Genomic DNA, 53350 nt, shown 5'->3' on the forward strand with positions numbered 1-53350 from the left:
CCGCGCGCGCCGGCGACAGCCCCGAGCCCGCACCACCGGCACCGCCCTGCGACGTGCCCGCCTATCTGCTTTCAAGCGAGAGCTCGCTGCCGAAGGTCACCGATGCGGTGAAGGCCAATCAGCCGCTCAACGTGCTGGTGGTGGGCAGCCGGTCCTCGACCATTCCCGGCAACGAGGCGAGCGCCTATCCGGCCACGATGCAGGCGGCGCTGAAGGAGGCGTTTCCGGCGGCAACCATCGATTTATCCGTAGAATTACAGGCAAAAAGCACCGCGGATGAGACCGCGGGAACCCTTGTTAAGCTTGTTGAGGCAAAAAAGCCTACTTTGGTTATCTGGCAGACCGGAACGGTCGATGCTATGCGAGCGGTCGATCCCGACGACTTCCGTACCGCCATCAACGACGGCGTTGTTGCGCTGCGGGGCGCCGGGGCAGACGTGGTGCTGGTCAATCTGCAATACAGCCCGCGCACGGAGACGATGATCTCTGCGCCGCCATATCTCGACAATATCAAGGTGGTGGCGCAGCAGCACGACGTTCCGCTGTTCGACCGGTTCGCGATCATGAAGCAATGGAGCGACGCCGGATATTTTGACCTGTTCAGCACCGCGCATGGTGTCGACCTGGCCAAGAAGGTTCATGCCTGTCTCGGCCGCGCACTGGCGAAATTCGTGATCGATGCGGCCCATCTGGGCCCGGTGCAGCAGAATTAGAGGAAGCAGAGTTGATGCGTTTTGCCTTCCCTTTTTGTCCTGCCGCAGGGCGGAGCCTGTGCGCCGTGGCGGCGCTGGCGCTGCTCGCGCCGCTGTCGGTTGCGTCGTCGCGCGCGCAGACCGGCCAGGCCGACCAGCATGCCGCGCTGTCGTCAGGTGGCAAGGCCGAGGCTGCAAAGCCTGATGCGGCGAAGCCCGCCGCGGTCGAAGCTGACGCAACCAATCAGCAGTCGCAACCCGGCGTCGCCAGTAAGGCGCTCGATAAGGTGAAGCAGGTTGCGAAGTCGGCCTCCGACATCTTCTACCGCGTGCCCTGTCATCAACCCACCGGCGTGCCGAACACCACCGGCTCGCTGCCGCATGTCGCGGCCAAGCTCGCCGCCGGCAAGCCGGTCGTCATCATCGCGTTCGGCTCGTCCTCGACCCAGGGCTATGGCTCGTCGGCGCCGGAATTCACCTACCCCAACCGTCTCGCCGCGCAGCTGCGCCGGCAGTATCCCTCCGCCGACATCACCGTGCTCAACCGCGGCAAGGGCGGCGAGGACGCGCCGGAAATGATGAAGCGGCTGCAGACCGAAGTGATCGACATGCATCCGGACATGGTGATCTGGCAAGTCGGCACCAACGCGGTTCTGCGCAACCTCGATCCGGTCGAGACCGCCAAGCAGGTCGAGGACGGCGTGGCGCGCATCCAGGCCGACGGCGCCGACCTCGTGCTGGTCGATCCGCAATATTCGCCGCGCGTCACCGAGCGTCCGGAAAGCGCGCGCGGCATGGTGAAGCTGCTCGGCCGCATCGCCGCGCTGCGCCATGTCGGCATCTTCCCGCGCTTCGAGGTGATGCGCGATTGGCACGAGAAGCAGGCGATCCCGATCAACGATTTCGTCATCGCCGACGGCCTGCACATGAACGATTGGGGCTATGCCTGCTTCGCCCAGCTGCTCGGCGACGACATCATCCGCTCGGTCGGCGCGATCAAGATCGGCGTCAACGTCCCGTCTGATGTGCGGACCTACCGGCCGATGTGATCGGCCGCGCTTCGCGCGGACCCGCTGGCGCGTGTCAGAGAATGTAGGTGCATGAATCACCGGCGGTACCAAGCGTTCAGTGTCGTCCCGGCGAAGGCCGGGACCCATAACCACCGAGGGTCATTGTCACGCGCTCATGGAATGACGAGTCCCGCCTACAACAACCGCCGCGGAGTATGGGTCCCGGCCTTCGCCGGGACGACAGCGGAGCGTGTGGCGCCACTTGCGCCTTAGGACTATGGGTCTCTCACCACCACCTTCCCAAAGCTTGACCTCGCCGCGGTAATCCGCTCCCTTGGCGCCTGCTACCAAGCCTCAAGGGAAACGCTCATGTCTTTCGTGCTGGCCATCGATCAGGGCACCACTTCGTCGCGCGCCATGGTGTTTCGCGGCGACATCTCCATCGCCGCGGTCGCGCAGCAGGAGTTTCCGCAGCATTTCCCGGCCTCCGGCTGGGTCGAGCACGAGCCGGAGGACATCTGGACCTCGACCGTGATGGTGTGCCGCGAGGCGCTGGAGAAGGCCGGCCTGAAGGCGAAGGACATCGCAGCGATCGGCATCACCAACCAGCGCGAGACCACCGTGGTGTGGGACCGCGCCACCGGCCAGGCCGTGCACCGCGCCATCGTCTGGCAGGACCGCCGCACCGCCGACATCTGCGCCAAACTGAAAGCCGAAGGCCATGAGCCGGCGATCTCGGCCAAGACCGGCCTGATCATCGACCCCTATTTCTCGGGCACGAAAGTTGCCTGGATCCTCGACCACGTGCCCGGCGCGCGCGAACGCGCCGAGCGCGGCGAACTCTTGTTCGGCACCGTCGATTGTTACCTGCTGTGGCGGCTCACCGGCGGAAGGGTGCATGCGACCGACGCCACCAACGCATCGCGCACGCTGCTGTTCAATATCCACACCGGCGCCTGGGACGACGACCTCATCAACCTCCTGCGCGTGCCGCGCTCGATGCTGCCCGAGGTGAAGGATTCCTCCGCCCGGTTCGGCGAGAGCACGGCTGACCTATTCGGCGGCCCGATCGCGATCTCGGGGATCGCCGGCGACCAGCAGGCCGCGACCATCGGCCAGGCCTGCTTCGAGCCCGGCATGATGAAGTCGACCTACGGCACCGGCTGCTTCGCGCTGCTCAACACCGGTACCACGCCGGTCGCCTCGAAGAACAAGCTGCTCACCACGATCGCCTATCAGCTCGGGGGGACAGCGCACCTACGCGCTCGAAGGCTCGATCTTCGTTGCCGGCTCTGCGGTGCAGTGGCTACGCGACGGGCTCGGCATCATCAAGCATGCCGCGGAGACCGGGCCGCTCGCCGACAAGTCGGACAGCATGCAGAGCGTCTACCTGGTGCCGGCCTTCGTCGGCATGGGCGCGCCGTACTGGAATCCGCGCGTGCGCGGCGCGCTGTTCGGCCTCACTCGCAACACCGGCCCGGCCGAGCTCGCGCACGCGACCCTGGAGAGCGTCTGCTACCAGACCTTCGACCTGTGGGCCGCGATGCGCACCGACTGGCCGGAGGCGAACGCCGCCAACACCGTGCTGCGCGTCGACGGCGGCATGACCGCATCCGACTGGACCATGCAGCGGCTCGCCGATCTGCTCAACGCGCCGGTCGATCGCCCGACGATCCAGGAGACCACCGCGCTTGGCGCCGCCTATCTCGCCGGGCTCGATGCCGGCGTCTATCCCGAGCCCGCGAAGTTCGCCGACAATTGGCGGCTCGAGCACCGCTTCAGGCCGGCGATGAGCGAGGCGACCCGCGCGCGCAAGCTCGCCGGCTGGGCCCGCGCCGTGAAGGGCGTGCTGGCGAGCGACGAGGGGGAGTAGGCGGTGAAGCTTTGCTTCGCTCGGGCTGCACACTCGCTGTACCTCTCCCGCTTGCGGGGGAGGTCGGATCGCATTGAAGATGCGATCCGGGTGGGGCTCCCTCCGCATCATGATTAGTCCCATCGCGGCGATACCCCCACCCCAGCCCTCCCCCGCAAGCGGGAGAGGGAGCGCGGTGCCGCTGCGGATGCAAGCTGCCAACTAATAACAACCATCGGAGAACAACATGAACACGGATCTCAACCGCGTCACCAGGCTACTCACTGCGGCGCTCTGTGCCGCAACATTGGCCGCACCCGCCACCGCGCGCGAGAAAGCTAACCCGCTCGTCTCAGCGCGTGAAGTCAAGACCGATGTCGCCGGGCTGAAGGCGCCGGGCCAGATCCTGGTCGACGTCTGGGGCATCCCGCATATCTATGCCGGCAACGAGCATGACCTGTTCTTCCTGCAAGGCTTCAACGCCGCGCGCGACCGGCTCTGGCAGATCGATCTCTGGCGCAAGCGCGGGCTCGGCCTGCTGGCGAAGGATTTCGGTCCTGCCTATGCCGAGCAGGACAAGGCGCTGCGCCTGTTCCTCTATCGCGGTGACATGAACGCGGAATGGGTCGCCTATGGCCCGAAGGCGAAATCCTATGCCGAGGCGTTCGTCGCCGGCGTCAACGCCTATGTCGCCGACGTCAACGCGGGCAAGCGGCCGCTGCCGATCGAGTTCAGGATCGCGGGCACGACGCCGGATTTGTGGTCGGCGGAGGACGTCGTGCGCGTCCGCAGCCATGGTCTGACGCGCAACGTCGCCTCCGAGGTGAAGCGATCGCTGGTGGCCTGCGCCGCCGGTCTCGATGCCGATCGCTTCCGCGTCAAGCTGGAGCCGGAATGGTCCACGAAGATCCCCGACGGGCTAGATCCCTGCAGCGTGCCGAAGGGCGTGCTCGCGGCCTACGACCTTGCCACCCGCCCGGTCAAGTTCGCCGCGCCGAAAGACCAGAAGGCGGCGCTCGCGCACGATCCCGACACATACCTCGCCGAGGCCGATCAGCAGCGCGACACCATCGGCTCCAACAACTGGGTGATCGCGGCATCGCGCACGGCAACGGGGCGTCCGATCCTCGCCAACGATCCGCATCGTGAGCATTCGGTGCCGTCGCTGCGCTACATCGTCGGCCTCAACGCGCCGGGGATCTCGGTGATCGGCGCCGGCGAGCCCGCGCTGCCGGGCATCTCGATCGGTCACAACGACACCATCGCGTTCGGCCTCACCATCTTCAACGTCGACCAGGAAGACCTCTACGTCTACGAGCTCAACCCTGACAATCCGAACCAGTACCGCTACGTCACGGGCTGGGAGGACATGCGCATCGTGCACGAGAAAGAGGCGGTGAAGGGCGAGGCCGACCGCGACCTCGAGCTGAAGTTCACTCGGCACGGCCCGGTGATCTTCGTCGATGCCGACAAGAAGCACGCCTTCGCGGTGCGCTCGATCTGGTTCGAGCCGGGCACCTCGGCCTATTTCGGCTCCTCCGATTACATGACTGCGAAGAGTTGGAACGGCTTCCTCGGCGCGATGCGGCGCTGGGGTGCGCCGTCGGAGAACCAGGTCTATGCCGACACGTCAGGCAATATCGGCTGGGTCGCGGCCGGCAAGACGCCGCGCCGGACCAGCTTCGACGGCCTGATGCCGGTGCCCGGCGACGGCCGCTACGAGTGGCAGGGTTTCCTGTCGCTCGACGAATTGCCGAAACTCTACCAGCCGAAGCAGGGTTTTATCGCCACCGCCAACCAGATGAACCTGCCGGCGGATTATCCGGTGGGCGAACGACGGGTCGGCTTCGAATGGGCCGACAGCGCGCGCTGGCAGCGCATCGTCGAGGTGCTGCAAGCCAACAGCAGGGTGACGCTCGCGGATGCGATGGGGCTGCAGAACGACGACACCGGCATGCTCGCGCGGCGCCTCGTCGCGCTCTTGAAGCCGCTCACGTCAGTTGATGCCAACGTCAAGAAGGGGCTCGACCTGCTCAAGGCATGGGATGCGCGCGACACCGAGGACAGCGCCGCGGCCGCGGTCTACGAGGTGTGGATCGCAAACCATCTCGGCCCGGTGCTGCTCAAGACCACGGCGCCGAAGGCGGCCGAGCTGATCGCACCGGAAGCCTCCAGCATCTCCGCGATAACAGGCTATCTCGAGAAGCCCGACGCCGCGCTCGGCAGCAATCCGGCAGCGGAGCGCGACCGCGTGCTGCGCGACAGCCTCGGCGCGGCCGTCGCCGATGTCACCGACAAGCTCGGGAGCGATGCGTCCATGTGGCGCTGGGGCCGCCTGCATGTCGCCAAGTTCGATCACGCGCTGATGCCGCTCGCCGACAAGGCGACCGCGGCGCAGATGCAGGTCGGCCCGCTCGCCTATGGCGGCGCCGCCAACGTGCCGCGCGCCGCTACCTACCGCCGCTCCGACTATCATCTCACCGCCGGTGCCTCGTTCCGCATGGTGCTCGATGTCGGCAATTGGGATGCGAGCCGCACCATCAACACGCCAGGCCAATCCGGCGATCCCTTCAGCGGCCACTATCGCGACCTCGCACCGCTCTGGGCGACGGGCCAGTATGTCCCGCTGCTCTACAGCCGCCCGGCGGTGGAAGCCGCAACCGCGGAGGCGATCACGCTGACGCCGCGGTGAGGGGAGGTCGCAAGGCCACGCCACAAACTCCACCGTCGTCCCGGGCAAGCGAAGCGCGACCCGGGACCCATAACCACGGGGTTGAGTTGTCGCGCGATGCTGGGGCCACAGCGCGCTTCAACAACGCAACCCTGTGGCTATGGGTCCCTGCTTTCGCAGGGACGACAGCGAGTGTGTGGTGGCCGCGCTCTACCTCTCCTGTCTCTCTAGCACCTTGAGCATCGCGCGCAGCGTGTCGTCGCTTACGGCGCCTTGCATCTGCCGCGACACCGAATATCTCCCGCCGACAACGCGAAAAAAGGTCATGCGATGCTGCTGCCTGACGGTTACTCCGACATCCCTCATGGCAAGATCGCTGCCGTCGTCACACATCTGGAAATGACCGCGCGCCCGCCGATGCGCGACGATCCGCCCGGTGTCTGGCGCCTGCGCAAGGTCGATCCACCCGCGCTCGACTGGTACCGCGATCTCTATCGCTGCGTCGGCGAGGAGTGGCTGTGGTTCACCCGCACCGGGCTCGACGACGCCGATCTCGCCTCGCGGATTCACGCGCCCGGCGTCGAGCTCTACGGGCTGGTCGCGGACGGCCAGGATGAAGGTCTGCTCGAGCTCGATTTCAGCATGCCCGGTGAATGCCAGCTGCTCTATTTCGGCGTCACCGCAAAATTTATCGGCACCGGCGCCGCGCGCTTCCTGATGAACCGCGCGCTCAAGATCGCCTGGTCGCGCGACATCGGTCGTTTCTGGGTGCACACCTGCACCTTCGATCATCCCTCCGCCGTCGCGTTCTACCAGCGCTCCGGCTTCCACGCGTTCAAGCGGCAGATCGAGGTGGCGGATGATCCGAGGCTCAACGGCAAACTGCCGCGCGATTCCGCGAGGCATGTGCCGGTGATTGGGTAGACGCTGCCACAAACTCCGCCGTAGTCCCGGGCAAGCGTCAGCGCGACCCGGGACCATAACCACTGAGGTGAGTTGGTCTACAGTGCTGGGGCTCCAGCCTTTGCAACGACGCGAGCCGGTGGTTATGGGTCCCAGCTCCCGTGTGCGCAATTGCGCAATAGGCAGAGACGCGCCGAATATGCGGCTCATGCTGGCAATGCTTCATCGGAATGACCCGGTGTATTGCAATGCGGCGCAACCCATCTACGATGGTGCAAAGTGCAACCTCTGACCCCGGCTTGGCCGCCACACTTCGAAAGCCTGCTTTCGAGGCGCGGTCGGCCGCGGCATGACCGACGAGATGACAGATGTTTTTGATCGGCCAGTACGACTCGCCCTTTGTCCGCCGCACCGCGATCGCGTTGCGGCTCTATGGATTGCCGTTCGAGCACAAGCCGTGGTCGACCTTTGCCGATGCCGAGAAGGTCGCGGCCTACAATCCGGTGCGGCGGGTGCCGACGCTGGTGCTCGACGACGGCGAGGCGCTGATCGAGAGCGGCGCGATCCTGGATTATCTTGACGAGTTGGTCGGGCCGGAAAAGGCGATGATTGCGCGGTCGGGGGCCGAGCGCCGCAGGCATCTGCGCATCGCGGCGCTGGCGACCGGGCTCGCCGACAAGGCGGTGAGCCTGGTCTATGAGCGCGTGCTGCGCAAGGAGCAGTTGAAGCTCTGGGTCGAGCGTTGCGAGGCGCAGATTTCTGGCGTGCTCGCGGTGCTGGAGCAGGAGCGGGCGTCGGTCACGTCGCCATATTGGCTGGGCGATCGCATCGGTCACGCCGACATCGCGGTAGCCTGCGCACTGCGCTTCACCGGCGAGGCGCATCCGCATCTGTTCGATGCGCGCTATCCGACGCTGCAAGCGCACGCCGCGCGCTGCGAGGCGCTGCCGCCGTTCCAGGAGATCGTGCAGCCGCTGGCGCCGCCGAAAGGGTAGGGGCGTGTCGTGATCCCTTAACATCATTCCGGGGCGTGCGAAGCGAAGAGCAAGGCTCGGCAAATGATGTCGCGAGAATGCGAAGCACCCACAACTGTCATCGCCCGGCTCGACCGGGCGATCCAGTACGCCGCGGCCTCTCGGCTCAAGCACGACCGTCTCTGGAATACTGGATCACCCGCTTTCGCGGGTGATGACACGGTGTGTTTGACATCTTGAATCGAGAGCCATCCTCATCGTCGTCCTGGCGAAAGCCAGGACCCATTACCCCGAATGCTTGTTGTTGAGCGACGTGGGGCCACCATCTCGTTCTTCACTGCGTGCGGTGGTTATGGGTCCTGGCTTTCGCCAGGACGACGATGGTGTATGTGGCGCGGGCGGCGGTCGATCGAGACAGCGTCCGCACCCGCGCCCCCGAGGCGCGTGCTTCGGGCTACCCATTGCCGGTCCGATCTTCTATGGTGACCTGATCCGGTTCGCATGCGGCGAACTCGATAAATCCATGATATCAAAGGCTTAAGGCTCGGATCGAAGCCTTTGGAGGGCGGTTTGACGCGGTATATTTCGACCAGGGGTGAGGCCCCGGTGCTTGGCTTCTGCGATGTGATGCTGACCGGGCTTGCCCGCGACGGCGGGCTCTACGTGCCCGAGACCTGGCCGCAGCTGTCGCATGAGACCATCGCCGGCTTCTTCGGCCGTCCCTATTGGGAGGTCGCGGTCGAGATCGTCAGGCCGTTTGTCGCCGGCGAGATTTCCGATGCCGAGCTCGGCCGCATGGCCAACGAGGCCTATGCCACGTTCCGCCATCCCGCGGTGGTGCCGCTCGACCAGGCCGGGCCGAACCAGTTCCTGCTCGAACTGTTCCACGGGCCGACGCTGGCGTTCAAGGACGTCGCGATGCAGCTGATCTCGCGGCTGATGGATCACGTGCTGGCCAAGCGCGCGCAGCGCACCACCATCGTGGTCGCGACCTCGGGCGATACCGGCGGCGCCGCGGTCGAAGCGTTCGCCAATCTCGACAATGTCGACCTCGTGGTGCTGTTCCCGAACGGGCGCATCTCCGAGGTGCAGCGCCGCATGATGACGACGACCGGCGCTTCCAACGTCCACGCGCTCGCGATCGAAGGCACGTTCGACGATTGCCAGGCGTTGGTGAAGGAGATGTTCAACAACCATCGCTTCCGTGACGCGGTGGCGCTGTCCGGCGTCAACTCGATCAACTGGGCGCGCATCGTGGCGCAGGTGGTCTATTATTTCACCTCGGCGGTGGCGCTCGGCTCGCCGCAGCGCACGGTGGATTTCACGGTGCCGACCGGCAATTTCGGCGACATCTTCGCCGGCTATGTGGCCAAGCGCATGGGGCTGCCGATCCGCTGGCTGCGCATCGCCGCCAACGTCAACGACATCCTGCCGCGCACGCTGAAGACCGGCAATTACGAGGTGCGCGAGGTTCACGCCACGGCGTCGCCCTCGATGGACATCCAGGTGTCCTCGAATTTCGAGCGGCTGCTGTTCGAGGCGAGCGGCCGCGATGCCGATCAGGTCCGCCGTCTGATGGCCTCGCTGAAGCAGTCCGGCCGCTTCGTGCTCCCGGATGCGACGCTCGCCGCGGTGCGCCGCGATTTCGACGCCGGCCGCGCCGACGAGACCGAGACGGCGGCGGCGATCCGCGCCGCCTGGCGCGAGGCCGGCGATCTGGTCGATCCGCACACCGCGGTGGCGCTCGCAGTCGCCGACCGCGACACCTCCGACTCCAAGATCCCGAACATCGTGCTGTCGACCGCGCATGCGGCCAAATTCCCTGACGCGGTCGAGGCCGCCTGCGGGGTGCGTCCGCAGCTGCCGGCCTGGCTCGGCGGATTGATGACGAAATCCGAACACGTGACGGTCATGAACAATGATTCCGCGGAGGTCGAGCGCTTCGTGCTGTCGGTCAGCCGTGCCGCCAAGCAGGGAGTTGCCTGATGAGCGTTGAAATCACCAAGCTGCCGAGCGGCCTGACCGTCGTCACCGACACCATGCCGCATCTGGAAACCGCAGCGCTCGGGGTCTGGGCCGGGGTCGGCGGGCGCGATGAGAAGCCGAACGAGCACGGCATCTCGCATCTGCTGGAACACATGGCGTTCAAGGGCACCGCGCGGCGCTCCTCGCGCGAGATCGTCGAGGAGATCGAGGCGGTCGGCGGCGACCTCAATGCCGGCACCTCGACCGAGACCACGGCCTATTATGCACGGGTGATGAAGGCCGACGTGCCGCTGGCGCTCGACGTGCTCTCCGACATTCTCGCCAATCCGTCCTTCGTGCCGGACGAGCTCGAGCGCGAGAAGAGCGTGATCGTGCAGGAGATCGGCGCGGCACAGGATACGCCCGACGACGTCGTGTTCGAGCATCTCAACGAGCTCTGCTATCCGGACCAGCCGATGGGGCGTTCGCTGCTCGGCACCGCCAAGACGCTGAAGGCCTTCAATCGCGACACGCTGCGCGGCTATCTCTCGACGCATTACCGTGCCCCGGACATGGTGGTCGCCGCCGCCGGCGCCGTCGATCACAAGCGGGTCGTCGAGGACGTCGCACAGAAATTCGCGAGCTTCGACGCCACGCCGGCGCCGAAGCCGCAGCCGGCGATGTTCGGCAAGGGCGGCTCGAAGGTGGTGCATCGCGATCTCGAGCAGGCGCATCTGACGCTGGCGCTCGAAGGCGTGCCGCAGACCGACCTGTCGCTGTTCTCGCTGCAGGTCTTCACCAACACGCTCGGCGGCGGGATGTCGTCGCGGCTGTTCCAGGAGGTGCGCGAGAAGCGCGGGCTGTGCTACTCGATCTACACCTTCCACGCCCCCTACACCGACACCGGCTTCTTCGGCCTCTACACCGGGACCGATCCGGCCGACGCGCCGGAGATGATGGAAGTCATCGTCGACGTCATCAATGACGCCGTGGAGACCCTGACCGAGGCCGAGGTCGCGCGTGCCAAGGCGCAGATGAAGGCCGGGCTGTTGATGGCGCTGGAAAGCTGTTCATCCCGGGCCGAACAGCTGGCACGCCATGTGCTAGCCTATGGCCGGCCGCAGACGGTGGAAGAGCTGGTGGCGCGGATCGATGCGGTCAGCGTCGAATCGAGCCGCAACGCCGCCCGCGCGCTGCTGTCGCGCAGCCGGCCCGCCGTTGTTGCCCTCGGCAGCGGAAGGGGTCTGGACAGGGCGGTGTCTTTTGCGGAAGGATTGACGAAGTCGAAGGCAAAGACGCTGCTGCACTAGAAGTTACCTCTCCCCGCCTGCGGGGAGAGGTCGGATTGCGCAGCAATCCGGGTGAGGGGGTACAGGTCCCGACAATCGGCTCGCTTGTGGAAGCAGCCCCTCACCCCGACGCTCGAAGAGCGAGCTTTGCTCGTCTCGGCCCGGCAAAGGCGGGGCGAGGGAGCAATAGGCGGGGAGTGTTGGGCCATGGCCCTGTTTCGTTTGCCGTCTGGTGGACCCGCTGCACTGATGCCGCGCGGTCACGGGCTGTTGCTGCGTGCGCCGCAAATGTCGGATTTCCCGCAATGGGCGCAATTGCGCGAGTTCAGCCGCGCCTATCTCACGCCTTGGGAGCCGATCTGGCCCTCCGACGACCTGACCCGCGCCGGATTCCGCCGCAGACTGCGCCGCTACAGCGAGGATATCGCCGCCGACCGCTCCTATCCGTTCATCATCTTCCGCGAATCGGACGGGGTGATGATCGGCGGGATCACGCTCGCCAATGTCCGCCGCGGCATCGTGCAGGCCGGCACGATCGGCTATTGGGTCGGCCTGCCGCATGCCCATCGCGGCTACATGACGACGGCGCTGCGGGTGCTGCTGCCCTCGCTGTTCGGCGAGCTCAATCTGCATCGCATCGAGGCGGCCTGCATCCCCTCCAATGCGTCGTCGATCCGCGTGCTGGAGAAGTGCGGCTTCACCCGCGAGGGCCTGGCGCGGCGCTATCTCTGCATCAACGGGATCTGGCAGGACCATCTGCTGTTCGGCCTGTTGCACGAGGATTTCCGCGGCTGAATCGTAAGCCTGCTGCCGGCTCATGGCCGGCGCCGCCCGGCGCCTTCCAGATGCCTTGTTGCATGCCCTTCACATGCCTTGGGTTCGCCGCCATTGGCTTGCTATAACGCCCGCGAAACGGGAACTCGGTTTGGAGATTTGAGGATACTGATGGGTGACAGGGTGATCAGGTTCGCGCTCGCGGCGGCGGTATCGATCGGTCTCGGTGCCACCCTGCTGCCGGAGGCCAGCTCGGCGCAGTCGCTGAGCGACCGCTTCAAGAGCCTGTTCGGCGGCGAATCGTCGGATTCGAAGCCGGCGACACCAGCGGCGCCGCAGCAGCTGAACGACGCCGACGCCGAGCTGACCTGCCCGCCGGTGCAGATCCGCTCCGGGGCGTCGACCTATTCGGTGGCCGCGAACGGCAAGGAGGCGGTCGGCAACGACGTCAAGTTCCTGGCCTCGATCACGCGCACGGCGCGGCAGTGCAACCTGAATGGCGGCGTGATCACCGCCAAGATCGGGATCCAGGGGCGGATCATCGTCGGTCCCCAGGGCGCCCCGCCGACCATTCAGGTGCCGCTGCGCGTCGCCGTGGTGCTGGGCGGCGTCGGCGAGAAGACCATCGCGACCAAGGCCTACACGACCACGGTGCAGATGGACGATAGCGGCAGCGTGCCGTTCAGCCTGGTCGCCGAGGATGTCGTCTATCCGGCCCCGTCGCCGGCCGACAACGACAATTACATCTTCTATATCGGCTTCGACCCGCAGGCCCTGAAGCCGGAACCGAAGCCGCGCGCGCCGCACAAGAAGAAGTAGCGCCAGAGCGTTTTCAAGCGAACCGGGTGCCGGTTCGCATGGAGAAGACGTGTCAAGAAAGCGCCCCGCGCGGCGCGGACAGATTTGGACAAAGAAAAAGGCCGGCGCGATGATCTCGCGCCGGCCTTTTTTGGAAGCAGTTGTGATCGCGTCAGTTCAGCTTGGAGCGGACTTCGGCGATGCCCTTGCCGACGAGGTCGTCGGCAACCGAGCCCTTGACCGACTGCGACAGGATGGTCGAGGCGGCGGTCACGGCGGCGTTGGCCGCGGCGGCGCGGACATCGGCCACGGCCTGGGCCTCGGCCTGGGCGATCTTGCTCTCGGCGGTCTTGGTCCGCCGGGCGACAAAATCTTCCATCTTGGTCTTGGCTTCAGCCGCGATCCGCTCGGCTTCGGCCTTGGCGTTGGAGATGATGTCCTGGGCCTCGCGCTCCGCGCTGGCGCGGCGCGCCTTGTACTCGCCGAGCAGCTTGTTGGCCTCGTCCTTCAGGCGGCGGGCGTCCTCCAGCTCGGCCTTGATGCGCTCGGCACGATGATCGAGCGCCGTCAGCAGGGTGCGATGGACGCCGAGGTAGCCGAACACGACCAGCAGAATGACGAAGGCGATCGCAACCCAGGTTTCCGGTTCGTAAAACATCGTCTATCCCTTCAGCGACGCGTCGACGGCGCTGTTGACCGCATTCGCGTCCGGCGTGACGCCGGCGAGTTGCTGGACGATGGCGCCGGCCGCATCCGCCGCGATGCCGCGGACGTTGCTCATGGCGTTGGTCCTCGTCGTTGCGATCTGCTTCTCGGCGTCGGCGAGCTTGGCCGCCAGTTTCTCTTCCAGCGCCTTGCGCTCGGCTTCCGAGGCCGCGTTCAGCTTCTCGCGGGTCTCGTTGCCGATCGCCTGCGCGTTGGCGCGCGCATTCGCCAGCTCGGTCTCATAGGCCTTCAGCGCCGCGTCGGACTCGTCCTTCAGCTTCTGCGCCTCGGCCAGATCGCCCTCGATCTTGTTCTGACGTGCATCGATCGTCCCGCCGACGCGCGGCAGTGCGATACGCGACACGATCAGGTAGAGCGCGACAAATGCAATCGCCAGCGACACCAGCTGCGAGGCGTAGTTGGACGAATCGAACGGCGGAAAGGCTCCGCCGTGATGTCCGCCTTCGGCCTCGGTGTGGGCGCCGGCATTCTGGCCTTTTGCCTCGCCATGACTCTCAGCCACGGTGTTCTCCTGTTGCTGTCATGCGCGCCGCCCTTGGAACGATCCTCGGGCGGCGCGAAGGAAGTGCCGCTCAGAGCGGAACGAACAGCAGAAGCAGCGCGATCAGCAGCGAGAAGATGCCGAGCGCTTCGGTCACGGCGAAGCCGAAGATCAGGTTGCCGAACTGGCCCTGAGCGGCCGAGGGGTTACGCACCGCAGCGGCGAGGTAGTTGCCGAAGATGATGCCCACGCCGACGCCCGCACCGCCCATGCCGATGCACGCGATGCCCGCGCCGATAAGTTTTGCTGCTGCCGGTTCCATTTGTAGCTCCTTGAGAAAGATAGACAGATTGGTGGGTGGAGATTCCCCGGACCGCTTAGTGTCCCGGATGAATGGCGTCGTTGAGGTAGATGCAGGTCAGGATCGCGAACACGTAGGCCTGCAGGAACGCGACCAGCAGTTCGAGGGCGTACAGCGCAATCGTGAGCGCCAGCGGCAGCACGCCGCCGACCCAGCCGAGCGCGCCCAGCGAGAAGCCGAGCATCGCGACGAAGCCCGCGAACACCTTGAGCGCGATGTGGCCGGCCAGCATGTTGGCGAACAGACGAACGCTGTGCGAGACCGGCCGCAGGAAGAACGACAGGACCTCGATGAACATGACCAGCGGCAGGATGTAGATCGGAACGCCGGAGGGGACGAAGATCTTGAAGAATTTCAGACCGTTCTTGTAGAGGCCGTAGAACAGGACGGTGAAGAACACCAGCAGCGCAAGGGCTGCGGTCACGATCAGGTGGCTCGAGATCGTGAAGGTGTAGGGGATGACACCGACGAGGTTCGAGACGCAGAGGAACATGAAGATCGAGAAGATCAGCGGGAAGAACTTCATGCCTTCCGAGCCGGCCGTGCTGCGAATCGTGGTGGCGACGAACTCGTAGGAGATCTCGGCGACCGATTGCAGCCGTCCGGGAACCAGGTCCCGGCCGCTCGCCAGCATCAGCAGCGCGATCAAGAGCACCGCGATGAACATGTAGAGCGACGAATTGGTGAAGGCGATCGTGTGATTGCCGATGTGGCCGAGCGTGAAGAGGGGCTCGATATTGAACTGGTGGATCGGGTCGATTTTCATCCGCGCGGCTCTTGGTCCACCGGCCATCGTGCCGGTAATCGAATTTCAAATGTCGTGACTTCCCGCCAGCGCTCAGCGCTTGCCCGAGGCCACGCCTGCGGACCTCACCACGTTGACCACGCCGGCGACGAAGCCGAGCAGCGTTAACACGATGAAGCCGAATGGCGACGTCGACAGCAAACGGTCGAACCCCCAGCCAATCGCCGCTCCGACGGCAACGCCCGCGATCAGCTCCGAGGAAAGACGAAAACCGAGCGCCATCGCCGAAGCTCTGGCGGCCCTGTCCCCGCTTTCAGTACCGGATTGATCAGTCTTGCTCCTGCGGCTGTCGCGAATTTCTGACAACCGATGATCGAGACTTCCGAGCCTTGCGGAAAGCGCAGCTTCGTCAGGAGGCGATTGATCGCGACTTCCATCTGCGCCGTGGTTGGTGTTCTCAGCCATGCTGCAAACACTAACCGATGCCGCGGATGATGGAAATTGCGCCCGTCCCCGTCAAAAGCCGCGCGGACCATACTTACCGCGTCTAATCAAGTCAAGATTGCGTCGTAACCAGTTATTGCTTTGATTCTGCTGGATTTATTTGGAGATATTCAAGGTCAGAGTGACGCAGTGATCGCAGTGCAACAGCTTGTATGCTTTGAAGCGATGTTGCGTGGCTTTTCCCGCTCTGCTGGGATCACCGAAAGTCCTCGCCTCTCGTGCAGTCAAGGTTCCGCATGGCGCGCCAAATCGACTACTACTTCTCGCTGCAATCACCCTGGGCCTATATCGGCCACAAGCCCTTCAGTCGGCTCGTAAGCACTTACGATCTCAAGGTAAATTACCGGCCCGTGCTGCTGGTCGATCTGTTCTCGGAGACCGGCGGGCTGCCGCTCGCCAAGCGCCATCCGGTGCGGCAGCGCTATCGGCTGATCGAGCTGCAGCGCTGGCGCGACAAGCGTGGGCTGAATTTTCACCTGCAACCGGCCAACTGGCCGTTCAACGGGCGCCTTGCCGATGGCGTCGTGATCGCGATGCTCGAAGCCGGGCTCGACCCCGAGCCGTTTCTGCAACGTGCCTATCCGGCAGTCTGGGAGCTTGAGCTCAACCTTGCCGATCCCGCAACGCTGGTGAAGCTCGCCGACGATGCAGGTCTGCCGGGCCGGCAGCTGGTGGAGCGCTCGGGCAGTGATGCGATCAGCGCGGCCTATGAGCAGAACCGCCAGAATGCATTGGACGCCGGCGTGTTCGGCTCGCCCGGATATGTGCTCGATGGCGAAGTGTTCTGGGGCCAGGACCGGATCGAATTGCTCGAGGACGCGTTGAAGTCAGGCCGCAAGCCCTATAGCTCTGTGGTCTAAGGGGCAGGAATCAGGTTGAGGCGGAGCAAGCCCATGCCCATCGCGATGTCGCCGTCGAAGATGTCGTCCAGGAAATTGTCCATCGCAATTGTTGCCGTCCTGATCTCGAGCGGTGCGGCATTGGCGCAAGCCGCGCCCGATACCGAGAACGGCCGCTACGCGCTGTCGCCGGCCGGCGATGGCTTCCTGCGGCTCGACACCCGCACCGGCGCGGTGTCGACCTGCACCAATTCCGCAGGCTGGGCCTGCTACATGGTGCCGGACGAGCGCGCGGCGCTCGATGCCGAGATCGGACGCCTGCAGGCCGACAATGACAAATTGAAAGGCGAGCTCGCCGCGCGCGTGCCGTCGGCCAAGACCGACGAGGCGTTGCCGAAATCGGATCAGCTGAAGAAGCCGGAGCCGAAGGTCGCTGAGGGCGAGCGCAAGATCGAGATCCCGCTGCCGAGCGACCGCGACATGGATCGCATGATGTCGTTCGTCGAGCGCGCCTGGCGGCGGCTGATCGAGATGGCCAACCGCGTGCAGCGCGACGTCAACGGCGGCAAGATTTGATTTTGTACTGGCGCTGTTACCACAGCGTCGTCCCGGCGAAAGCCGGGACCCATACGCCGAGGCTTCTCGATTTCGATGACTCGGAGTTGATGTTTCGCCTAACCAATGAACATCGGTGGTTATGGGTCCCGGCCTTCGCCGGGACGACGTGCAGAGAAAGCTCAAATGACCTCACCGAGAACAATATCCCGCTCGGCGCCATCCTCCGTCGCGGCAACCAGCATCGTCTCGTCGCGCTTGACGGTGGAAACGCCGGGCGTCGGCTTCACCGACATCACGCGCGAGGTCGCCAAATTCCTGCGCGAGGTGGGCGCCGGCGAGGGCGCGGTGACGCTGTTCATCCGTCACACCTCGGCCTCGCTGACGATCCAGGAGAATGCCGATCCGGCCGTGCTGGGCGATCTGACGACGGCGCTCGATCGCGCAGCGCCGGAAGACGGCGGCTGGCGTCACGACACCGAAGGGCCCGACGACATGCCGGCGCATATCAAGACCATGCTGACGGCGACCTCGCTGCAAGTCCCCGTGCTCGATGGTGAGATGGCGCTCGGTACCTGGCAGGGCATCTATCTGATCGAGCATCGCGCCAGGGCGCACCGGCGCGAGATCGTGCTGCAATTCATCGGCGCGATCAGAGCCTGACCGCGAGGCACGCGTGAAAAGAAACCGGCCGCGGATCGCTCCGCGGCCGGTTCATCGAAAGGATCGTGTCGGCTGTCAGGTCTTGCTGATGTCGACGTCCTTGGTCTCGGGCAGGAAGATCGCGCCGACCACGGCGGTGATCGCCGCGAAGATGATCGGATACCAGAGGCCGGCATAGATATCGCCGGTCGAGGCGACGATCGCGAACGCGGTCGCCGGCAGCAATCCGCCGAACCAGCCGTTGCCGATGTGGTAGGGCAGCGACATCGAGGTGTAGCGGATCTTGGTCGGGAACAACTCGACCAGCATCGCGGCGATCGGGCCGTACACCATGGTGACGAAGATCACCAGGATGAACAGCAATCCGATCACGGCGGCGACCTGCGGACGGAAGATGTCGAACGGATGCGCCATCTTGACGATCCCGGCGTCGCCGGCCTTGGGATAGCCGGCCGCGGCGATCGCTGCGGTGATCGCCGGGTTGCCGTCCTTGGCGTTGGCGTAGGGAACGTCCTTGCCGTTGATCACGACCTTCACACCGGAGCCGGCTGCGCCGTAGCTCGTCGAGTACTTGACCGACGACTGGGCCAGGAAGGCGCGCGCAACATCGCAGGGCGCGGTGAAGACGCGGGTGCCGACCGGGTTGAACAGGTCTCCGCAGCCCGCCGGATCGGCAACCACCTCGACCTTGGTGCTCTCGATCGCCTTCTCCAGTGCCGGGTTGGCATTGGTGGTGATCATCTTGAAGATGGGGAAGAAGGTCAGCGCCGCGATCGCACAGCCCGCCAGGATGATCGGCTTGCGGCCGATCTTGTCGGACAGCGCGCCGAACACGATGAAGAAGCCGGTGCCGAACAGCAGCGACCAGGCGATCAGCAGGTTCGAGGTGTAGCCGTCGACCTTGAGGATCGATTGCAGGAAGAACAGCGCGTAGAACTGGCCTGTGTACCAGACCACGCCCTGACCCATGGTGCCGCCGAGCAGTGCCAGGAGCACGATCTTGGCGTTGGACCAATTGGCGAAGGCCTCGGTCAGCGGCGCCTTGGAACTCTTGCCCTCGTCCTTCATCCGCTGGAACACCGGCGATTCATTCAGTCGCAGCCGGATCCAGACCGAGATGCCGAGCAGCAGCACGGATACCAGGAACGGGATGCGCCAGCCCCAATCGGCGAAGTCCTTCTCGCCGATGATCGAGCGGGTGAACAGGATCACCAGCAGCGACAGGAACAGGCCGAGTGTGGCCGTGGTCTGGATGAAGGAGGTGTAGTAGCCGCGCTTACCGTTCGGTGCGTGTTCGGCGACGTAGGTCGCTGCACCGCCATATTCACCGCCGAGCGCAAGGCCCTGCAGCAGGCGGAGCGAGATCAGGATGATCGGCGCCATGATTCCGATCGACTTGGCGCTGGGCAGGAGGCCGACGATGAAGGTCGACAGGCCCATGATCAGGATGGTGACGAGGAAGGTGTATTTGCGGCCGACGATGTCGCCGACCCGGCCGAACACGATCGCGCCGAACGGGCGGACCAGGAAGCCCGCGGCGAACGCCAGCAACGCGAAGATGTCGCGGGTCGCCGGCGGATAGTCGGAGAAGAACTGCGCGCCGATGATGCTGGCCAGCGAGCCGTAGAGATAGAAGTCGTACCACTCGAACACGGTGCCGAGCGACGACGCGAGGATGACGAACCGCTCATCCTTCGTCATGCCGGCGGGCCGCGCCGAAGTTGCAGTCATTGTGGACATCTGGATTGCTCCCCCCGAATTATTGCTGCCATGCTCGCCCCGTCTGCCGGGTCAGGCCCGAATAGGCCCCAAGCTTAAGTTAAAAGGTAACATCGCAGTGAAACCTGTCCCAATAAGACTTTTGGCTTTTGCACGCCCGAACCTATCTTGAGAGGTGAGATCAGGATGGAACGCCCCGGCGTGCGTCTATTGCGGCGCACAAGCTCGGCCGGTTAACTGCGTTGGCATCTGGTATTTTCGGGCCCTTGCGTGATACTGCCGCGCGGGCGACAACCGAACGGCGCGGGCTTGCGCGCTTGTGGGACTGAGATGACTGCTGCTGCCAATACTCATCTTGTCATCGCCGACGACCATCCGCTGTTCCGCGATGCGTTGCGTCAGGCGGTGTCGAGCGTCGTGAGTTCGGCCACGATCAGCGAGGCCGGATCGTTCGAGGACCTGACTGCGCTGCTGGAGCGGGACTCCGAGGTCGACCTGATCCTGCTCGATTTGAGCATGCCGGGGATCAGCGGCTTTTCCGGACTGATCTACCTGCGGGCGCAGTATCCGGCCATCCCGGTGGTCATCGTCTCCGCCAGCGACGATGCCGGAACCATCCGCCGTTCGCTCGACTTCGGCGCCTCCGGTTTCATCCCCAAGCGCTTCGGCGTCGAGACGCTGCGGGATGCCATCATGAAGGTGATGGAGGGCGACGTCTGGGTTCCGCCGGACACCGATCTGTCGGCCGCAGGCGATCCCGACATGACGCGGCTGCGCGACCGCCTGGTCACACTGACCCCGCAGCAGGTGCGGGTGCTGATGATGCTGTCCGAGGGGCTGCTCAACAAGCAGATCGCCTACGAGCTCGGCGTCTCCGAAGCGACCATCAAGGCCCATGTCTCGGCCATTTTGCAGAAGCTCGGCGTCGAAAGCCGAACCCAAGCCGTGATCGCCGCCGCCAAGATCGCCGGCGGCCAGTGGCGCCAGGGCACGCCGTCGAGCTGACGGGGAATTTGTAGGATGGGTGGAGCGAAGCGATACCCATCACTTGAGCGTCCGAGCGCGCAAGTATGACGGGTTACCGCCGCAATTTTATTGCCGGAGGCTGTTTCTTCTTCACTGCTAATCTAGCGGATCGGCGACGCCGGCTGCTGATCGAAAATATCGAAATATTACGGACCGCGTTTCGGGAGACTCAAAGGCGTCATCCGTTCACGATCGATGCTATCGTCGTGCTGCCTTACCATCTGCATACCGTCTGGACCCTGCCGGACGGAGAGACGGATTTTTCTACCCGATGGCGGTTGATCAAGACTTCTTTCTCCCGACAACTCGCCAGCGGCGAACCAATCTCAACCAGCCGGGCCGGCAAGGGGGAGCGCGGAATTTGGCAGCGCCGTTACTGGGAGCACACGATCCGCGACGAGACCGATTTTGCCCGCCACATCGATTACGTTCACATCAATCCCGTGAAGCACGGGCTCGTCACCAAGGTGAGCGATTGGCCATACTCGTCGTTTCATCGCATGGTGAGCGACGGCGTCTATCCAGAGGATTGGGCAGGGGACGTTTCTGGCCTGGATGGCGAGTTTGGCGAGCGTTGAACAAGCTGAGAGATGATGGGTATCGCTGCGCTCCACCCATCCTACGATTTTCGTTGCTGTCCTATTCCGCCGCCACCATCTGCTGCGTCCGCCACTGTCCGAGCAAAGCGCGCAGCGACGCGGGTTTCACCGGCTTGTTCAGCACCGCGATGTTTTCCTCGCGCGCGGCGGCGCGCACCGCGGGGCTGCGGTCGGCGGTGATCAGGATCGCCGGGATGCCGTCGCCGAAGCGGCGGCGGATCTCGCGGATCGCGGCGACGCCGTTGCCGCGATCGAGATGGTAGTCGACCAGGACGCCGGTGACGCGGCCGCCGGCGGCCTCGATCGCGCTGATCGCGCCGTCGGCATCGAGCACCGCGATCACCTCGGCGTCCCACGCCGTCAGCAGCGTCTTCATGCCGTCGAGGATCGCGGGGTCGTTCTCGATGCAGACGATCAGCGAGCCGCTCATCGGCGTCTTCGACAGCGGGGTGGCGCTGGTGACAGCCGCGGTATGGTTGACCGCGGTTGCGACCGGCACGGTGACCGAGAACGCCGAGCCGCCGCTGACATTGGCCGAGATCGCGATGCGGTGATTGAGCACGCGTGCCAGCCGCTCGACGATCGATAATCCAAGACCGAGGCCGCGGGCGATCCGGGCGCCCTGCTCGAGGCGATGGAACTCCTTGAAGATCTCGCCGCGCTTCTGCACGGGGATGCCGACGCCGGTATCGAAGATGCTGATCTGCAGCGCGTCGCCACGGCGGCGGCAGCCGATCAGCACGCGGCCGCGCGGGGTATATTTGATGGCGTTGGAGATGAAGTTCTGCAGCAGCCGGCGCAGCAGCGAGCGATCGGATTCGACCGGCAGCGAGCAGGCCACGAAGCGCAGATCGAGGCCCTTGTCGCGCGCGATCGGCATGAACTCGATCTCCAGCGAGCGCATCAAATCGGCCATCCGGAAGCTCGTGATCGCCGGCGTCATGGCGCCGGCATCGAGCCTCGAAATGTCGAGCAGCGCGCCGAGGATGTCCTCGATCGCCTCGAGCGAGTCGTCGATGTTCTCGACGAGGCGCGAATCCTCGCCGCCGTTCTGGCGTTCGACCAGGCTCGTGACATAGAGGCGCGCCGCGTTGAGCGGTTGCAGGATGTCGTGGCTCGCCGCCGCCAGGAAGCGCGTCTTCGAGGCATTGGCGTCCTCGGCGATGCCCTTGGCGAGCGCGAGCTCCGAGTTCAGCCGCGTCAGCTCCTCGGTGCGGTCGCGCACCCGCTTTTCCAGCGTCGCATTGGCGCGCTCCAGCGCCTCGGCGGCCTCGAAGCTCGGCGTGACGTCGGAGAAGGTGATGACGAGCCCGCCGCCCGGCATGCGGTTGGCGCGGACCTCGATCACCAGGTGGCGGTCGGTGAAGCGTTCCAGATAGGGCTCGCCCTCGGTGGTGTAGGCGCGCAGCCGCAGTTGCAGCAAATTGTCGCTGTCGCCGGCCGGCGGCGGACTGATCGCGCCCATGAATTCGAGGATCTCGGGCAAGGGTATGCCGAGCTGCACCAGATGCGGCGGCAGCCCGAGCAATTCGGAGAACTGGCGGTTGGAGCAGATCAGCTGCAAATCGGCGTCGAACACCGCGATGCCTTGGCGCACGTGATTGAGCGCGGTCTGCAGGATCTCGCGGTTGAAATGCAGCGCGGCGTGGGAGTCGTCGAGCAGCTTCAGTGCGGCCTTGGCCGACACCGTGCGCCGCTGCAACAGCAGCGACATCACGAGGCGCGAGGACGCCGCCCCGATCGAGGAGGCGATCAGCCGCTCGGCGTGCTGCAGCAGCTCGAAATCGGCCGGCGCCGATGCCAGCAGCACGACGTTGCGGTCGACGGCGAACGCGGCGAACGCCTCGCGGGTGCGGTCGGGGCCGAGATATTGCGTCACCGTGCTCTCGATGTCCTGCACCGTCACCGTGGTGCGCCAGCGCCGCAAGCTCGGCGCGATCGGGGCCAATGCGTTGGGCACGAACACGTCGGCCTGCAACAGCTCGATCGAGGACGGCGCGCGCGCCAGCGAGAACAGCACATAGGTGAGGATGTTGAGGGCAAGGCTCCACAGCACGCCGTGCAGCAGCGGCGGCAAATCGGCACCGAACAGCGCCTGCGGCCGCAGCGCTTCGATCCCGAGCGGCCCGTGTTGCAGCAGCATCAGGCCGGCGGTCGAGTTCTCCAGGAAACTCGGGATGAACAGCGTGTAGAGCCACATCGCGAAGCCGATCAGCATGCCTGCCATCGCGCCGCGTGCGGTGGCCCTGCGCCAGAACAGGCCGCCGAAGAAGGCCGGCGCGAGCTGGGTGATCGCGGCAAAGGACAGCAGGCCGATCGCGACCAGCTGGGTGTTGCCGAGCGCGCGATAGTAGAAATATGCCATCACCATGATGGCGAAGATCGAGAAGCGGCGCGCCTTCAGGAGGAAATCGCCAAAATCCTTCTGGCCGATGCGGGCGTCGTCGCTGCGCGGCAGCACCAGCGGTAGCACGATGTCGTTGGAAACCATGATCGAGAGCGCGACGCATTCGACGATCACCATTGCGGTCGCCGCCGACAGGCCGCCGACGAACACCGCAACGCTGAGCAATTGCGAATTGCCCTCGATCGGCAGCGCCAGCACGAACATGTCGGCATCGACGGCGCCGAACGGGAAGATGACGAGGCCTGCGATCGCGATTGGGATCACGAACACGTTGATGGCGATGAGGTAGAGCGGGAACAGCCAGCGCGCCCTTGTGACTTCCGCGGGCGTCGAATTCTCGACCACGCTGACATGGAACTGGCGCGGCAGCAGCATCACCGCGCAGAACGACAGCAGCGTCATGATCAGGAAGTTGCCGATCGACGGCACATATTCGATCGCACGCACCGCTTCCGGCGTCTTCAGGGCGCGCTCGTAGAGCTCGACCGGGGAGAACATCCAGAACGTGACGAAGGCGCCGGCGGCGATGAAGGCGACCAGCTTGACGATGGATTCGGCGGCGATCGCCAGGATCAGCCCGTGCTGGTGCTCGGTCGCGTCGGTGTGACGGGTGCCGAACAGCACCGCGAACACCGCCATCGCCAGCGTCACCATCAGTGCGATGTCGCCGATCACGGGGATTTTCGAGAACGCCTGGTCCTCGCTCAGGATGGTTTCCAGCGATGAGGCCATCGCTTTCAGCTGCAGCGCGATGTAGGGCACCGAGCCGATGATCGCGATCAGCGCCACCGTCGCGGCGACCGCCTGGCTCTTGCCGTAGCGGGCGGCGATGAAGTCGGCGATCGAGGTGATGTTCTGCGACTTGGCGAGCGCGATGACGCGGCGGAGCAGCGGCGTGCACAGCCCGACCATCACGATCGGGCCGACATAGATCGCCAGGAAGTCGACGCTGGTGCGGGTGGCGAAGCCGACCGAGCCGAAGAAGGTCCAGGAGGTGCAGTAGATCGCCAGTGACAGCGGATAGATCCAGTGGCTGGCGCGGCCGCGCTCGCCCGCCGACATCCGGTCGCCGCGGCTGGCAATGAAGAACAACAATCCGATGTAGGCGAACGCCGTGGCGATGACGCCCCAGTCGTGCAGCATCGCTGCTTATCTCCTGTCCCGGCCGCTGGGAGGGCCGGGTCTCAGGATTATAACGCAAAGGGCCGGCCGCGCGATGCACGGCCGGCCCAAATTCGCAGGTTGAAAAGGATAGGGTTACTCGGCGGCCAGCGACTTCTGGTGCAGCGGCAGGCCGAGCCGGTCCCAGACCTGAAGCAGGGCCTCGGCCAGCCCATCGATCAGGCCGTCGTCATGGTAGGGCGAGGGCGTGATGCGCAGCCGCTCGGTGCCCTTGGCGACCGTCGGATAGTTGATCGGCTGGATGTAGATGCCGTGGTCCTCGAGCAGCATGTCCGAGGCCCGCTTGCACTTCTCGGGGTCGCCGACGAACAGCGGCACGATATGGGTGTCGCTCGACATCACGGGCAGGCCGGCGGCGGTCAGGATCGCCTTGGTGCGCGCGGCGCGGTCCTGGTGGCGCTCGCGCTCCCAGTTCGAGGTCTTGAGGTGGCGGATCGCGGCGGTCGCGGCCGAGCAGATCGCCGGCGGCAGCGCGGTCGTGAAGATGAAGCCCGGCGCATAGGAACGCACGGCATCGATGACCTCGGCCTTGCCCGCGATGTAGCCGCCGAGGCAGCCGAACGCCTTGGCGAGCGTGCCCTCGACGATATCGACCCGGTGCATCACGCCGTCGCGCTCGGCAATGCCGCCGCCGCGCGGGCCGTACATGCCGACCGCATGCACTTCGTCGACATAGGTCATGGCGCCGTATTTCTCGGCGAGATCGCAGATCTTGCCGAGCGGCGCGACGTCGCCGTCCATCGAATAGAGGCTCTCGCAGACGATCAGCTTCGGCCGGTCGGGGCCGGCGGCGATCAAGAGCTCTTCGAGATGCGCGACGTCGTTGTGGCGGAAGATCTGGCGTTCGCAGCCGGCCTGCCGCACGCCCTCGATCATGGAATTGTGGTTCAGCGCGTCCGACAGGATCAGGCAGTTCGGAATAAGCTTCGCGAGCGTCGAGATGCCGGTCTGGTTCGAGACATAGCCCGAGGTGAACAGCAGCGAGGCTTCCTTGCCATGGAGATCGGCGAGCTCGGCCTCGAGCTGCACCAGCGGATGATGGGTGCCCGCGATGTTACGGGTGCCGCCGGCGCCGGTGCCGACCCGGGTCGCGGTCTCGACCATGGCGCCGACCACCTTGGGGTGCTGGCCCATGCCGAGATAGTCGTTGGAGCACCAGATCACGACGTTGCGGCTGCCCTTCGGCGAATGCCAGGTCGCGTGCGGGAAGCGTCCCGCGATCCGTTCGAGGTCGGCGAAAACCCGGTAGCGCCGCTCGTCATGCAGGCGATTGAGGGCGGAATTGAAGAACTGGCTGTAATCCATCGGCAAACCCAGAAAGCGGAACCTGACCGGAATGACTGCTTCTTCTTAGAGCTTTTCCAGCTCTAATGTCCATGCATTGACCCACATCTGGGCATGCGTCGCAGTTGGGCAAATTGCCCTAGTGGCCGTCTATCCGGCTTGATTTCGGTCAAATAGCCCGGGGTCTTACGGCCCGACCGGGCTCAGGTGGTCCTGAAGCGCAGCATGCCGTCGTCGTGCATCTCGGCGGTCAGGCGGCCCTCGACCAGCATGTAATTGACATGGGCGACCAGTTCGCCGGCGGCAAAGCCCATCTGGTGCTCGTCCAGCACGTGCTTGTGGAACACCACCGGCACCAGCTCCTTGGAGGTCTGCGGCACCTCGCGGCAGGCCTCGGCGATCAGCCGGCAGCGCTCCTCATGGTGGTCGGCGAGCTGCTTGATCCGGGTCTTCAGCCCGTAGAACGGCACGCCATGGCCCGGCAGCACCATCACGTCGTAGGGCAGGGTGGTGGTCAGGCTGGCCAGCGAGGCCAGATATTCGCCGAGCGAGTTCTGCTCGGGCTCGACCGCCCAGACGCTGACATTGGGCGAGATCTTGCTCAGCACCTGGTCGGCGGACAGGAACAGCTTGTCGGCGGCGCAATACAGCATCACCTGGTCGAGCGCGTGCCCGCCGCCGGTGATCACCTTGAAGCGCCTTGTGCCGATCACGACCTCGTCGCCGTGGGTCAGGCGGTGATAGGACGGCGGCAGCACCGACACCCGCTTCAGGTAGTCCTGGCCGCGCCCGAGCAGCTTCTCGGTGAGGTCCTCGTCCATGCCGTGGCGGCGGAAGAACAGCCGCTGCGCGTTGCGCCGTTCCTCGGTGCCGCGGTTCTGGTGATAGACCGATTGCAGGTATTCCACCTGCGACATGAACAGCGGGCAGTTGAAGCGCTCGGTGATCCAGCCGGCAAGACCGACGTGATCGGGATGCGAGTGCGTCACGATCAGCCTGTTGACCTTGACGTGCTTCAGCGGCCCGTCGAACAGCGTGGTCCACGCCGCGATCGATTCCTCGTTGCCGAAGCCGGCATCCACCATGGTCCAGCCGTCGCCGTCGGCGAGCAGATAGATGTTCACGTGGTTGAGGCGGAACGGCAGCTTCAGCCGTGCCCACAGCACGCCGGGGGCCACCTCCACGACCTGGTCGTGGCCGGGATGGTTCTCCCAGGGGTATCGCAGTGCCTCCGCCGAGGAGGGAAGGCTGTCGGTCTTCTTGTCCATGCTACGGGCTTAGCGGCACATTGCCCGCCGCGCCAGCCGAAAATCAGATAGCCGTCCGGAGAATGGGGCCGGAAATCCCGGGAATTCCGTGGCCCGGATCAAGCGAAACCATGATCCCGGGACTCTCTCTTCTCCTTCCCCCTGAAAGGGGGAAGGTCGGGATGGGGGGCAGCCGCAGGCAACGGTGCATGTGGAGAGAGCGGATCCCCACCCGCTTTGCTCCGACGAGCAAAGCGACCTCCCCTTTTCAAGGGGAGGTTGGAGCGTGTGCGCGGCTGGCCTACGCCGCCCGAATGTTCGACAGGAAACCGTCGATCTCCGAGCGCAGCACGTCAGCCTCGCGGCGCAGCGCGTCGGAGGCGCTCAGCACCTCGCCGGCGGCGGCGCCGGCCTCGGCCGAGGCGGTCGAGACGCCGACGATGTTGCTCGACACCTCGCTGGTGCCGCCGGCGGCGTGCTGGATGTTACGGGCGATCTCGCGGGTTGCCGCGCCCTGCTCCTCGACGGCGGCGGCGATCGCGGTGGTAACGTCGTTGATCTCGCCGATCGTGCTCGAGATGTTGCGGATCGCGGTGACGGCCGTGGTGGTCACCTCCTGCATGCTGACGATCTGCTGGCGGATCTCCTCGGTCGCCTTGGCGGTCTGGCTCGCCAGGTTCTTCACCTCGGAGGCGACCACGGCAAAGCCGCGGCCGGCTTCGCCCGCGCGCGCCGCCTCGATGGTGGCGTTGAGCGCCAGCAGATTGGTCTGCGAGGCGATGGTCTGGATCAGGTCGACCACGACGCTGATCCGCGCGGCGTTGTCGGCAAGGCCCTGCATCGTGCTGTCGGTGGCGCTGGCTTCCTCTACCGCCTTGCGGGCGATCTCCGCCGAGGTGACGACCTGGCGGCTGATCTCCTGGATCGAGGACGACAGCTCCTCGGTGCCGGCCGACACGGTCTGCACGTTGACCGAGGTCTCCTCGGCGGCCGAGGCCACCGCGCTGACCAACGCGCTCGACTGGTCAGCGGTCGCCGACATGCTCTGCGCGGTCGACTGCATCGAGTTCGCCGCGGTCTGCAGGCTGCCGAGCGCGGTGCGGACCGTCGATTCGAAGGTCGTGATCTGCGTCTCCATGCGCGAGGCGCGCTCGGCCTTGGCGGAGCGGTCCTTGTTCTGGTTCTCGGTGAGCTCGCGGCTCTCGATCATGCTCTCGCGGAACACCTGCAGCGCGTCCGCCATGACGGCGATCTCGTCGCGCTGGCGGCTCTGCGGGATCTCGGTGTCGAGGTCGCCGTCGGACAACAGCTGCATCGAGCGCTGCAGGCCGCGGATGCGGTGCAGGATGTTGCGCCCGACATAGAGCCAGACGAACAGGAACGAGCCGACCAAGGTCAGCGCGCCGAGGCCGATCATGACCGCGGTCGCGAGCGAGATCTGCTGCCGCGCCTGGAAGGTCGAGGCGTCGGTCTCCTTCTGGACCGCGTCGACCAGCTGCTGGACGCTGATGCCGAGCCCGACATTGAGCTTGCGGGTCTCCTCCAGGATGGTCTGGCCGTAATCGATCGAGTCGAGCTCCTTCTGGCGGACCTTGAACACGCCGGTCTTGCCTTCGCCCAGCACGAGAAGCCTCGAGGCAGTGTCGCGCACGGCGACGATCGCCGGGTTGTTGGGCAGGTCCTCGAGGTTGGACTTGATGCGCTCGCGGCCCTTCTTGAACTCCGCCTCGATCGCATCGAGCGTCTCGCTGGAATTGGCCGACAGCGCCGCGGTCATGTCGGCGGCCATCAGATTGCCGATGGACAGCACGTTGCTGATCTGGCCGACGGTGCGGGCCGCCTCGGTGGCGTCGTCAGCGGAAACCTCAGCCGAGGCGAGGATGGCGTTGAGCCGGGTCTGCGCGTCGAGCATCGCGGGACCGGCTGCGGAGACGAAGGCCGACTGCGCCTTGCGCAGCGCGTTGTACTGCCTGTCGCGCAGCGCACCGACCTCGAGCCGCTCGCGCGCCGCCGAGATCAGGCTCTTGGTCGCCTCGTCGGTGTTCTTGACGTTTTCCTGCAGCGCGCTGACGACGGATTTGTCGGCGCCGAGTTCGATGATCTCGCCAAGCTTGGCATTGGTCTGCTGCGCGACCTCCTGCACCTTCTTGGTGCGATCGTTCAGCGCATCCTCGCTCTGCACGGCGAGCAGGCCGGGCCCCTGGGCTGCGAGCGAGGCGCTCTGCGCGGACAGTTGCAGGCTCGCGGCGAGCCGCGGAATGTCGCGGCCGGAGAGATCGCTCATGGTGCCGCCGAGCTGATGCAGCACGATGCCGGCGCCTGCGCTGATCACCAGCGCCATGGCTGCGATCACGGCGAACGCTGCGAACAGGCTGCCCCTGACGCCCATCTGCGGCAGGCGGATACGCTTGAGATTGAGTTTGCCGAGCTTGAACCGAAACGCCATTGCCCCCGTGTCCCCCGTCACCGCTACTCTTGGATGTTTCCCCGGCGCGGGAGTATCGGTGCGGCGGGTTAACAAAATCGGGAAAATTGCGACGATCTGCCGGATTTTTCAGGGCTTCCGCGCACCGGCTTGGTTCGCTGTGCGGAATCGATGCGCGCGATCGGACGCAAAAAGGCCGGCGTGAGCCGGCCTTTCCACTCTTGGTTGTGGCGATCGGTAGCCTCAGTAGCGGCCGTAGGCGGGGCCGCCGAGGTTGCCGAGATTGAAGCGGTAGTTGAGGCCCGCCTTCACCGTGTGCTCGTCATTGTGGAAGCTGCCGGCCGGCACCAGCGCGCCCGGCGCGGTGAAGCGGCTGTCGCCGAAGTCGTAGTACTGGTACTCGACCTTGGCCGACCAGTTCGGCGCGAACATGTATTCGGCGCCGCCGCCGATGGTCCAGCCGTTGCTGTGGTTGTCGGTCAGCGCGAAGCCGACCGGCGCGCCGCCGAGCGTCACCGTCTCGTTGTTGTCGGAATAGGCGTAGCCGCCCTTTACGTAGATCATGCCCGGGCCCCAGGTGTAGCCGACGCGGCCGGTGATCGAGCCGATGCCGCGTTGGTTGTTGTTGTAGACGTAGCCGCCCGGGAAGATCGCGTTGAGCTGGTGGCCGCCGAGCCAGGAATACTGGCCTTCGACGCCGATCACCCACATCGGCGACAGCTGCCAGTCGTAGCCGGCCTGCACGCCGCCCATGAAGCGGGCGTCGGAATTGGTCAGCGCGAGGCCGTTGAAGGAGTTGTTGCTGCCCGAGAACGCGCCGCCGAGATGGCCGCCGAGATAGAAGCCGGTCCAGTTGTAGAGCGGAGCGGCGTAAACAGGCGCGGGCGCCTTCTGGTAATAGCCGCGGGAGCCGAGGTCGGCGGCGTCGGCGGTCGCGCCAAAGGCGGCGAGGGCAACCGCTGCGGCTGCGGTTGCGAGCAGGAACGTCTTCATAAGGCAGTCTCCGGACAAGTCATGAGGCGCAGCGTGAATGGCGCCATCCATGGCCGAGGGGTTAGACCGCATTTGAGTAAAATTTCTCACCGAAAGACGGCTTGGAGCGTTAAGTCGCACCCTTTGCGGCGAAACGTTTTGTTGTGCCTAACGAACGCTTAAGCGGGAATGACGGAAGGCTTAACGCGCCGCGCGCGGCCCGCTTCTGCCGTTAACCAAGCCGCCGTCGCTCATCGCGACGCTTGTCAATCAAGCCGCTTGCGCACGTCGTCGCGGATCTGCTCGCGGAACGCCTGGCGCCGCGCGGCGCGCTCCTTGACCGGAACGTCGTGGCGGTCGAACACGTCGAACTTCTCCAGGATCGGATAGTGCTCGCTCGCCATCGCCAGCACGCGCAGCAGGCCGGCGACCTTCGGGGTCGGGCCGGTGACCTCCCACCTGCGCAGTTTCTCCGTGCCGCCGGCACCCGGCAGCCCGCACAGCTTGGCCATGTCGGCCACCGTCAGCTTGCGGCCGAGCGCCTCGCCGAGATGTTCGCGCAATTTTCTTAGTTCTGGGCCGGTCACTCTTGGGTCCGCTCCGCGGTGGCAAATGTGAAGTGAGTCACATGACGTGCTCGGGGCGAGGTCTATACGCCACGCATGCGACTTCTAGAGCCTTTTCCGTTCCGATTGAATCGGAACGGGGCTCTGGATTCTTGTTTTGACGCGTTTTCTTCACGCGAACCGGTACCCACTTCGCTCGAAAACGCTTCTCAAAGGAAATCATCATGCACGGCATCATCGAAAGCCTGAGCCCCGAACACGCACAGATCGATTGGAAATGGGTCGGCAGTGTGTTCGTGGTCTACGTCGTGCTGATGATCGGCGGCGTGGGCCTGCTGCTCGCGCATTGATTCGGCGAAGGAGCAGGCGAAGGCGGATGGCGGCCGTGGTGGCGCGGTCCGATCGTCGCGCAGGCCGGCCACGGCTGCTGGAGCCAGATCGTGCGTTCTTGACGATCCCGAGAGCCGGTAGCGATATCCTGCCGGCGCCTGCGTTCGGCGCCGACAGGATGGATTCTAGCCGTCAGCGTGAGGCGAGAGCGCCAGCCAACCGGGCTGACTTGCCGGCCGGCTTCGGCGTAGACCGTGCTGCCACCACAGGTTCGGATGGTGTCGCATTCGTCGGCCAGGCGCCGGGGAACGGCGGAGCAAAACGGTGCGCTTTCAGAGCCGCGATGTCCCAGGAGTTCAGGCAGGTTTTCCCGCCATATTCCGACGAATTGAAGAAGGCGTGAAACCCGATACCAACAGCCGACGCGAACCGGTCCCCCTTGGTCGCTCCGTCCACATAGGCCCTCAGCTTCGCGCAGAACTTGGGCAGATTGGCCGACCAGGGAGGATCGACTGCATTCTGGGCATTGTTGAATTGGTTCTGAAGCTCGCCGTACCGCTCGGTAAACGCTGCGTCGACCCCCGACCAGCCGTTCAGGCCATCAATATTCAACCCGCTGTCATGCACAACCTTGTCGATCGAGATGATGGTGGTTCGGCCGCTCCGGTAGCTGATGTTGCTGGCGGTTGATCTGATCTCGTACTGCTTGGGATCAGGCGATTTGGTTTCGGCAAACGACTCCATGATCGAGTTCACGCCGCTATTGAGTGTGGTGATGGCGTTGGTGTTTTTCTGCAGGAAGGAGACGACAGGGACGATCGTCGCCCCGATACCCCCGGTGCCCGTGGCGAGCGATCCCAATGCGACGGCACTTGCGCCGACCGTCGTAATGCCGCTCACAAACTTCGTCGGGTCATTGAATCGAATGGTGTCCGACTGCTTGTACTCAAAGTGCATCCTTATTTTCGTGTTGGCCGGAACGTCGGTGATGATGGTGCCATCGCAGTTCTGAATTTGAGTGTCGCCAAAGTTGGCCTTCGCGATGATCGGCACCTTGACCTGCTTGGTCTCGTTGCTCTTGGCGTCCGGGAAGGTCACCACGGCCGCGAGGGCGACAGACCGATCGCGAATATTGAATCCATCCTGGAACATGTTGCCGGTTCGCTTCGGTCCGACCCAACCCGACGCCACATTGTTCAGGCTCTGCGGATTGTCGCAGAGATTGCCGACTTTGAGATCGTACTGGAAAACGTCTTTGGGACGGTCGAAGGGTCTTATGACCGGCGGCGAGCCCGAGGCACGCTCGACATCTCCCAAGTCAAAGGCAAATGCGGACGACGATGCCAACAGCGCAAGAGCCGTCGGCAGCAAAATCTTGATGCGCACGTGATATCTCCCAATTCAATGTGGTACTGCGGAGCTTTGAAAATTCGCCGAGTAACTACAGCTCCATAGAAATATGTCTCTGGCCGAAAATCAACCAAAAGTAGATTATGCAATCGGGGAAAGTTAGCCTCGGTCCGGGCTATCACGAGAGGGGCAGATGAGGCGGCCGTCGCGTGTCGCGATCACGCCGAGATCGGGCAGATGATATGTCGGTTGACGCGGGACCTTGACCAAGACGCGCATTTTTTTCTGACCCATAGGGCTATTGCAAAGTCTGATCGAGGAATGAAGCGCTCGATCTCACAAATGCGGGCCGCAAGTGCATAGCGTCTCGATAGATGGGGTCTCCGGCCGGGGTGAGGGTCGGGCAACGTTCCTTTTCACAAAGGCTATGAATGGGATCGATGACCTTGACTCCAGCGGCGGCGAGCGCGGCGCGAAGTGTTTCTGTGAGGCTCAGGCCCTCGCGTTGGGTTGTTAGTTCGACCGGGCTCGGGACGATCTCAAAGGAGGTGAGCTTGCGTCGGATCATGCTCGGAGGGCTCATCAACCCCGAGTACGGGATGTTCATTATGGCAAAGACCGTTCGCCCTTCTTGGATGAACTCCTTTGCCATTGCCGCCAGAGCGTTGATGGCGCCAGTGCGGCCATCGGGCTTTGATGCGCTCTGATCTTTGTATCGATACGGCGAAGCGGAGTTGAGGTACCCCCACCAATGCGCGCCGAGCACGACGGTCTTGATGTCCTTGTCGCGAATCGCGGCTTTGGCTGCATCGACGAAGCCGACGCAATAGGGATGCTGGACATCCGTCAGGTCAGGTATGGGTGGACAGCCGCCGTATGTGAAGAAGTAGATGCTGTCCTGCTTGAGTTGATCCTGCGCACCGATCGCCTGAACACGCGGCCAGTACATCTCCATGTTGCTGTCCCCGAAGAACAGCACGGAATGCGGCCCGTTCAGGGGCTTGTATTTGCGCAGAACGAAGCCCGTCCATCCGAGGGATTCAAGGTCGTCGGTCGGATAGGACCACTCGCTTGCGGCATTGATGATACGATCGAGGCCGTACCTCTGGGCATTTGAGGTGAATTGGTCTGACGCGATCATCTGTCCAGTGAGACCGATTGCGACGCACAGTGTCGCCAGGACAGCAGCTGCCGAGCGTTTGGCGTGGGACGTCCCAAATCGAATTGGCCGCTCAATCAGATAGTAAGTAGCGGTAGCGCAGACGACCGCGGCGGCGACGAGCGCCCAGGTCTCGGCAGTGCCGGGGGGGGGCGCCTCGATAGATGGCCGCGAGCGACAGTATCGGCCAATGCCAAAGATAGAGAGGATAGCTGATCAAGCCGATGAATACCGCGGCGGGATTTGACAAGAGGACGCGGTTAACGAAGGCGGTCGGCCCGGCCGAAATCAGCAGCGCGGCGCCGACTGTTGGGAAAATGGCGCGCCAGCCGGGAAAGAGCTGGTGAGCGTCAAATTGAGTTGCAGCGATGGCGATTAGGGCGAGGCCGGAGAGCGCGCGCAGATCGGGCGAATAGATCCGCTCAACGGCGGCAAACAGCCGGGCGGTGACCGTCTCCGACGACACGGAACGAAACGCAAGGAGACAGCCGATCAGCAGTTCCCAAGCTCGTGTGGTCGGCATGTAGAACGTCTTCACCGGGTCGCCCGCGACACTCGTAAGATTGAGCACAAGAGACGCGATCAGCGCGACCCAGATCAGAGCGCCGAGCGCGAACCGACTACGACAGAACAGAAGGACGATGACCGGCCACGCCAGATAGAACTGCTCCTCGATGGCAAGAGACCAGAGATGCAGCAAAGGTTTCTGGATCGAAGCCTGGTCGAAGTAACCGGTCTGCCCGAGAAAGACGAAATTCGCGAAGAAGAACGCGCCGCCGCGTATCTCTTGGCCGAGACGTTGCCATTCTGCGGGTAGCAGCCACAGCCATCCAACGGCGCAGGTCGCGATCAGGACGAGCGCGAGTGCTGGGAAAATTCGACAGATCCTGCGGATGTAGAAGCGCAGGAACGAAAACCGGTAGGCCTCCATCTCGGAGAACACGATGCCGGAGATGAGGAACCCGGAGATGACGAAGAAAACATCGACGCCGATGAATCCCCCCGGCAGCGCCCGTGGGAACGCATGGTAGAGCACGACCGTACCGATCGCGATCGCGCGCAGTCCATCGATGTCCGGCCGGTAGGAGTGCTTGTTCATGGAGCCCCACGGGGGTGGTGCTACCACCCCCGCTCAATCCCCCGCAACCCACATCAGACTCACCCAAGACGCCTCAACGAGGGCGTGATGACTCTTTGCTTTTTCGTCGGCCATCAGCGACCCGACGGGAGTAGTAGCCCTTTGGAGTGGCGGCAGTGTGGGAAGAAAGCGCAAAAACGCTGAAACCTTGAAAAGATGGTGCTGCCAGACAGGATTGAACTGTCGACCTCTCCATTACCAATGGAGTGCTCTACCACTGAGCTACGGCAGCATGCCCGGGAAAATTGAATCGGCCCCATGGGCCCGTCCAAGCGGGCGGTTCTTGCCACAGGCCTCCCTTTCGCGCAAGCGAAACAGCGTCCCTCCTGCCGGGCAAATCGGCAGAAATCGCGTTCCGCGCCGGTGATTTCGACCAATCCGGCCGATTTCGGCCCGATTGGGTTCCCGACCGTAAGGGAATGCGACCGTCCGCCTGCGGCCGAATCATGTCGCCGTGCGCAACTGGCCGACCGGGCAGGGTGCGCGAGCGGCAGCCATCGTCTATGCTCGGCGTGCGCGCCAAGGCGTCGGCGGTTGTCGGCGGTTCGAGAGTTCAGCAATGACGGGTGATCGGGACAGAGGCGGCGGGCAGGCCGGCGCCCGCCTGAAGGATTCGCGGCAGGATCGCCTCAAGCTGGCGCTGCGCGAAAACCTGAAGCGGCGAAAATCCCAGGCGCGCGGTCGCGAGGATGTGGCTTCCGAACCGGCGGACGGCTCGCTAGATCACGGCTCGCCGGATGATGCCGGCGGAAACGAGCCGGGCCGCTAACCCGGCTCGGGTGTGTGTGCAAAGAAGAAACGGGTCGCCGACATGGCTGCAATCGATGAGACGACAATCAATCGCCTGAACGCAACCGCCACCGCCTTCCCGCGCCATGAACAGACCTTTCCGACCCTAACGGTGCATGAGATCGAGCGGATGCGCCGCTTCGGCGAGCCGCGGTCGTACAAGGACGGCGAGGCGCTGTTCGAGACCGGCACGCCCGGTCCCGGCATGTTCGTGGTGCTGTCGGGCAGCGTCGCGATCACCCAGCGCGACGGCCTCGGCCGTGTCACGCCGATCATCGACCAGGGGCCCGGCCAGTTTCTCGCCGAGATCGGCCAGCTCTCCGGCCGCGCCGCGCTGGTCGACGGCCATGCCGACGGCGTCGTCGAGACATTGCTGCTGCCACCCGACCGGTTGCGCGCGCTGCTGGTCGCCGAAGCCGATCTCGGCGAGCGCATCATGCGTGCGCTGATCCTGCGCCGCGTCAGCCTGATCCAGGGCGGTGCAGGCGGACCGGTGCTGATCGGCTCGGCGGCGGTCGGCAACATGGCGCCGCTGCAGAATTTCCTGGCGCGCAACGGCCAGCCGCATCACGTGCTCGATCCCGAGGCCGATACCGATGCCGCCGACATCGTCGCGCGCTATTCGCCGACGCGCGCCGAATTGCCGCTGGTGGTCTGCCCCAACGGCACGGTGCTGCGCAATCCGTCCGAGACCGCGCTTGCGATGGCGCTCGGCATGATCGGCAGCCACGCGGAAGACAGGCTCTATGATGTCGCAGTGGTCGGCAGCGGCCCGGCCGGGCTCGCCACCGCGGTCTATGCGGCCTCCGAAGGGCTGTCGGTTGCGGTGTTCGATTCCCGCGCGTTCGGCGGCCAGGCCGGCGCCAGCGCGCGGATCGAAAACTATCTGGGCTTCCCGACCGGCATCTCCGGCCAGGCGCTGGCCGGACGCGCCTTCAACCAGGCGCAGAAATTCGGCGCCGAGATGCTGATCCCGGTCTCCATCAAATCGCTCGACTGTTCGAAGGCCTCGGGCGCGTTCAAGCTCGCCACCGGATGCGGGCATACGCTGCGCGCCAAGTCGGTGGTGGTCGCGAGCGGCGCGCGCTACCGGAGGCCGGCGATCGACCATCTCGAGCGCTTTGAGGGCCGCGGCGTCTGGTACTGGGCCTCGCCGATCGAGGCGCGGCTCTGCGCCCAGCAGGATGTCGTATTGGTCGGCGGCGGCAATTCCGCGGGCCAGGCGGCGGTGTTCCTGTCGGGGCATGCCCGCAGGGTCAACATGATGATCCGCGGCGGCGGGCTCGGCGCCAGCATGTCGCGCTATCTGATCGAGCGCATCGAGGCGACGCCGAACATCGAATTGATGTTCAACACCGAGGTGATCGGGCTCGAAGGTGCGGAGACGCTGGAGCGCGTGCGCTGGCGCAGCCGGCTCGCACCCGACGAGTTCACGATGGATATCCGCAATCTCTTCCTGTTCGTCGGCGCCGATCCGGCCACCGGCTGGCTCGAGGGCTGCGGGGTGCAGGTCGACCGCGGCGGCTTCGTCAAGACCGGCGTGCAGAACGGCGAGGGCGCGCCCGCTGTGCCGCTGCTCGAGACCACGGTGCCCGGCGTGTTCGCGGTCGGCGACGTCCGCTCCGGATCGGTCAAGCGCGTCGGCGGCGCGATCGGCGAGGGCGCTCAGGTCGTCGCAGCCCTGCACGGCTATCTCGCCGATGCCGGCAGTCCGACGCTGTAGGGATGATCCATCCGGGTCGCTCTATTCCCGTCATCCTGAGGAGCCGCGAAGCGGCGTCGCGAAGGATGAATCGGCCACAGTGCGGGCCGTGCATCCTTCGAGGCTCGCTCCGCTCGCACCTCAGGATGACGGGTCCAAATAGGCAAGTGGAAGCTAAATTCAGTCAGGGAGCGGAACGTGTCGAAAGGCTGCACCCATATCGCCGGCATCCAGGACGTCACGCCGAGTGCGCGCGGTTGCGAGGAATGCCTGAAGAGCGGCAGCCGCTGGCTGCATCTGCGGATCTGCCGGACCTGCGGCCATGTCGGCTGCTGCGACGACTCGCCGAACCGGCATGCGACGGCGCATTTCCACGCCACCGGCCATCCCGTGATCGAGGGCTACGATCCGCCGGAAGGCTGGGGCTGGTGCTATGTCGACGAGGTGCTGTTCGACCTGTCGAAGCGCAAGACGCCGCATGACGGGCCGATCCCGCGCTACTATTGATTCAAGTTCTCGCGACGCGCACGGGTCGCTGCATCCGATGGGCGCACGCACTATCACCGTCATCCCCGCGCAAAGGCTTCGCTTTGCGCTGGAGTGCTCGCATAGCGAGCCTCGAAGGATGAATCGGCCAACAGACGGGCCGCGCATCCTTCGAGGCTCGCCGAAGAGGCTCACACCTCCAGCGACAAAGGCGAAGCCTTTGCGCGGGGATGACGGGTCAATCAAAGTTAGCGCCGGCGAATTTTCATGAGATGTCGGCCATCCTGCCATCGAACCATGTAGCAATTTTCAAAGACGCATCGTAACGTAGTGCGGGTTCTCAACGGGGAGTGCGCTACATGACGACGTTGGTGCTTGTGCACGTCATTATCAGCCTGATTGCGATCGTCGCCGGTGTGATCGTGATGTTCGGCCTGCTCGGCTCGCGCGCGATGCCCGGACTGACTGCGATCTTCCTCGTTCTCACCATCCTGACCAGCGCCACCGGCTTTCTGATCCCGCCGCTGATCACCGAGAAGGTGCTGCCGTCCCAGATCATCGGCGGGCTCTCGCTGGTGCTGCTCGCGATCGCCTGCATCGCGCTGTATGCGATGCAGCTGAAGGGCGCATGGCGCCCGATCTATGTCGTGACCGCGATGGTCTCGCTTTATCTCAACGTTTTCGTGCTCGTCATCCAGAGCTTCCTCAAGGTGCCCGCGCTGCAGGCGCTGGCGCCGGCCGTGCCGCCGAACCCGCCGTCCGGTCCAGTGTTCGGGGCGGTGCAGGGCATCGTGCTGGTGTTCTTCGTCGTGATGATCATCGGCGCCTGGCGCCGCTTCAGGCCGGTCAATTTCGCCTGATCCGGGGCGGATGACATCAATTCGAGACGACGCACAGCATAGAAGATGTGCGGCGGCGTGTCGGCGACACGCTGTCGCCGGAGGTCCGTTCACGCGTAGGCGGACCAAGGAATCAGCAACAAGAGGAGCAATCAAATGCCCACCATCACCACCAAAGACGGCGTCGATATCTTCTACAAGGATTGGGGTTCGGGTCAGCCGATCGTGTTCAGCCATGGCTGGCCGCTGTCGTCGGACGACTGGGACGCGCAGATGTTGTTCTTCGTGGGTCACGGCTTTCGCGTCGTCGCCCATGACCGCCGCGGCCATGGCCGCTCGGCCCAGGTCGCCGACGGCCATGACATGGACCATTACGCCGACGACCTCGCGGCCGTCACCGCGCATCTCGACCTGAAGAATGCCGTCCATGTCGGCCATTCCACCGGCGGCGGCGAGGTCGTGCACTACATCGCCCGCCACGGCGAGAGCCGGGTCGCGAAAGCTGCGATCATCGCAGCCGTGCCGCCCTTGATGGTGCAGACGGCTGCCAATCCCGGCGGCCTGCCGAAATCGGTGTTCGACGGCCTGCAGGCCCAGGTCGCGGCCAACCGCTCGCAATTCTACCGCGATCTGCCGGCCGGCCCGTTCTACGGCTACAACCGGCCCGGCGCGAAACCGTCGGAGGCCGTGATCCAGAACTGGTGGCGGCAGGGCATGATGGGCGGCGCGAAAGCGCATTACGACGGCATCGTCGCGTTCTCGCAGACCGACTTCACCGAGGACCTGAAGAAGATCAACGTGCCGGTGCTGGTGATGCATGGCGACGACGACCAGATCGTGCCCTATGCCGATTCCGGCCCGCTCTCGGCCAAGCTTTTGAAGAACGGCACGCTGAAGACCTACAAAGGCTTTCCGCACGGCATGCCGACGACGGAGGCCGAGACGATCAACGCGGACCTGCTGGCGTTCATCAAGGGCTGAGGCGGAACGTCGCCCAGCGTTGTCGTTTGAGACCCGCGCTCATGTGAGGGAGCCACCAGCGGAAGGGTTCCCTCCCCCTTGCGGGGGAGGGTTAGGGAGAGGGGCCCACACGGCGCGCTCTCTCGAATTGCCCTTCGATGATCGGTTGCGAGGCCGATCGCTTCGTCGATTGTCTCGCCTGGGGCTCACCCCTCTCCCCACCCTCCCCCGCAAGGGGGGAGGGAGCCTGAAGAGCGTGCTCACCTGACGAAGAGTGCCAATGCGCAAATGTTCGATCGGGGCACGCCGCGCGCAGCTTCATCGCCTCCGAAGTGAGGCAGCCACGACGGTAGCGTTCCCGCCTTGTCGGGCCATTGCGAGCGGAGGTAATTTCTGAATATTAGAAATATGTTCGTGATTTGCCCGACGCGTCAAGTTGCCTTGTCGAACGCCGCCGCCGTCGGCTCCTTTGCATGGGGTTGTTTTCGATATTTTGCTCGTGCGCGCGCCGGTTCCCTTGAGCGGGATTCCTGGCGGCCACTTGGTGCCTCCCGGGCCCCGAGGCGTTATAACCACCGCATGTCCCCACCCGCACCGCTGAAACTCATCGCCCTCGACGCCGACGACCTCGCGGTGATCTCCGCCCATGTGCAGGACGCCCGCGTCCAGCCCGCCGACATCATCTGGCGCCAGGACGAGAAGCGCCTGGTGGTCGGCCTGAACCGGCTCGACTGGGAACAGACCCTGTCCGGCGGCACCTGCTCGCGCCGGCTGATCGCCGCGCTCAGGTTCGACCGGGTGCTGGCATGCAAGTCGCGCAATATCGACCTGGAGACCCCGGAAGCGGCCCTGGAACTGCTCGGGATCGAGTTCTATGCCTCCGACCCGCCGGGCGGCAGCGCGCTGCTGATGTTCGGCCATGGCGGGGCGCTGCGGCTCGATGTCGAGTGCCTGGAATGCGAATTGACCGATCTGGGGCCCGACGACCTCGGGGTGGCGACTTAGATCCCGTCGTCCCGGCGAAGGCCGGGACCCATAACCACCAAAGCAGGTTGTTTGAACGGGATGGGGCCCCAGCGTCCCACCACGACTACCATATGGGGTTATGGGTCCCGGCCTTCGCCGGGACGACGACGCATTGTGTGTTTTCCAAGGGTTGACGGCCATTATCCGCCGCGCCATTGAGCAGGGACCCAGAGTCCTCTTCAGAAAGCCGCCATGCCCGTTCGCCTGGACCGACAGAGCGCCGATTTCGACCAGCGTTTCCGCGATTTCCTGGCGGCCAAGCGCGAGGTATCGGCGGACGTCGAGCGCGCCACCCGCGCCATTGTCGACGACGTTGCGGCCCGCGGCGATGCGGCGCTGCTCGAGGCGACCAAGAAGTTCGACCGGCTCGATATCGGCGCCGCCGGTCTGCGCATCACCGCCGCCGAGATCGACGCGGCGGTCGCGGCCTGCGACCCCAAGACCGTCGAGGCGCTGAAATTCGCGCGCGACCGGATCGAGACCTTCCATCGCCGCCAGCTGCCCAAGGACGAGCGCTTTACCGATGCGGCCGGCGTCGAGCTCGGCTGGCGCTGGAGCGCGGTCGATGCGGTCGGGCTCTACGTGCCCGGGGGGACCGCAGCCTATCCGTCCTCGGTGCTGATGAATGCGGTGCCGGCCAAGGTCGCCGGCGTGCCGCGGGTCGTCATGGTGGTGCCGGCGCCGGACGGCAAGCTCAACCCGCTGGTGCTCGCGGCCGCCCATCTCGGCGGCGTCTCGGAGATCTACCGCGTCGGCGGCGCCCAGGCGGTCGCGGCGCTGGCCTATGGCACCGCGACGATCGCCCCTGTCGCCAAGATCGTTGGTCCCGGCAACGCCTATGTCGCCGCCGCCAAACGGCTGGTGTTCGGCAAGGTCGGCATCGACATGATCGCCGGCCCCTCCGAGGTGCTCGTCATCGCGGACGACACCGGCAATGCCGACTGGATCGCGGCCGATCTCCTGGCGCAGGCTGAGCACGACGTCAGCGCGCAATCGATCCTGATCACCGATAGCGCGCGGCTCGCCGCGGATGTCGAACGCGCGGTCGAGGCGCAGCTTGCGACGCTGCCGCGTGCGGCGATTGCGCGCGCCTCGTGGGACGATTTCGGCGCCGTCATCAAGGTGGCGAAGCTCGATGACGCGGTCGAGCTCGCCAATGCGATCGCGGCCGAGCATCTGGAGATCATGACCGCGGACGCCGAGGGCCTGTCGAGAAAGGTCCGCAACGCCGGCGCGATCTTCCTCGGGGCCCATACCCCGGAGGCGATCGGCGACTATGTCGGCGGCTCCAACCACGTGCTGCCCACCGCGCGCTCGGCCCGGTTCTCTTCCGGCCTCGGCGTGCTTGACTTCATGAAGCGAACCTCGATCCTGCGGTGCGGGCCGGATCAGCTTCGTGCGCTCGGGCCCGCCGCGATGACGCTCGGTCAGGCCGAGGGTCTCGATGCCCATTCACGTTCCGTCGGATTGCGCCTCAACCTCTCATGAACAAGCCACCAGACGACGAGGATTCCAACAATCGCATCGTCGCGGTGACGCTCGACGAGGAATCGATCGGCCGTTCCGGGCCCGACATCGAGCATGAGCGGGCGATCGCCATCTACGACCTGGTCGAGCAGAACCTGTTCGCGCCCGAAGGCGCCGAGGCCGGGCCCTACACGCTGCATATCGCGATCACCGGCAACCGGCTGATGTTCGATATCAGGAAGGAGGACGGCGCACCGGTGGTGGCGCATCTGTTGTCGCTGACCCCGTTTCGCCGCGTCGTGAAGGACTACTTCATGATCTGCGACAGCTACTATCAGGCGATCCGTACCGCGACACCGGACAAGATCGAGGCGATCGACATGGGCCGCCGCGGCATCCATGACGAAGGCTCGCGCACGCTGCAGGAGCGGCTCAAGGGCAAGGTGCGCGTCGACTTCGAGACCGCGCGGCGGTTGTTCACGCTGATCACTGTGCTGCACTGGAAGGGTGAAGGCGCATGATCCCGATGAGCTTCGCCGCGCCAGACGACGGGGGCGTACCCCGGTCGAAAGAAGCCTGATCGCATGGAAGCGCCGCGCGCGCGCAATCCCCAGGCTGTGCTGTTCGCATGCGGCTTGAACAGCGTGCGCTCGCCGATGGCCGAAAGCCTGCTGCAGCAGATGTTCCCGCAAGGCCTCTATGTCCGTTCGGCCGGCGTCAAGAAGGGCGAGCTCGATCCGTTCGCGGTCTCTGTCATGGCCGAGTTCGGCCAGGACATTTCCGGTCACAAGCCGCAAACCTTCGAGGAGCTCGAGGATTGGGAGGGGCTGAACTTCGACCTCATCATCACGCTGTCGCCGGAGGCGCACCACAAGGCGCTGGATCTGACCAGGACGGTTGCCGCCGATGTCGAATACTGGCCGACGCACGACCCGACCGGCACCAGCGGCAATCGCGAGCAGAAGCTCGCCGCCTATCGCGAAGTCTGCGACGGCCTGTTGATGCGGATCCGCCGCCGCTTTGCCAAGGCCGCGGCGGACCTGTGAAGCGAAGACGCGGCGTGTTCCGATTCGCAGAACCTTGCCCCTTGTCGCCAGACTGACAAACAGCTGTGCTTATGGGGCCTTGTCTCCAAGCGGGAGCGCGATTCGCGGCCGGTTCCAAGGTTGTGCATCCATGCCCCATCCGATAGGTTCCGCCCGCGTCCGTCCCCCCGATTCAGCCCAAAAACCCGCATGCTAGGCCGTCCCAAATTCGTTCTTGCTTCCGGTTCGCCGCGGCGGCTGGCCCTGCTCAACCAGGCCGGCATCGAGCCCGACGCGCTGCGCCCGGCCGATGTCGACGAGACCCCGCGGCGGGGCGAGTTGCCGCGCGCCTGCGCCAACCGCCTGGCGCGCGCGAAGGCGGACGCGGCGCTGAAGTCGGTTCAGCTCGACGACGATCTGCGCGGCTCCTTCATCATTTCCGCCGACACCGTGGTCGCGGTCGGCCGCCGCATCCTGCCCAAGGCCAATCTGGTCGACGAGGCTGCGCAATGCCTGCGGCTGCTGTCAGGCCGCAACCACCGCGTCTACACCGCGATCTGCGTGGTGACGCCGCGCGAGGCGTTCCGCCAGCGCCTGGTCGAGACCCGCGTGCGCTTCAAGCGGCTCAGCGAGGACGACATCCAGGCCTATATCGGCTCCGGCGAATGGCGCGGCAAAGCCGGCGGCTACGCCGTGCAGGGCATCGCCGGATCCTTCGTGGTCAAGATGGTCGGCTCCTACACCAACGTCGTCGGCCTGCCGCTCTACGAGACCGTGACCCTGCTCGGGGGCGAAGGCTTTCCGATCCGCCACGGCTGGCTCAACGCCGTCGCGGTGTGAGGTCGAGGAACCTCGTGCCCTCAGCGCCCTTGCATCTCGATTGATGTAAGCTACGTCCGAGCCATGACTGACGAAGCCCGAACGCCCCCGGCCATCCCGCGCGCCTGCCCGATCTGCGGCAAACCTGTCGAGCAGGCCTTCCGCCCGTTCTGCTCGCCGCGCTGCCGCGATGTCGACCTGAACCGCTGGCTGACCGGCCGCTATGTCGTTCCCGGCCGCGAGGACGACGCGGAGGACCCGGAATAGCCAAGTTTTCCCAACAAGTTGGGGAAATTTCGGAAGGCGGGCCGCGCCCGGCGAAGCGTTTCGCGAAGCCGGGTGGACACAGCGCTCCGACCTCTCTATAAACCGCCCGCTCGCTTCGGCCTTTCGGTCCCGCGAGTATGCCCAGGTAGCTCAGTTGGTAGAGCATGCGACTGAAAATCGCAGTGTCGGTGGTTCGATCCCGCCCCTGGGCACCATTAGTTCATTCCCCCGCTTCCGTTACACTCCGCCAAAATGCTAGAAGTGCTTGATTTGCAGCGCTTTCTAGTGCGCTGACATTCGCGGCCCTCCGCCGGCAGCCGGTGAGTTTGTTGGTATCGCTGTTGGTATCGTGTCGGTCGTGTGTTGGTAGATTGAGCCGGGGGGGACCTATTCGATGCCGCTGTCCGATGCTGCTTGCCGCGCCGCCAAATCGGCAGAGAAACCGTACAAAATCAGCGACGGTGGAGGCCTGCATCTGCTCGTTGAGAAGAACGGGTCGCGCCTTTGGCGGCAGGCGTATCGTTTCGACGGAAAGCAGCGGTTGATCGCGCTCGGGGCCTATCCCGCCGTCAGCCTTGGCGACGCGCGCACCGCGCGCGATGCAAACAAGGCGCTACTGGCGAAGGGCGTCGATCCATCGGCGCAACGTAAGCTGGACCGCAACGCGGCACGGATCGCCCGGACGAATACGTTCCGGATCGTGGCAGATGAACTGATCGCGAAGTTCGAGGCCGAAGGCGACGACCCCAAGACGATCGAAAAGAAGAAGTGGCTCATCGGCCTGTTGGCCGGTGACGTCGGCGACCGTCCGATTGCAGAAATAGCCGCGTCAGAATTGCTGGATGCGCTCCGCAAGATCGAACGACGCGGTCGCTATGACACCGCACGGCGCGCACGCAGCCTCGCCGGCCGGGTGTTTCGGTACGCAATTGCGACGGGTCGTGCTGAACGCGATCCGTCTGGCGATCTGGCTGGCGCGCTCATTTCTCCGAAGGTCCAGCACCGTGCGGCCATCACGGAGCCCAAGGCGGTCGGCGCGCTGATGCGCGCGATCGACGACATTGACGGGCAGGTCACGACGCGCGCCGCGTTGCAACTGATCGCCCTGACCTTCGTGCGGCCGGGCGAACTAAGGCATGCGGAATGGACAGAGTTCGACCTGCAAGGCGCAGTGTGGAGCATTCCGAAAGAGAAGATGAAGATGCCGCGACCCCACAGAGTGCCCCTATCGCGGCAGGCCGTTGGGGTCATCAAAGACCTTCGCGAAGTGACTGGCACGTCGCGCTACCTTTTTCCGCAAATCCGGTCTTGGCATCGGCCGATTTCCGACGGCACCCTGAACGCTGCGCTGCGCCGCCTTGGGTACGACAAGACACAAATGACTGCGCACGGCTTCCGATCGACGGCGTCAACGTTGCTAAACGATAGCCGCCGTTCGGACGGCCGCCGGCGTTGGGACAGCGATGCCATTGAGCGCCAATTAGCCCACCAAGAAGAAGACGAAGTCCGCGGCGCGTACAACGGCGCCGAATACTGGGAAGAACGCGTCCCGATGATGCAATGGTACGCGGACCTCTTAGACGACTTGCGAAAATCCGGAACCGTACTGTCGATCACGAAGGCCCGGCGATCCCGATCTGCGTCGGCCTCCTAGCACCCAAACCTACCCAAGATTATCGAAGCAATGGAGGGACGCTCGCGCTCGCGTGGGCGATCAACGGCGCGCCCGGTAAAGGCTCCCGAGGATCGCGAATAGCATGGAAATCCCGGGCACTCTCCCGGGCTTTGTCCCGTTTGTCCCCCAAATGTCCCCGCTTGTCCCCCCGGGAACGACGGCGGAAAGTCGCTTCGTTGAATTTTTTTGTCACGCACAATCAAGCACTACTCAGCAATCCGCAGGGCATTATGCCCGCTTCATGCGCATTTCGATTTTTGTCACCTATCTTGTCCCCCGACCGCTCCCGTATCGTCGTGATCATCGACGAACAAACACGAGGAGAGAAATTCCGATGCGCGACGGCGATATGACCCTTCCCGACGTGATCAAGACTTACGACTTGCCGCTGAACGTGTCCGTGAACCGCTTCTGCGAAGTTGCTGGCATTGGTCACACGCGCTTCTATGAACTCGCAAAGGAAGGCGCCGTTCGGCTTCGGAAGAACGGACGCTCGACGACCGTTCCGGTCGAAGACCTGTATCAGTTGCTTCGCGGCGAACAGGCGGCCGCCTAACGCTTCTCGCCTTGCTGCGCGGTTAGCACGCCCGCGCTGCACAAGCGCCAGCCCGGATGTACGGCTGGCGCATCGGCGGCGCCGCCGCGGTCCTTTCCCCGTCCGGCGCGCCGCCATTTCAATCCTCGACAGCTGGGAGGCCGACCCCATGAAGCCGTCTGCGCAGGTGCTGGCATTTCCGCCGGTCAGCGTGGTCGTCCGTGACGCTAAGCGAGAACTCTCGCCAAACAGACGGAACACACGTCGACGCATCGTCCAGCCGAAGGCAAAGGTTGTGCTTCTACCGGGCCGCTTCCGCGGTGCGGACTATGTAAAGCGACACGTGTCCTACGTCGTCGCGATGGATGCCGAACGCGGCGAACATCATGTCCAGCGGAATTTGGATGCGATCCGGCGTCGCCTGGACGAAATCGGCGTCGACAAGCGCGACGCCGATCGGGAGGTCCGAACCATCGAAGCGGCAGTTCGCCGCGAAATCTGGCGACAGGTTCTGTTGCCCTAACCCTGAGGTAAATCGAAATGAGCGCGCTAAGGGGCGCGGCCTTCAAGATCGAGGGTCCGCCCGAAAACGGAAGTGCCGCCCCGACGGCAAATCGGGACGGCACAGACCACCGAAGAAATGAGAAGCCGCTGGGCAGCGCTTCCACTCTCGACAGATACGAGCCGCGATCTGCGTCGTCAACCGGTAAAGAAACCGGTCCAACAAAAAAGCGGCGGAAGCAGACCGTCGACGACAGGTTCGCCGGCGAGACGCCGAAGCAGATCGCGCTACATCGGGAAATCGATCATCACTACGCGGGACGCTTCGCGTGGGATGACCGTGACGATCCGGGTCGACCGAAACCGACCGCGAAGCAAAACGTCCGCATGCGCGATCTGGAAGCCTTCCTCGAACATCGCTATCGCGGCAGGCGGCTGCCCGACGACGACAGCGGCCGCGAAGACCTGCGTATCGCCGCGCATCATTGCTACTACTACGGCGATCCGGACCGGAAAATCCGGGCGTGGGTGTGCCAATGGGCGCCTTGGCTGTCGGAAAGCGAACGGGCAGAACTGATCGAAAGGGTCTGCAAACGGCCGCTGAAATGGAAGGCCGACACACTCGGCAGGAAGCTGCGCGCGACCCGCAAAGAAATCGAAATGCTTGGCATTACGACGTTCGGCGCCTTCGACGACAGCACGCGCAAACGCGCGAAGCGGCGCGAGAAGCGCAAAGCAGACCGCCGGCGGGCGCGCCGGCATGCCGCCGGCGCCACTCCGCAAGTCGCCTCAACGGAACGCGCAGAACCGTGGAAAGCCGCGGGGATCAGCCGCAGGACGTGGTATCGGCGACGAAAAGCCGAGACGGCGCCGCCGGTCAGCGAAGCGTTGTCGGTCGCGTATTCCGTCACCGTCAACCTGTCGATTGACGGGTCAGTGGCACAGAATGGCACTACTTTTACCCCCACCAGATATCTTCGATATTGCTGGGTGTCGCCGGCAAAGGCTCAGGTCTTCCGGCCCGCGGCCGGCGCGGCCGAATACGGTCGGGCGACCGGCGGGGCTGGCATCGGCACCGTTCGTGACCGGTTGCTGCGTGACGGCCGGGTAGCGCTCAGCGCGCCCCCGGCCGCGAAGAAGACTGTCAAGAAAGTTGGGGGCCGGTCCTGTTTTCATAGAGAGAACGGGGAGCAGCAATGATCGACGGCGTCGAACTGTTTCAGCTGCGTCAACGCCGGACGGCCACCGGTGACACCTACTTTACGGGTCGGCTGGGCAATGCGTTCGTCGTCGTGATCCGCGACGAAGTAGAGCGCGACGTGTGGAAGGTGATTGCAGGCGATCCTTCTCAGGCCCGTGACGACCGACCGAAGCCGGCGCGCGCTATCGCGCCGCCGGCGGACGACGGCGGACGTGACGAAGGCGACGCAAGCGAAGAAGGGGCATTCGATGAATTGCCAGCCGACCTTGCATAGCCACCGCAAGCCAATGGGAAGCCCCCTGACGCGCGATCGGATCAACCGCACTTCGGCGCGGCCGACGTCCGCGAACGAATGGACGGCGGGGGCTGCAAGCCCATGGCCACCTCAGAAATCGTTTAGGAACCCTTTGGAGGCCACCCATGGAGGTGCGGCACGAAGCGCCCCAGCGTTTGAGTGTGTCACGGATCGCCAGAATTCCGGTTTCCTTAACAAAATCCGGGAGCGCGCCCGGTGACTGACGACATTGCCGCCCTGATCCGCGACTTCGACGCGGCCGTCGCATCGATCGGCGTGATAGGTGAGCGATTGCGCGCGCTTCAGGCGCGCGCGTCCACTGCGGCCGAACCGCAATCGGGGGCGAACCTTGATGACCTAGTTCGACCCGGGACCATCCTGCAAAAGTTCGCCATCTCGCGCGCCGAACTCCACCGACGTTGCAGAGATCATCCGATCGGCACGCCGGGCGGGTTCTCCCTCTGGCGTAGCGGCAAAAAAAGCTACCTGATCTCGCTCTCACGGTTCGAACGGCACTTTGCGGAGCATCCACCGCTAAAGAGACGTCCTGAGACGAAAAAGCGAAACAGCGAGACGCGCTGAGACGCCATTGCAATTGCGGGCTACGGGCGACGCCGACGATGATCGGGCACGGCAACCCCCAATGGAAAGGCCCTCAAAAATGGCGAACTGGAAGACACTCACCCGCGCGAGCGACAACGCGGCAATTTACGTTCAGCTTGCGCAGATCGCGAAGGTCGAGCCGGCAGGCACCGGCAGCGTTCTGACCCTGATCGGCGTCAACAACGAAGGCCACTCCGCGACCGTCGCCGTGACGCAATCGCCGACGCAGGTCCTGACGAACCCTGAAACGATTGTCGCGTAACGCAGGGAAGCGGACCAATGGACAACGCCGAAGCGGCACAAGCAGCACGCCGTGCTAATGCGATACTGGCCTGCCCAGAGGCACGCCTCCACAAGGCTCTTGCGTTGCAAATCGCGACGACGACAAGCCTGTCATACGATGAAGCCCGCGCCCTGATGCGCGCTGCCAAGGCGACGCCGACGAGCAGCACTCACGTCGGTTCGAACGAGCCGCTGCGCGCCAGTGCGGATATTTCGCGACCGACGCCGGCCGCAGCCGGCCCGTCGGCGTCCGACATCGCCAAGGCTGAACGCGGTCGCTTCGCCGCGATCACTGCGCTTCCCGAAGCGAAAGGCCGCGAAGGTCTTGCGATGAACCTCGCGACCACGACCGACATGACCGTCGATCAGGTCAAGGCGACGCTTTCTGCCGCGCCGCTCGCCGCCGCCGGCGACCATGCCGTCGGCCCGTCGATCGCGCCGGCAAACCCGAACGCTGCGATCCCGCAGAACGTTTCCGCACAGTGGGACGCGGTTCTGAAGTCCCGCGGAATGGTCCTGCAAGGCGACAGCGTCGTTCTGAGCGCGACGCCGGCAATGTCCGGGCTGCCGACTTTGCCGCGCGTCGCCATCGCCAATCCAGCAGCACAGGCGATGGATTGGGGTGCGGTGTTGCAGTCGCGCGGGATGCAGGTCGACGGGGCGAAGTGATGCGCATCAACCCATTCCGGAAACTGTCCGAAGCCGAAAAGCGCATCGCCGAGTTGCAGGCGGAACTGAAATCGGCCCGTTCGAAGCTCGCTGAAGTCGACTTCGGCAAGGCGGCCGCACTCGCCGACAGCGTCGTATTCGCGAAGTGGAGCGGGCAGCGCGCCGGCGCAGCGGCGGAAGTTGAGCGCCTGACCGCCCTGATCGAGACGATCGAGACTGACGCGGAGATCGCGCGCAGAAGCGAGGCCGACGCCGCGAAGCGCCGAGAGACCGCCGCCGCCAGAAAGGCTGCCGAGGCTCTTGCGAACCGCGTCCAGACCGAAGGCCGTGATCTCGCTGGCCGATTGCTGAGCCTGATGCAGGAATGCGCCCGGCAATCGCTCGCCGCGAAGGTGCTGAACGCAGACCTGCCGGAAGGTGAAGCGCCGATCCCGTCGGCTGACATCCTTGCCCGCGATATTGCTTCCGAACCTCGCAAAGACATCCGGTCGCGCGACGTCGTATTGTGGGTCGCTGAGACCAACGGCGTTCCAATCGGCGATCAGGCTGCGGTCGCGTCCGACGACGGCGTCCGCGGTCAGGCCGACGTCGGATCGATGCGAGTGAAATGCGTCCGACGCGATTTCCACGAGACTGAGTATCACCCGATCGCAACGCTTGACTGGCCCGGCGACCTGTTTTCGCTCATCCGTCTGCCCCGTCTCGACGGTCCCGGCGTCCTAGTCGACGGCAGCTTTATGACCATTGAAGCCGTGGCAGCGATGGATATCGCTGCCGTGATGAAGCCGACGAAGCGGCCGGCGCGCCCGGTGCAGATCGAGTTGCGCCCGACCGATCCGACCTGGCCCCCGGCGCCGGCCGCGACGACCGACGACGATCAGAACGTCACGGCGTGATGTTTGGCGACGTCCGGTCGTTTTTTGAAAAGTTTTCCGGCCGGTCGTCGCGGGCCGCGGGTGACGGACGCAAGGGCCGCCCGCGGCCCTACCATTTTGGAGAGGTAAATGGCAAAAATAATTGAGGCGCGTGCTGTAATCACCGCGGAAGACAAGACCGGGAAGGTCTTCGATAGCATCGCGAAGAAGATGGACGGCCTTGCCAAGTCGGGCAAAACCGCCAAGGCCGTCGAAGGGGTCGCGAAGGCGTTGGAGCGCGCGAAGACGCAGATGGCGGCGATCGAAAAGTTCGACGCTTCCCGCGGCATGCTGCCGGCTGCCCGGCAGAACTTCCGCGAAATGCAGCGGAACGTTGAAGCGGCGTCGAAGGCGATGAACGCCTTCGGCCCGAAGCTGCCGGAAACCGAACGCAACCTGAAGCGCGCACAAGCCGCAGTCGCGTCCGCGTCTCGCGCGTATGAGCGACAGACGCAGGCGGTCATTGCGAACAAGCGCGCGCTTCAAGGGATGGGCGTCGACGTTCAACAGGCGTCCGCGCATCACGCGCGGCTGCGGAAGGCTGTCGAACAGACTGGCGCTGCCATCGAACGCGAAGAACGTCGCGCCGTCCGCCGGCAGAACCGGAACATCGCCGTTTCCGGCGCGGCCGCGGCTGTCGGCGCTTGGGCCGGGCATGAAGTGAAGTCGGGTATCCGCGCCGTCGGGCATACCTACCGGGAGTTTGACAAGGAACGCCGCTTCGCGAAGGCCGTCATGGGCATTTCGGACGAAGAACAGGCGCCGCTTGTGAAGCAGGCGATCCATATGGGCGCCACGACGAAGTTTAACGACATTCAGGTTCTGGAAGCGCAGCGCGAACTGGCCGCGCGCGGCGTGAAGCGCGAACAGATCATGGGCATGATGGGACCGGCGGCGTCGCTGGGATCGGCGCTCGACTTGTCGCTTCCGGATGCGGTCAAGCAAATGGAAGGTGCGATCTTCGGCTTCAAGAAAGCCACCGGCACGATGGAAGAAGCCCAGAAGTCCGCGCAACAGACGGCTGACTATCAGGTCAAGGCGGCGAAGATTTCCGGCATGGGTCCGGATGACCTGCGCCAGCTTTACAAGTTCGGCGCGACGCCGGCGCGGATGGGGCAGATCAGCGAAGCGACGCTTCTCGGCTTCGGCGGCGTGCTGAAGAAGGCGAATATCGGCGGCGACGAAGCTGGCGTCGCCTTCCGCGCGCTCATGTCGACGGCACAGGCGCCGACGGCCGGCGCAAAAACGGCGCTTCTCGCGAACGGGCTGAACTACAAAAATTATCAGCGCGTTCCGAACAGCCTTGCGGTCGACCCGTTCGCCGAAGACGTCGCGGCGCGGTACGGCGTGAAGCTGGACGCCAAGACGCGCGCGGGTCTGGGGCAAATCTTCTCCGACAAGGCGACGATTTCCGATCCTGCCAAGTTCAACCCGGCCGTGACCGCGCTTCTGCGGGACAAGCTGCAAGGCAGCGACGCGAAGTCGCTGAAGTCGATCGCCGGCGCCGCGGGCCGCTACCGCGACAAGTCGGTCAACGAAGTCGACACGAACGGCTTTATCCGGGACTTGCTTCCGAAGCTGGCGAACAATCTGCCGCTTGCGAATGCGCTGTTCGGCTCGAAACAGGGCGGCCGCATCGCGACCGCGCTGGGCGACAGCGAGACGCTGCGGCATATCATCAGCGAAATCGAAAGCGGGTCGGGCGGCTATGCCGACAAGATCGCCGCGGAACGGATGGCCGGCTTTGACGGCGCCGTCAGTCGTTTCGAGGGCGCGGTTAAGAACCTCGAAACCGCAGTCGGCCGGGCGTTCGACAATGATGGCAAGGGCGGACTTCTGTCCGGGGTTACCGACTGGATTGCAAAACGCATCCAAGGCACCGCGGAACTCCCGTCCGGCGTTCTCGCCGGCGGCGCGATCGCCGCCGGCGCCATCGGCAAGGGCGCGCAAATCTATGGCGGTTACAAGCTGCTTCAGCTGCTCACCACCGGCGGCGGTCTGACGTCGTCAGCGGTCGCGCTGGATGCCTCCGCGGCTGCTCTGACGTCAGCGGCGGCGGCCCTAAGCGGCGGCAAGGTCGCAGGCACCG

The 53350-nt window shown here is 64.7% G+C and carries 51 protein-coding genes, 2 tRNA genes and 1 pseudogene; 38 read left to right on the forward strand and 16 right to left on the reverse strand.

Annotated features, from left to right (window positions below):
- The 10 genes and pseudogenes from AC628_RS25605 to AC628_RS25650 form a co-directional block, all read left to right on the forward strand.
- Positions 1-713, forward strand: a 713-nt coding sequence (locus tag AC628_RS25605; RefSeq protein WP_074129601.1) for an SGNH/GDSL hydrolase family protein, incomplete at its 5' end; no start/stop codon positions are given.
- Positions 714-727: 14 nt separating this feature from the next.
- Positions 728-1741, forward strand: a complete 1014-nt coding sequence (locus AC628_RS25610; protein ID WP_074129603.1) for an SGNH/GDSL hydrolase family protein — start codon at positions 728-730, stop codon at positions 1739-1741.
- Positions 1742-2071: 330 nt separating this feature from the next.
- Positions 2072-3575, forward strand: a pseudogene (gene glpK, locus AC628_RS25615) (glycerol kinase GlpK).
- Between the two features lie 226 nt (positions 3576-3801).
- Positions 3802-6246 carry a penicillin acylase family protein gene (locus AC628_RS25620; protein WP_074129605.1) on the forward strand — a complete coding sequence of 815 codons (2445 nt, stop codon included), beginning with the start codon at positions 3802-3804 and terminating at the stop codon, positions 6244-6246.
- Between the two features lie 309 nt (positions 6247-6555).
- Positions 6556-7149 (forward strand): GNAT family N-acetyltransferase, encoded by a 594-nt coding sequence (locus tag AC628_RS25625; protein ID WP_074129607.1) that lies wholly within the window; start codon positions 6556-6558, stop codon positions 7147-7149.
- Positions 7150-7496: 347 nt separating this feature from the next.
- On the forward strand, positions 7497-8123 hold the full coding sequence (locus AC628_RS25630; protein ID WP_074129608.1) for a glutathione S-transferase family protein: 627 nt from the start codon (positions 7497-7499) through the stop codon (positions 8121-8123).
- Positions 8124-8672: 549 nt separating this feature from the next.
- Positions 8673-10088, forward strand: a complete 1416-nt coding sequence (gene thrC, locus AC628_RS25635) for a threonine synthase (protein WP_074129647.1) — start codon at positions 8673-8675, stop codon at positions 10086-10088.
- Positions 10088-11377, forward strand: a complete 1290-nt coding sequence (locus AC628_RS25640) for a M16 family metallopeptidase (protein WP_074129609.1) — start codon at positions 10088-10090, stop codon at positions 11375-11377. The genes thrC and AC628_RS25640 overlap by 1 nt, the downstream gene beginning before the upstream one ends.
- Positions 11378-11563: 186 nt before the next feature.
- Positions 11564-12151 carry a GNAT family N-acetyltransferase gene (locus AC628_RS25645; protein ID WP_021076543.1) on the forward strand — a complete coding sequence of 196 codons (588 nt, stop codon included), beginning with the start codon at positions 11564-11566 and terminating at the stop codon, positions 12149-12151.
- Positions 12152-12301: 150 nt separating this feature from the next.
- Positions 12302-12949, forward strand: coding sequence for a hypothetical protein (locus tag AC628_RS25650; protein WP_074129610.1), 648 nt, complete (start codon positions 12302-12304; stop codon positions 12947-12949).
- A 151-nt stretch (positions 12950-13100) separates the two neighbouring features.
- On the opposite strand, the gene AC628_RS25655 is transcribed toward AC628_RS25650, so the two are convergent.
- The 5 genes from AC628_RS25655 to AC628_RS25675 all read right to left on the reverse strand — a co-directional run bounded on the left by AC628_RS25655 (position 13101) and on the right by AC628_RS25675 (position 15706).
- Positions 13101-13586: a F0F1 ATP synthase subunit B family protein gene (locus tag AC628_RS25655; protein ID WP_074129611.1), complete on the reverse strand. Its 486-nt coding sequence runs from the start codon at positions 13584-13586 to the stop codon at positions 13101-13103.
- Between the two features lie 3 nt (positions 13587-13589).
- Complete coding sequence (locus AC628_RS25660) at positions 13590-14156, reverse strand: F0F1 ATP synthase subunit B (RefSeq protein ID WP_074129612.1); 567 nt, start codon at positions 14154-14156, stop codon at positions 13590-13592.
- Positions 14157-14226: 70 nt separating this feature from the next.
- A complete protein-coding gene (locus AC628_RS25665) occupies positions 14227-14457 on the reverse strand; it encodes a F0F1 ATP synthase subunit C (RefSeq protein WP_016847054.1) in 231 nt (76 codons plus the stop codon).
- Between the two features lie 55 nt (positions 14458-14512).
- On the reverse strand, positions 14513-15262 hold the full coding sequence (locus tag AC628_RS25670) for a F0F1 ATP synthase subunit A (protein ID WP_074129613.1): 750 nt from the start codon (positions 15260-15262) through the stop codon (positions 14513-14515).
- Between the two features lie 72 nt (positions 15263-15334).
- Complete coding sequence (locus AC628_RS25675) at positions 15335-15706, reverse strand: AtpZ/AtpI family protein (RefSeq protein ID WP_074129614.1); 372 nt, start codon at positions 15704-15706, stop codon at positions 15335-15337.
- A 275-nt stretch (positions 15707-15981) separates the two neighbouring features.
- Here AC628_RS25675 and AC628_RS25680 point away from each other — a divergent pair, with 275 nt between their 5' ends.
- The 3 genes from AC628_RS25680 to AC628_RS25690 all read left to right on the forward strand — a co-directional run bounded on the left by AC628_RS25680 (position 15982) and on the right by AC628_RS25690 (position 17802).
- Positions 15982-16605: a 2-hydroxychromene-2-carboxylate isomerase gene (locus tag AC628_RS25680; protein ID WP_074129615.1), complete on the forward strand. Its 624-nt coding sequence runs from the start codon at positions 15982-15984 to the stop codon at positions 16603-16605.
- Between the two features lie 33 nt (positions 16606-16638).
- Positions 16639-17160 (forward strand): hypothetical protein, encoded by a 522-nt coding sequence (locus AC628_RS25685; RefSeq protein ID WP_074129616.1) that lies wholly within the window; start codon positions 16639-16641, stop codon positions 17158-17160.
- A gap of 165 nt (positions 17161-17325) precedes the next feature.
- Positions 17326-17802, forward strand: coding sequence for a secondary thiamine-phosphate synthase enzyme YjbQ (locus AC628_RS25690; RefSeq protein WP_074129617.1), 477 nt, complete (start codon positions 17326-17328; stop codon positions 17800-17802).
- A gap of 75 nt (positions 17803-17877) precedes the next feature.
- Here the strand turns inward: AC628_RS25690 and AC628_RS25695 are convergent, their stop codons facing one another.
- Positions 17878-19503: an MFS transporter gene (locus AC628_RS25695; protein ID WP_210190262.1), complete on the reverse strand. Its 1626-nt coding sequence runs from the start codon at positions 19501-19503 to the stop codon at positions 17878-17880.
- Positions 19504-19851: 348 nt separating this feature from the next.
- Between AC628_RS25695 and AC628_RS25700 the strand changes: the two genes are divergently transcribed.
- Both AC628_RS25700 and AC628_RS25705 read left to right on the forward strand, forming a co-directional pair.
- On the forward strand, positions 19852-20526 hold the full coding sequence (locus tag AC628_RS25700; RefSeq protein WP_050630075.1) for a response regulator: 675 nt from the start codon (positions 19852-19854) through the stop codon (positions 20524-20526).
- A 65-nt stretch (positions 20527-20591) separates the two neighbouring features.
- Positions 20592-21125 (forward strand): REP-associated tyrosine transposase, encoded by a 534-nt coding sequence (locus AC628_RS25705; protein WP_074129619.1) that lies wholly within the window; start codon positions 20592-20594, stop codon positions 21123-21125.
- A 61-nt stretch (positions 21126-21186) separates the two neighbouring features.
- On the opposite strand, the gene AC628_RS25710 is transcribed toward AC628_RS25705, so the two are convergent.
- The 6 genes from AC628_RS25710 to AC628_RS25735 all read right to left on the reverse strand — a co-directional run bounded on the left by AC628_RS25710 (position 21187) and on the right by AC628_RS25735 (position 31250).
- Positions 21187-24696 (reverse strand): PAS domain-containing hybrid sensor histidine kinase/response regulator, encoded by a 3510-nt coding sequence (locus AC628_RS25710; RefSeq protein WP_074129620.1) that lies wholly within the window; start codon positions 24694-24696, stop codon positions 21187-21189.
- 114 nt (positions 24697-24810) lie between these two features.
- Positions 24811-26040, reverse strand: coding sequence for a 5-aminolevulinate synthase (gene hemA, locus AC628_RS25715; protein WP_074129621.1), 1230 nt, complete (start codon positions 26038-26040; stop codon positions 24811-24813).
- Between the two features lie 182 nt (positions 26041-26222).
- Positions 26223-27287, reverse strand: coding sequence for an MBL fold metallo-hydrolase (locus AC628_RS25720; RefSeq protein WP_074129622.1), 1065 nt, complete (start codon positions 27285-27287; stop codon positions 26223-26225).
- Positions 27288-27567: 280 nt separating this feature from the next.
- Positions 27568-29712 carry a methyl-accepting chemotaxis protein gene (locus AC628_RS25725; protein WP_074129623.1) on the reverse strand — a complete coding sequence of 715 codons (2145 nt, stop codon included), beginning with the start codon at positions 29710-29712 and terminating at the stop codon, positions 27568-27570.
- A gap of 222 nt (positions 29713-29934) precedes the next feature.
- On the reverse strand, positions 29935-30684 hold the full coding sequence (locus AC628_RS25730; protein ID WP_074129624.1) for an outer membrane protein: 750 nt from the start codon (positions 30682-30684) through the stop codon (positions 29935-29937).
- 245 nt (positions 30685-30929) lie between these two features.
- Positions 30930-31250: a hypothetical protein gene (locus AC628_RS25735; RefSeq protein WP_074129625.1), complete on the reverse strand. Its 321-nt coding sequence runs from the start codon at positions 31248-31250 to the stop codon at positions 30930-30932.
- 203 nt (positions 31251-31453) lie between these two features.
- Between AC628_RS25735 and AC628_RS45870 the strand changes: the two genes are divergently transcribed.
- Positions 31454-31579: a hypothetical protein gene (locus AC628_RS45870; protein WP_283806718.1), complete on the forward strand. Its 126-nt coding sequence runs from the start codon at positions 31454-31456 to the stop codon at positions 31577-31579.
- Between the two features lie 172 nt (positions 31580-31751).
- Here the strand turns inward: AC628_RS45870 and AC628_RS25745 are convergent, their stop codons facing one another.
- From AC628_RS25745 to AC628_RS25760, 4 genes are all read right to left on the reverse strand, one after another.
- Positions 31752-32945: a hypothetical protein gene (locus AC628_RS25745; RefSeq protein WP_074129626.1), complete on the reverse strand. Its 1194-nt coding sequence runs from the start codon at positions 32943-32945 to the stop codon at positions 31752-31754.
- Positions 32946-33207: 262 nt separating this feature from the next.
- The gene (locus tag AC628_RS25750; RefSeq protein ID WP_074129627.1) at positions 33208-34050 is read right to left on the reverse strand and encodes an SGNH hydrolase domain-containing protein; all 843 of its coding nucleotides are present in this window, start codon (positions 34048-34050) and stop codon (positions 33208-33210) included.
- A 91-nt stretch (positions 34051-34141) separates the two neighbouring features.
- Positions 34142-35167 (reverse strand): acyltransferase family protein, encoded by a 1026-nt coding sequence (locus AC628_RS25755; RefSeq protein ID WP_074129628.1) that lies wholly within the window; start codon positions 35165-35167, stop codon positions 34142-34144.
- Between the two features lie 196 nt (positions 35168-35363).
- Positions 35364-35438, reverse strand: a tRNA-Thr gene (locus AC628_RS25760).
- A gap of 327 nt (positions 35439-35765) precedes the next feature.
- Between AC628_RS25760 and AC628_RS44230 the strand changes: the two genes are divergently transcribed.
- The 22 genes from AC628_RS44230 to AC628_RS25870 form a co-directional block, all read left to right on the forward strand.
- Entirely contained in the window at positions 35766-35975 is a 210-nt protein-coding gene (locus tag AC628_RS44230; protein WP_168193450.1) for a hypothetical protein, read from the forward strand.
- Between the two features lie 42 nt (positions 35976-36017).
- Positions 36018-37718 (forward strand): FAD-dependent oxidoreductase, encoded by a 1701-nt coding sequence (locus AC628_RS25770; RefSeq protein ID WP_074129629.1) that lies wholly within the window; start codon positions 36018-36020, stop codon positions 37716-37718.
- A gap of 177 nt (positions 37719-37895) precedes the next feature.
- Positions 37896-38204, forward strand: coding sequence for a UBP-type zinc finger domain-containing protein (locus AC628_RS25775; protein ID WP_074129630.1), 309 nt, complete (start codon positions 37896-37898; stop codon positions 38202-38204).
- 338 nt (positions 38205-38542) lie between these two features.
- Positions 38543-39043: a hypothetical protein gene (locus tag AC628_RS25780; RefSeq protein WP_074129648.1), complete on the forward strand. Its 501-nt coding sequence runs from the start codon at positions 38543-38545 to the stop codon at positions 39041-39043.
- A gap of 135 nt (positions 39044-39178) precedes the next feature.
- Positions 39179-40003, forward strand: a complete 825-nt coding sequence (locus AC628_RS25785) for an alpha/beta fold hydrolase (RefSeq protein WP_074129631.1) — start codon at positions 39179-39181, stop codon at positions 40001-40003.
- Positions 40004-40561: 558 nt separating this feature from the next.
- Positions 40562-40987, forward strand: coding sequence for a DUF2948 family protein (locus AC628_RS25790; RefSeq protein ID WP_074129632.1), 426 nt, complete (start codon positions 40562-40564; stop codon positions 40985-40987).
- 213 nt (positions 40988-41200) lie between these two features.
- Positions 41201-42496, forward strand: a complete 1296-nt coding sequence (gene hisD, locus AC628_RS25795; protein ID WP_074129633.1) for a histidinol dehydrogenase — start codon at positions 41201-41203, stop codon at positions 42494-42496.
- Entirely contained in the window at positions 42493-42996 is a 504-nt protein-coding gene (locus AC628_RS25800) for a UPF0262 family protein (protein WP_074129634.1), read from the forward strand. The genes hisD and AC628_RS25800 overlap by 4 nt, the downstream gene beginning before the upstream one ends.
- Before the next feature lie 63 nt (positions 42997-43059).
- Positions 43060-43521 carry an arsenate-mycothiol transferase ArsC gene (locus AC628_RS25805; protein ID WP_074129635.1) on the forward strand — a complete coding sequence of 154 codons (462 nt, stop codon included), beginning with the start codon at positions 43060-43062 and terminating at the stop codon, positions 43519-43521.
- 189 nt (positions 43522-43710) lie between these two features.
- Positions 43711-44340 carry a Maf-like protein gene (locus tag AC628_RS25810; RefSeq protein ID WP_050423304.1) on the forward strand — a complete coding sequence of 210 codons (630 nt, stop codon included), beginning with the start codon at positions 43711-43713 and terminating at the stop codon, positions 44338-44340.
- Positions 44341-44403: 63 nt separating this feature from the next.
- Positions 44404-44586, forward strand: a complete 183-nt coding sequence (gene yacG / locus AC628_RS25815; RefSeq protein WP_074129636.1) for a DNA gyrase inhibitor YacG — start codon at positions 44404-44406, stop codon at positions 44584-44586.
- 139 nt (positions 44587-44725) lie between these two features.
- Positions 44726-44801, forward strand: a tRNA-Phe gene (locus AC628_RS25820).
- 179 nt (positions 44802-44980) lie between these two features.
- Complete coding sequence (locus AC628_RS25825; protein WP_074129637.1) at positions 44981-46240, forward strand: tyrosine-type recombinase/integrase; 1260 nt, start codon at positions 44981-44983, stop codon at positions 46238-46240.
- A gap of 355 nt (positions 46241-46595) precedes the next feature.
- On the forward strand, positions 46596-46817 hold the full coding sequence (locus AC628_RS25830) for a hypothetical protein (protein WP_074129638.1): 222 nt from the start codon (positions 46596-46598) through the stop codon (positions 46815-46817).
- A 148-nt stretch (positions 46818-46965) separates the two neighbouring features.
- Positions 46966-47319: a DUF6074 family protein gene (locus AC628_RS25835; RefSeq protein WP_074129639.1), complete on the forward strand. Its 354-nt coding sequence runs from the start codon at positions 46966-46968 to the stop codon at positions 47317-47319.
- Positions 47320-47336: 17 nt separating this feature from the next.
- On the forward strand, positions 47337-48497 hold the full coding sequence (locus tag AC628_RS25840; protein WP_074129640.1) for a hypothetical protein: 1161 nt from the start codon (positions 47337-47339) through the stop codon (positions 48495-48497).
- The gene (locus AC628_RS25845) at positions 48494-48772 is read left to right on the forward strand and encodes a hypothetical protein (protein WP_074129641.1); all 279 of its coding nucleotides are present in this window, start codon (positions 48494-48496) and stop codon (positions 48770-48772) included. The genes AC628_RS25840 and AC628_RS25845 overlap by 4 nt, the downstream gene beginning before the upstream one ends.
- Positions 48773-49009: 237 nt before the next feature.
- Positions 49010-49375, forward strand: coding sequence for a hypothetical protein (locus AC628_RS25850; protein WP_074129642.1), 366 nt, complete (start codon positions 49010-49012; stop codon positions 49373-49375).
- 7 nt (positions 49376-49382) lie between these two features.
- Positions 49383-49658, forward strand: coding sequence for a hypothetical protein (locus AC628_RS25855; RefSeq protein ID WP_143201793.1), 276 nt, complete (start codon positions 49383-49385; stop codon positions 49656-49658).
- Positions 49659-49675: 17 nt separating this feature from the next.
- Complete coding sequence (locus AC628_RS25860) at positions 49676-50347, forward strand: hypothetical protein (RefSeq protein ID WP_143201794.1); 672 nt, start codon at positions 49676-49678, stop codon at positions 50345-50347.
- Positions 50347-51243, forward strand: coding sequence for a hypothetical protein (locus tag AC628_RS25865; RefSeq protein ID WP_074129645.1), 897 nt, complete (start codon positions 50347-50349; stop codon positions 51241-51243). Before AC628_RS25860 ends, AC628_RS25865 begins: the two co-directional genes overlap by 1 nt.
- 108 nt (positions 51244-51351) lie before the next feature.
- The coding region (locus AC628_RS25870; RefSeq protein ID WP_074129646.1) for a phage tail tape measure protein at positions 51352-53350 on the forward strand (1999 nt) is incomplete at its 3' end.

Source organism: Bradyrhizobium sp. NAS96.2 (genome assembly GCF_001908235.1).
Classification (GTDB): domain Bacteria; phylum Pseudomonadota; class Alphaproteobacteria; order Rhizobiales; family Xanthobacteraceae; genus Bradyrhizobium.

Bases quoted from the DNA above. Each gene is read 5' to 3' on its own strand.
- AC628_RS25710 (WP_074129620.1), bottom strand. From the start codon at position 24,696: ATGCTGCACGACTGGGGCGTCATCGCCACGGCGTTCGCCTACATCGGA.
- AC628_RS25785 (WP_074129631.1), top strand. From the start codon at position 39,179: ATGCCCACCATCACCACCAAAGACGGCGTCGATATCTTCTACAAGGAT.
- AC628_RS25620 (WP_074129605.1), top strand. From the start codon at position 3,802: ATGAACACGGATCTCAACCGCGTCACCAGGCTACTCACTGCGGCGCTC.
- AC628_RS25655 (WP_074129611.1), bottom strand. From the start codon at position 13,586: ATGTTTTACGAACCGGAAACCTGGGTTGCGATCGCCTTCGTCATTCTG.
- yacG (WP_074129636.1), top strand. From the start codon at position 44,404: ATGACTGACGAAGCCCGAACGCCCCCGGCCATCCCGCGCGCCTGCCCG.
- AC628_RS25845 (WP_074129641.1), top strand. From the start codon at position 48,494: ATGATCGACGGCGTCGAACTGTTTCAGCTGCGTCAACGCCGGACGGCC.
- AC628_RS25690 (WP_074129617.1), top strand. From the start codon at position 17,326: ATGACCTCACCGAGAACAATATCCCGCTCGGCGCCATCCTCCGTCGCG.
- AC628_RS25730 (WP_074129624.1), bottom strand. From the start codon at position 30,684: ATGAAGACGTTCCTGCTCGCAACCGCAGCCGCAGCGGTTGCCCTCGCC.
- AC628_RS25780 (WP_074129648.1), top strand. From the start codon at position 38,543: ATGACGACGTTGGTGCTTGTGCACGTCATTATCAGCCTGATTGCGATC.
- AC628_RS25610 (WP_074129603.1), top strand. From the start codon at position 728: ATGCGTTTTGCCTTCCCTTTTTGTCCTGCCGCAGGGCGGAGCCTGTGC.
- AC628_RS25805 (WP_074129635.1), top strand. From the start codon at position 43,060: ATGGAAGCGCCGCGCGCGCGCAATCCCCAGGCTGTGCTGTTCGCATGC.
- AC628_RS25670 (WP_074129613.1), bottom strand. From the start codon at position 15,262: ATGAAAATCGACCCGATCCACCAGTTCAATATCGAGCCCCTCTTCACG.
- AC628_RS45870 (WP_283806718.1), top strand. From the start codon at position 31,454: ATGCACGGCATCATCGAAAGCCTGAGCCCCGAACACGCACAGATCGAT.
- AC628_RS25800 (WP_074129634.1), top strand. From the start codon at position 42,493: ATGAACAAGCCACCAGACGACGAGGATTCCAACAATCGCATCGTCGCG.
- AC628_RS25685 (WP_074129616.1), top strand. From the start codon at position 16,639: ATGCCCATCGCGATGTCGCCGTCGAAGATGTCGTCCAGGAAATTGTCC.
- AC628_RS44230 (WP_168193450.1), top strand. From the start codon at position 35,766: ATGACGGGTGATCGGGACAGAGGCGGCGGGCAGGCCGGCGCCCGCCTG.
- AC628_RS25625 (WP_074129607.1), top strand. From the start codon at position 6,556: ATGCTGCTGCCTGACGGTTACTCCGACATCCCTCATGGCAAGATCGCT.
- AC628_RS25665 (WP_016847054.1), bottom strand. From the start codon at position 14,457: ATGGAACCGGCAGCAGCAAAACTTATCGGCGCGGGCATCGCGTGCATC.
- AC628_RS25650 (WP_074129610.1), top strand. From the start codon at position 12,302: ATGGGTGACAGGGTGATCAGGTTCGCGCTCGCGGCGGCGGTATCGATC.
- AC628_RS25630 (WP_074129608.1), top strand. From the start codon at position 7,497: ATGTTTTTGATCGGCCAGTACGACTCGCCCTTTGTCCGCCGCACCGCG.
- AC628_RS25680 (WP_074129615.1), top strand. From the start codon at position 15,982: ATGGCGCGCCAAATCGACTACTACTTCTCGCTGCAATCACCCTGGGCC.
- AC628_RS25720 (WP_074129622.1), bottom strand. From the start codon at position 27,287: ATGGACAAGAAGACCGACAGCCTTCCCTCCTCGGCGGAGGCACTGCGA.
- AC628_RS25755 (WP_074129628.1), bottom strand. From the start codon at position 35,167: ATGAACAAGCACTCCTACCGGCCGGACATCGATGGACTGCGCGCGATC.
- AC628_RS25830 (WP_074129638.1), top strand. From the start codon at position 46,596: ATGCGCGACGGCGATATGACCCTTCCCGACGTGATCAAGACTTACGAC.
- AC628_RS25725 (WP_074129623.1), bottom strand. From the start codon at position 29,712: ATGGCGTTTCGGTTCAAGCTCGGCAAACTCAATCTCAAGCGTATCCGC.
- AC628_RS25675 (WP_074129614.1), bottom strand. From the start codon at position 15,706: ATGGCTGAGAACACCAACCACGGCGCAGATGGAAGTCGCGATCAATCG.
- AC628_RS25860 (WP_143201794.1), top strand. From the start codon at position 49,676: ATGGACAACGCCGAAGCGGCACAAGCAGCACGCCGTGCTAATGCGATA.
- AC628_RS25865 (WP_074129645.1), top strand. From the start codon at position 50,347: ATGCGCATCAACCCATTCCGGAAACTGTCCGAAGCCGAAAAGCGCATC.
- hemA (WP_074129621.1), bottom strand. From the start codon at position 26,040: ATGGATTACAGCCAGTTCTTCAATTCCGCCCTCAATCGCCTGCATGAC.
- AC628_RS25825 (WP_074129637.1), top strand. From the start codon at position 44,981: ATGCCGCTGTCCGATGCTGCTTGCCGCGCCGCCAAATCGGCAGAGAAA.
- AC628_RS25640 (WP_074129609.1), top strand. From the start codon at position 10,088: ATGAGCGTTGAAATCACCAAGCTGCCGAGCGGCCTGACCGTCGTCACC.
- AC628_RS25790 (WP_074129632.1), top strand. From the start codon at position 40,562: ATGTCCCCACCCGCACCGCTGAAACTCATCGCCCTCGACGCCGACGAC.
- AC628_RS25840 (WP_074129640.1), top strand. From the start codon at position 47,337: ATGAGCGCGCTAAGGGGCGCGGCCTTCAAGATCGAGGGTCCGCCCGAA.
- AC628_RS25695 (WP_210190262.1), bottom strand. From the start codon at position 19,503: ATGACGAAGGATGAGCGGTTCGTCATCCTCGCGTCGTCGCTCGGCACC.
- AC628_RS25810 (WP_050423304.1), top strand. From the start codon at position 43,711: ATGCTAGGCCGTCCCAAATTCGTTCTTGCTTCCGGTTCGCCGCGGCGG.
- AC628_RS25705 (WP_074129619.1), top strand. From the start codon at position 20,592: ATGACGGGTTACCGCCGCAATTTTATTGCCGGAGGCTGTTTCTTCTTC.
- AC628_RS25750 (WP_074129627.1), bottom strand. From the start codon at position 34,050: ATGATCGCGTCAGACCAATTCACCTCAAATGCCCAGAGGTACGGCCTC.
- hisD (WP_074129633.1), top strand. From the start codon at position 41,201: ATGCCCGTTCGCCTGGACCGACAGAGCGCCGATTTCGACCAGCGTTTC.
- AC628_RS25645 (WP_021076543.1), top strand. From the start codon at position 11,564: ATGGCCCTGTTTCGTTTGCCGTCTGGTGGACCCGCTGCACTGATGCCG.
- AC628_RS25835 (WP_074129639.1), top strand. From the start codon at position 46,966: ATGAAGCCGTCTGCGCAGGTGCTGGCATTTCCGCCGGTCAGCGTGGTC.
- AC628_RS25700 (WP_050630075.1), top strand. From the start codon at position 19,852: ATGACTGCTGCTGCCAATACTCATCTTGTCATCGCCGACGACCATCCG.
- AC628_RS25770 (WP_074129629.1), top strand. From the start codon at position 36,018: ATGGCTGCAATCGATGAGACGACAATCAATCGCCTGAACGCAACCGCC.